This is a genomic window from Cupriavidus sp. DB3 (genome assembly GCF_020418465.1).
Taxonomy (GTDB): domain Bacteria; phylum Pseudomonadota; class Gammaproteobacteria; order Burkholderiales; family Burkholderiaceae; genus Cupriavidus; species Cupriavidus cauae.
In genome coordinates this window covers 1-57,671 of record NZ_JAIZPL010000001.1, presented here as the reverse complement: position 1 = coordinate 57,671, position 57,671 = coordinate 1, and the positions used below count along the sequence as shown (strand labels likewise).

Sequence of the window (57,671 nt, the reverse complement as noted above, 5' to 3'; positions counted from 1 at the left end):
GAACATCCAGGAGCGCTTGACGATGCGTGAGGTAATGGACCAGCTCCGCGCCTCGGGCATCGATACTGGGGGGCCTGCGCCGTATTCCGCTCAGGACAGCAAGGCGTTTGCCGGGCACCTGGATCGGTTCCTGGCGCGCCATGCGCCGCCGAAACCCGTCCCCTGACGCGTGCCAGACATAGGAAAGCATGGGCGGACAAGCGAGGCCCGCCCTGGGGATGCTCGGACCTTTACGTCTTCCCGGCCCGAGGCGGCGCGCAAGATTCCCGCATGACAACATGCGTCGTCAGCCGAATCTCCTCGCCCTCCAGCACCTTCCCCTCGCCTCTTCCCGAACCCACGCCAATAGATCGCAGCAGCATTTCCGCAGCCGCCGTCCCCACCGCCTCCAGATCCCAATTGATCGCCGTGATCGCCGGGGAGTAGAGCTGCGCGAGATCGCTGTCGCCGACGCAGATCAGGCTGACATCCTGCGGCACGCGGTTTCCGGTCTGCTTCATCGCTTGCAGGACGCCGGAGAGAATCCGTGTACCGAGGCAGATGAAAGCGGTCGGTCGATCCTTGGCCGAGAGAAGCGCCAATGCATCGCTGAATGACAGATCCATCGCCGAGCGGCTGGATCGCACCAGCGTGTTGTCCACGGCCAGGCCGCGTTCTTCCATCGCCTCGCGATAGCCGTTGATGCGCTCTCGGCCCGGGCGCAATGCGCCGTCGGAGGTCATCAGCGCGATGCGTGTGTGCCCCAGGTCGAGCAGGTATCGTGTCGCTTCGTATGACCCGCGGGCGTGTTCGACATGAACGCCGACACCTTGCGCACCGAAATCGCGGTCCATCGCGACAACGGCGAGATCGCGGGAGATCTGGGCCAGGTAATCGGGGCGCTCGGTTTCACAGGGCCCCAGAATCAGTCCATCGACGCGGCGGCGTCGGAAGAGGTCCACCATCAGCTCTTCCTGGGCCTTGTTGTTATGCGTGTTGCCGACCACCATCGCATAACCCTCGCGCTGCAGCCGCGTCTCCACTGCTGTGATGATGCGGGCGTAAAGCGGATTGGCCAGATCGGAAACCAGCAGGCCCACGACGCCGGAGGTGCCGGTGCGCATGCTTTGCGCAATCGGATCGGGCGCATACGCCAGGGCTTTGGCGGCGCGCTCTACCGCCTGCAGCGCGGCCTCGCTCACGGGGCCGCTGCGGTTCAGGGCGCGCGATGCCGTCCCCACCGAAACGCCGGCGGCCCGCGCCACGTCACGGATGGTGACGCGGGCGGGCGTATCGGAGCTGGGGGTGCGCGTTCGGCTGGTCATTGATGATCCGGCGGGAATGTCCAAGCATGCGGCAATCTTCGCAGGCTTCCTCGCCCGCTATTATCGTCGAAAGCCAGGGCCAGGCCGTGCCGTTTCTCTCAGTAGACGGCACGCCCGCCGCTGATGTCGAACACCGCGCCCGTGCTGAAGCTGCAGCGCTCGGAACACAGCCATGCGGCCATCTCCGCCACTTCTTCGATTCGCACAAAGCGCTTCATCGGCACACGTTCGAGCAGGCGCGCCTGCAGTTGCGCCCGCTGGCTCTCCTCGGGTGCGCCAAAGATGTCGGTATCCGCCGCGCTGGGCGTGATGCAATTGACCAGCACGCCCGTTTCCGCCAGTTCCTTGCCGAGGCTCTTCGTCATCGATATCAAGGCGGCCTTCGATGCCGCATAGGCACCGGCAAACGGATTGCCTTCCTTGCCGGCGACCGAGGCCAAATTGACCACGCGCCCCCAGCCATTTTTCACCATCGCGGGCACGACTACTTGCGCGCATTGCAACGCGCCGAATACGTTGACGTCAAAAACGAGCTTCCATTCGTCGACCGACGCGTCGACCGTGGGGCCTCTGCGACCGAGGATGGCGGCATTGTTGACCAGCGCCGTCGGCGTACCCAATGTTTCGACGGTTTGCGCAAATGCGCGGTCTATCTGTCCGCGATGGGTAATGTCGACGGCGACGCCCAATACGTGCGCGCCGTCTCTGCGCAGGGCCTGAACGCCGTCATCGAGCAGCGCGCGATCGCGATCCCACAGGGCGACCGCGTATCCGTCCGCGGCGAGCCGGCTGCTGATTGCGAGCCCGATGCCGCGCGCGGCGCCGGTTACCACCGCGATCCGGCGTTCCGAATCCCTGCCCTCGGTGGCGTTCATTGCGGTGCTCCAATCCGCCGGATCGGATCGCTGCCGTCCCAGTTCTTCGCGGCCTCCGCAATCGCGGCAAAATATTCGCCCTTGCCGCCGGACATTTCGGAGATCTCGACGATATTGCCCGGCAGGCCCGCATGCACGTAATAGGCGAATCGGCCGCGCATGCCCATCCGGCCACCGTGGCCCTCGACATAGCCGCTGGCGCGCAATCGTTCGGCGAACTCGTCGAACCGGTCGCCCGTCCAGTACGCGATGTGCTGCATCCCTTCGCCGAATTGCTTCAGCGAATCCAGATACAGCGACGGCGCGTCATTGCGCTGCTGGATCAACTCGATCTGCACGCCGCCGGAATTGGCCAGCGCGATCGAGAGATCCGGCAAGGCCGACGCCTCGCCGTAATAGCGGAATTCGGTCGTGCCGACTTCCTTCTTGTAGAACCACGGTCCGACGCCAAGCACCTCGCTCCAGTGCCGCATCGCCTTCTCGATATCGCGTACGACGTAGCCGATCTGGCATACGCCTCCGAACAGCAAGCTCATTTCGGCTCCATGTCATTGCAACGCTGGAAACGTTTCCATAACAATACGGTAGCCGATGGCGCGGCGTTATGCAGCATAGCGTTAACCATGATTGCTGCCCGCATTCACCTTAGCCACACTGATATGGAAACGTTTCCACTGCACCGGAGACGTGAACCGATACCCGCATCGCAGAACGGGCGAACCCCATGGAGACAGACATGAAGACACTCTTCACCACCGCGCTGCTGGCCCTGGCGGCCACGGCCGCCCAGGCGGCGGACCCCGCCAACTATCCCGAGCGCCCCATTCGCATGCTGCTGCCCTTCTCCGCTGGCGGTGGCGGCGATACGCTGGGCCGCTTTCTCGCCGAACGCTTTGCCGCACAGCTGAAGCAACCGGTGGTGGTGGAGAACAAGCCCGGCGCCGCCGGCACGATCGGGACCCAGTCCGTTGCGACGGCGACCCCGGACGGCTACACGATCATGATCGGCGGCATGTCGACGCATCCGCTGGCGGCCGCGACGTACGCGAAGCTGCCCTACGACCCCGTGCGCGACTTTCAGAGCCTGGGGACCATCGGCAATTCGTCCATCGTGATGGTCGCGTCGAACTCGTACCCCGCAAACAACCTGAAAGAGCTGACCGCTCTGGCCCGCAAGCAGCAGGCGCCGGTGCAATACGCCAGCTGGGGCTCCGGATCGACCGGACATTTCTGCGGCGAGATCCTCAGCCAGAAGGCCGGCATCCCGCTGCAGCACGTGCCCTACAAGGGCACCGCGCAGATCATCACCGATCTGCTCGGCAACCATATTTCCGTGGGTTTCGTCGACATGGTCACCGCCACGCCCTTCGTCAAGGAGGGCAAGGTCAAGGCGCTGGCCGTCTGCACGAAGCGCTCACCGAGTCTGCCCAACGTGGCCAGCTATCAGGAGCAAGGCGTCGATTTCGACCGCGAATTGACATGGGCGATGTATGTCCCTGCCAAGACGCCGAAGCCGATCGTCGACAAGCTGTCGGCCGTGCTCGAGAACACGCTGAAGGAACCCGAGGTCGTCAGCAAGCTGCTGTCGCTCGGCATCACGGCGAAATACGTTTCCGGGGCCGAGCAGCAAGCGATCAATGCGCGCGATATCCCGATGTGGAAATCGATCGCAAGACAGGCGCAGATGGCGCTGGACTGACGCATCGCGGCGCTCGTGCTCTCCCCTCTTTCATGACGACACCACAAGAACGATTTATGCCTTCCACACTGAATGAAGCCCGCATCCAGACCGTACGCGATCATATGGCGCTGGAGTGCGTCCACGATTGGGACGCGGTGATCGACACCTTCGCGCATCCCCGCTACGAAATGCACGGCAGTGGAACGGTATTCGATGGCGAAGCCGAGGTGCGGGGCTATTTCGATTCATCGCGCGTGCCATTCCCCGATCTGAAGAACGAGATCATCGCAATTGCGGCCGATGGCGATACCGTGCTGGTCGAGTTCTGGCTGCAAGGCACGCACCTGGGTCCGTTGAAGGCCAACGGAAAGACCTATGCGCCGACGGGCCGCACGTTCCGCATCCGGATCGCCGCCACGTTCGAGTTTGCACCGGGCTCGGACAAGATCATCTGCGAACGGCCGTACTCCGCCCCGGATGCGAAGCTGCGCGCGCTGGGGCTGTTGTAAAGCGCCACCGGCCTGGCCATTCCCATATCACGCTGGGCTATGGGTCCCAGCTCTGCCGCTACTGGCAAAGGAGAGTTGAATCATGGCCTTGCCCAAGGTCGTCACGCATCAAGACCGTCTGCTGACGGTGAACATCCATGAAGCAGTCGAATTCCCTGGATCGGAGTCAGGGTCGACCATCATTCCGCTGTTCCTCGACCGTGAAAACGGCGTCTGGGTGCTGTACGGCAAGTTCGAGCCGGGCACCACGCTGCCCCCGCACTTCCACACGGGCACCGTCCACTTCTTCACGACGAAGGGAGAGTGGAACTACGTCGAATACCCCGACGATCGCCAGACCGCCGGCAGCTACCTGTATGAGCCCGGCGGCTCCGTCCATACCTTCTCCGTGCCGGCCGATGCCAGGGAGGCGGCCGAAGGATTCATGGTGGTCTACGGCGCCAACGTGATTTTCAAGGACGGCGAATATCAAGGGGTACGCGACGCGGGCGCGATCGAGGACGGCATTCTGAATGCTGCGAAAGCGATGGGCCTCCCTACGCCGCGTTATATCCGGCCAGGCGGGGGCGCTGCGTTCTCGCGCGATTGATCGGGATTAGTTTAGGGATCGAACACGTCTATCCCTTCGCGCACTCCGCTTCAAAGCTCTCATTCAGAGCCTGCGACCGCCGCAAGGCATAAGGCAGCACCGCCAGCACGCCAACTACGGCCAGCACCGTGCCGACCCACAGCGGCGATCGCAGTCCCCAGCCCTGGCTGATGCCTACGCCGCCAAGCCACGAGCCGGACATTAGGCCGATATTGATCACCGCGGTATGCATGGTATTGACCAGCGGCCCGGGCGGCGCGGCGCGCATCACGCGCACCACCATCGCGGGATTCAGCGACACGCCGGTCAGCCCGACCAGCAGCATCGCGATGACCGCAACCAGCGGCTGGTCGGCGCAAACGGCGAACAATGCCAACGCGCCCGCCAGCGAGGCGCTCGTTTGAAGCGGCTTATGCCATCGGGTTATGCCATCGGGTTATGCCATCGTTTCCCGCTGCCGGTCCAATTCGGCCAGGATCTCCGCCGTATGCTGGCCGAGATCGGGAAGGGCGGCATCGCGCGAGCTTGCATCGTCGATCGTCATGGGCAAGGCCGGCATCCGCAGGGACCGGTTGCCGGGCGACGGCACGTTGATCACGCGTTCCGGTGTCGTGGCCTGCGCGGTTTGGATGGCATCGTGCAGGTCGCGCACCGCGCCGCACACCACGCCAGCGGCATTGAGCCTTCGGCAAGCGTCTTCGGTGGTCAGTGCCGACAACGCGCCGGCAAGCATCCCCAGCAAGGCGGGTCGATTCGCCACGCGCGAGGCGTTGTCGTGAAAGCGTGCGTCCTGCGCGAGTTCCGGCAGTCCGACGCATTCGCACAAGCGGGAAAAGTGTTCCTGCAGATAGGCCGAAATCACGATTCTGCCGTCGGCAGTCGGTAGCACATCCGCCGCTGGCGCCATCGTCGGCTGGCCGTTGCCGCAGCGTGACGGCACCGTGTCGAGGATCTGGTACTCGGCCCACTGCTGGCTCAGCGCATCGGCTGCCACGTCGATCAGGGACACCTTGACATGGGCACCTTGTCCGGTGATGCCACGGCGCACCAGCGCAGCGAGCACGCCTGTCGCCAGCGTACGACCGGCCAGCACATCGACGACCGTGAAGCCGACGCGTGTTGGATCGGCATGGGCATCGCCGTTCATGCTCATCATGCCGCTTTCGGCCTGCGCGGCGATATCGAGGCCTGGGCGCGCCGCCGCCGGCGCGCTGTCGCCGAAGCCATTGACCGAGCCGTAGACAAGCCGCGGATGCTCGCCCCGAAGCTGTTCGGCGCCAAGCCCGTATTTCTCCATTACGCCCGGACGCGCATTCTGCAGCACCACATCGGCGCGGCGAACCAGATCCATCGCCACATCTCGATCCTCTTCGCGGCGCAGATCGAGCACGATCGAACGCTTGCCGCGGTTATAAGCGGAAAACATGGGCCCACAGGCATCGGCCTGCCATCCAGAGCGACGGCTGGCATCGCCGCCCGGAGGCTCGACCTTGATTACGTCGGCGCCCAGATCGGCCAGGATTTGTCCTGCCGACGGCGTGGCGATGAACTGGCCGAAGTCGACGACGCGCAGTCCGGCCAACACGGCCCCGCCCAGGCCGCTGCTATCGAATGAACCCTTGGTTTGCATGGCTTCTCACTCCGGCTTGACGCCGGCGTCCGTGGCGGCCATCCATCGCCTGCGTGTATTCATGGTTTGTCTCCCTTTGACTGCCGATAGTTGCGGTGTTGCTCCGTGGCACGATCGGCGTCGACGTCGATCCCGCGCGGGGAACTTGCGCATGCAAACTAACGCGCGAGGCTTCATCCATGCCACGCTTGTTTCGCTATCTTGAACGGACAGGAATGTTGGGAGACCTCTGCCACCGCACCGCACCGGCATCCGCGCGTTGAAGCGTTCGGGGATCGCGGCAAAAAAAACGGCGCCGGCGGGTATTCCCCCGCCGGCGCCGCCGGATGTCGCCGTTTGTGGCGCGCCTTACTTCGCCGTCGGCATCGCGAACTCTGCACCCTTGCCGATGCTCTGCGGCCAGCGCTGCATCACGGACTTCTGCTTGGTGTAGAAGCGCACGCCCTCTTCGCCGTAGGCATGCGTATCGCCGAACAGGCTGCGCTTCCAGCCGCCGAAGCCATGCCAGGCCATCGGCACGGGGATGGGCACGTTGATGCCGACCATGCCGACCTGGATCCGCCGCGCGAATTCGCGGGCGATGCCGCCGTCGCTGGTGTAGCAGGCCACGCCGTTGCCGAACTCGTGCGCGTTGATCAGCTCGACCGCCTCGGCGAAGTCCTTGACGCGGACACAGGCCAGCACCGGGCCGAAGATTTCCTCGCGGTAGATGCGCATCTGCGGCGTGACGTTGTCGAACAGCGTGGCGCCGGTGAAGAAGCCGCCTTCATGGCCGGCCACGCGATGGCCGCGGCCATCGAGCACCAGCGTCGCGCCCTCTTCCACGCCCAGGCCGATATAGCCCTCGATGCGTTCCAGCGCCTGCCGGGTGACCACGGGGCCCATTTCCGCTTCGGGGTTCATGCCGTTGTCGATCTTCAGCGCACGGGCGCGTTCGGCCAGCTTCGGAATCAGGCGATCGGCGGTATCGCCGACCAGCACCGCGACCGACACCGCCATGCAGCGCTCGCCGGCCGAACCGTAGGCCGCGCCGATCAGCGCGTCGATGGCCATCTCGGGATCGGCATCGGGCATCACCACCAGATGGTTCTTGGCGCCGCCCAGTGCCTGCACGCGCTTGCCGAATTGCGCGGCACGCTCGCTGATCGCCTGTGCGATCGGCGTCGAGCCGACAAAGCTGACGGCCTTCACTTCCGGATGCGCGATCAGCGCGTCGACCACCACCTTGTCGCCCTGCACGACGTTGAACACGCCGGCCGGCAAACCCGCCTCGGCCAGCAGATCGGCCATGAACAGGCTCGCGCTCGGATCGCGCTCGCTGGGCTTGAGCACAAACGTATTGCCCGCAGCGATGGCCACCGGGAACATCCAGCACGGCACCATGCACGGGAAGTTGAACGGCGTGATGCCGGTCACTACGCCCAGCGGCTGGCGCATGGTCCAGTTGTCGATGCCGGTGCTGACCTGATCGGTGTAATCGCCCTTGAGCAGTTGGGGAATACCGCAGGCGAACTCGATCACGTCGATGCCGCGCATGACTTCGCCCTGCGCGTCGGAGAAGACCTTGCCGTGCTCGGCGGTGATGATCGCCGCGAGCGTGTCGCGATGCTGGTTCATCAATTGCAGGAAGCGCTGCATCACGCGGGCGCGGCGGATCGGCGGCGTGTCGGCCCAGGCGGGGAATGCAGCGGCGGCCGCGGCGACGGCGGCGTCGACATCGGCGACTTCACCGAGCAGAACCTTGCGCGCGGCTTCGCCGGTGGCCGGATTGAACACGTCCTGCCGGCGCTGGCTGCTGCCGCTCGTACGCTGGCCGCCGATGTAGTGGCCGACGTCGGCACGGTCGGTATAGGCATGCGCTTGGGTCATCTCGGGCTCCTTTGGAGTTCTGGAATCAGTTCTGGAATCGGTGGAATGGGGCCAGTGTAGGCGTCGCTCCCGGCCTCATTCAATAGCGCCGCGCTTGACTCACTGTTCAATGAATTAAACAATCCGTCGATGGACAAGCAAAAGATCGAATCGCTGTGGGTGCATCTGCACTCGCTGGTGGTGCTGGGCGACGTGGGCAGCTATACCGCCGCCGCAACGCAACTCGGCATCAGCAAGGGCGCGATGAGCCAGCGCATCGCCGAGCTGGAACGGGCGGCCGGCATCCCGCTGGTGCAGCGCACCACGCGCAGCGTGCGGCTGACCGAGGCGGGGCAGCGGCTGGTGGACGCGACCCGGATACCGTTCGAGTCGATCGAGCGCAGCTTCGGCGACGTGAAAGACATGGGCGGCGAGCCGCGCGGGCTGGTGCGGATGACCGCACCGGTGGCGCTGGGCCGGCAGCAGATCGTGCCGCGATTGTCGCCGTTTCTGGCGATGTATCCGCAGATCCGCGTGGAGCTGGAACTGTCGGACAGCTTCGCCTCGCTGGCGCGCGAGGGCTTTGACCTCGCGGTGCGCCACGCCTCGCGGGCACCGGATACCCACATCGCCTGGACGCTGTGCCGCACTGGCACGGTGCTGGTGGCGACGCGCGCCTATCTGCGGCGCCACGGCACGCCGTCTTCGCCGTCCGACCTGACCGCGCACAACTGCCTGCATTACTTCCGCCGGGGAGAGCAGCCGACCTGGAGCTTCGAGCCGGTCCGGGGCGGTGCGGCCCGGCAGAGCGTCGGCATCCGCGGCAATTTCGCGGCGGACAACAGCGAGGCGCTGCGCGATGCCGCGCTGGGCGGCCTGGGCATCGCGCTGGTGCCCGACTTCACCGCGCAGGCTGATCTGCATGCGGGCAAGCTCGTTCAAGTGCTGCCGGGCTGGCGGCCTTCGGGTGCGTTCGGCGACGCGATCTACGCGATCCGGCCCTACAGCCCGCTGCTGCCGCGGCCGGTGCGGCTGCTGGTGGACTATCTGCGCGAGGCGTTGAAGGAGGGATTCGGGACGCAGTGAGGCGAAGCCGGTCTCCCGATTCGCGGCCCTATGCGCAACCGGGTGCGCAACCGGATGCGCAACGGGGTTGCAGCACCTGTCCTCGCCCCATGTTCGACGCGGCCTTGCCGGCACAAATGATAATGAAAACGATTATCATTATGTCCTTTCAATACGACATTGCCGCCCGTGTCCCCGCTCCGCTTCCCCGTTCGCGCCCCGTCTGCCCGACTCCATGCCAGCCGCCCCGAGTGGGCCCGCCCATCCCACGCGCACCGGTTTCGACCGCATGTCCTTGCCATGACGGTCGCCGGGGCCCTGCCGCTGACGGCCCTGGCGCAAGCCCAATCCTCCACCGCCGCGGAGTCGGCGGAAACCCTGCCCGAGGTCACCGTCCGCGCCGAGACGACGCCGGACCAGCCGCCGCCCGCCTATGCCGGCGGCCAGGTGGCGCGCGGCGGCCGGCTTGGCATTCTTGGCAATCAGGACATGATGGACGTGCCGTTCAGCATCACGGCATACACCGCCGAGACCATCCAGAACCAGCAGGCGCGCAGCGTCGCCGATGTCCTCGCGAACGATCCCGGCGTGCGCAGCAGCCTGGGTTTCGGCAATTTCTCCGAGACGTTCGTGATCCGCGGCTTCCAGCTGAATGGCGACGACATCGGCTACAACGGCCTCTATGGCATTGCCCCGCGCCAGCTCGTGGCCGTCGAGGGGCTCGATCGGGTCGAGGTCTTCCGCGGCGCCAGCGCCTTTCTGAACGGCGTCACGCCGACCGGCACGGGCATCGGCGGCAGCATCAACCTGGTTCCCAAGTTTGCGCCCTACCAGCCGCTGACCCAGGCCACCATCGACTACACCAGCCAGGGCCGAGCCGGTGGCCATGTCGACATCGGCCGCCGCTTCGGCGAGGACCTGCGTTGGGGCGTGCGCATCAATGCGCTGGCGCGCGGCGGCGAGGCCGCCATCGACGACGAGCGCCGCCAGCAGCGCCTGTTCACCGCGGGCCTCGATTACCAGGGCGACAAGCTGCGCGTGTCGGCCGACTTCGGTTACCAGAAGCAGACCATTCGACAGGGCCGGCCGATGGTGTCGCTGACGGGCACCACGCTGCCCGCCGTGCCGTCGGCGCGCGCCAACTTCGCGCAGGCCTGGACCGATTCGATGCTGGAGGATACCTACGGCACGCTGCGCGCCGAATACGACGTCGCGCCCGACTGGACCACCTACCTGGCGGTCGGCGCGCACCACACGAACGAGTTCGGCAACTATTCCTCGCTGACGGTGAACGGGAGCGGCGTCGGGACCGCGGCGCGGCTGACGGTGCCGTACAAGTCCAACACCACCTCCGGGGAAGTCGGCGTGCGCGGCACCTTCCATACCGGGCCGGTCAAGCATCGGATCAATCTGGCGTGGTCGGGCATGCAATCGGTCAAGCGCACGGCCTACGAGATGTCGGGCCGTTTCGCCACCGGCCTGTACGACCCGGTGCAGACGCCGCGGCCCGGCACCACGCTGACCGGCGGCGACATGGCCAACCCCGGCGTCACCGGCAGGACCAACCTCAGCGGGTTCGCCATCTCGGACACGCTGTCCTTCCTCGACGACCGCGTGCTGCTGACCGCCGGCGTGCGGCAGCAGAACCTGAGCGTACGCGGCTACAGCTATACGGGCGTGCAACAGTCGAATTACGACGAGTCGGCCACGTCGCCGGCCTTCGGGCTGGTGGTCAAGCCGACGCGCCAGATCTCGCTGTATGCCAACTACATTCAGGGCCTGGCGCAAGGACCGACCGCGCCGAATACGGCGGCCAACCGTGGCGAAGTGTTCCCGCCGATCAAGTCCAGGCAGGTCGAGGCCGGCGTCAAGTGGGACGCCGGCAAGTTCGGCAGCACGCTGGCCGTCTATCAGATCGAGCAGCCGTCCGGCATCCTGCAGGGCGATGTGTATTCGCTGGCCGGCGAGCAGCGCAATCGGGGCATCGAACTGAGCGGCTTCGGTGAACCGCTGCCCGGCATCCGCCTGCTGGCCGGCGTGGCCTATATCGACGCCAGGTTGAACCGTACCGGCACGCCGGCGAACGATGGCAACAAGGCGGTCGGCGTACCGAACTACACGCTCAATGTCGGCGCGGAGTGGGACATCCCCGGCGTGCCGGGCTTCACCGTATCGGGCCGCTATCTGCAGACGGGACGCCAGTATCTGGACGTGGCGAACCGGGTCAGCCTGCCGTCGTGGCGACGCTTCGACCTGGGCGCCCGCTATACCTTCAAGGCGGCGCAGCAGCGCTACACGCTGCGCGCCGGCATGGAGAACGTCGCGGGCAAGGCGTATTGGGCGTCCGCATATGGCGGGTACCTGATCATGGGCGCCCCGCGCACCTTCAAGGTCGCCATGACGGTGGACTTCTGAGGCGGCGGCGCGCCGCTCATGAAGACCTCATGACGATGGCGCGCTGAAGGGCTCCGCCCGCCCGGCGTTACCCGGGGCATTACCCCGGGCATTACCCCGGGACGCTACCCGGCAAGCCTTTCGGCCTCCGTCAACATCCCATCGAGGACGCACTCGGCGAGCCGTTCGGGGAAGTCCGCCGGCAACTGCGCCCGCACCGCCTGAGCCACCGCCGGGGCGCGTTCTGCGAGGTCTTCCACCACATACCGTGCCGGCCGTCCGTCGGGCGTCAGCACGCCATGCCGCTCGCCGAGGGCCACCCAATGCCGGCGCTCGATTTCGCGCATCTTGTAGTGTGCGTTCTGCGACCGGACCGCCATGGCCATCCTGATCTTGAACGGAGAGAGCCGGCCCGGGGCTTCGCCGATGATGGGATGGGCCGACAGCACGTCGTAGAGCGGAGTCAGCTGATACCGCCCTTCCGGGCGCAGGAACAGGCTGAAGCTCTTTGCGTGCCCATCGGGTGCGCGCAGCATCCAGAAAATGACCTGTGCCTGGAAGAAGGTCCTGCGGTCCTGCTCGCGCGTCATCGACCCCGCGAGCGTGTCCATGATGGTGTCGATGCCCGGGCCGCCATCGGCTTCGTACTTCGCCGTCGGCGGCACGCCTTTCGCCTGGCACATGTCCTCTTGCGGCAGGCGGACGAGGCGGCTGTCGCCCGCCGGGCCCTGCCACCAGACGCGGTCGAATCGCTGCACGCTGAGCGCCTTCATGTCCTCGAACCGCACCAGCTCGCAACGGGCCACCGGCAAGCCGAATTCCTTCATGACGAGCGAGCACAGCCACTCGTTCTCCACCGATTCGCTCAGGTCCAGTTTCAGCCCGCCCACCAAGCCAAGCGGCAGCTTCAGGATGTGCGTGGTTGGCGTCTGGCCATGCGGCAGGCACCACGCGCCGTTGTGATACAGCAGCGCGGTCTTCTCCTGCGCGCCGGCAATCGAGATGCGGAACTCGTCCTCGTCGTGAACGATGCTCAGCGGCGCCGGCGCCAGCGTGCCGCGCAGCACCTGTGCGACCTGCGCCTCAGTCAGCGGCTCGGCTTGTACCGCCTGCCCCACGGCTGGCGACGCACCGTCCGGCAGCAGCTGCAGCGCGCCCACGCAGTCGCGGCCGATCTCGGCAAGCAGATCGAAGGCGTCGATCGAGCCGGTGCGATACCGCCGCGCAATGCGCTCGCGGATTTCCCGGGTATCCGGCAGCAGGTTTTCGAAATAGGCCCGCACCTTCTCGCCGCGGTGGGGCGAGTTGCCGGGGATGAAGGGCAAGGACAGGGACAAAGGCCGTCCCTGTTCGGAGGCCACCCACTCGGGGGCGTATTCCAGCGTGTCCCCCGCATGAGGATGGAACCGCCACGTGCCGACGAAGGCGCCGTTCATCCACAGGCCGAGCGCGCGAGTGTGCGACCGTCGCCCCATTGTCACCAGGCCTGCGTGGTCGACGACGCCTCGCCGCTATTGCTGTCGCTATGGCTGTCGCTATTGCCGGGTGACGGAGCCTCCTTGCGCAGCACGAACTCGACGCCAAGGATGCCGAGCAGGCGCATGAGCCGTTCGACGCTGATGCGCGCGGCGTTGCGTTCCAGCGCTGACAAGGTCTGCTGGCTGACGCCCATGCGCATTGCGGCCTCGGCTTGCGTCAGACCTGCTTCCTTGCGGAACGCTTGAAGCAACTGCGGTAACTGGTCGGACGTTCGGACGGTGAAGTTGCGCATACGGGCCTCGGCTGTTTTCCTGCTTTACAACGGATCGATTGTATTCCGGATTTACTGGCTTTCCTTTGTATCCAAAGAATACTCGCTTCAAGCAGTAAAACAAGGATACAGCCTTTGGCGCGTAAAAATGTCGCGTGGGCAACGCCTCAGGCCGAGCCACACAGATCGTGTGCCTCGTCAACAATTTTTCCTTGCATCCGCGCAGATACTGTATATCCTTACAGTACCTGTACAAACATACAGTTGCGGGAGTGCTCATGGAAGACCTGATCCGGATTCAGAACGAATACGACCGTCTCGTCCTTCGGTGGCTGCGCCAACAGGTCGGTGACGACGCGGTGCGGCTCGCTGCCAGGCGCCTGAACGGCGAGTCCAAGCCCTATGTGTCCGAAGTCTGCCGTGCGCTGGACATTCGTCCGCCGGCGCGCAGTGCCTTCCGCATGGAAACGACGCGGGCCAACCGGGCCGTCGGCGAACGCTATCTGGCGCGCATCCGGCAGATCCTGTCCGGCTCATCGGCAGATGGCCACCGGGCTGCGGATACGGCCTCCCGCCCGCGGCACGCGCCCGCGCAACCCGCCCTGCCTTTCGGCCAGGGTTTTGCCTTCGGCGGCGGGCTGTCCGTGCGCGAGCCGACGGCGGGCGCGCGATGAATGTGATGACGAGTTACCGAAGATGCAGCAAGGCCCAGATCCCGACGTCCTCCTGAACCTGAAAAAGATGAACTTCCGGCTGCATTTCGGCGGGGCGCTGCGGGCCGCGCGCACTGCCAGAGGCTTGTCGCAGCAGGCGTTCGGCACCGTATCGAGCCGCACCTATGTCAGCAGCCTGGAGCGTGGGCAGAAGAGCCCGACGCTGGACAAGGTGGCGCAGATCGCCAGCGTCCTCGGCCTGCATCCGCTGACGCTGCACGCGTACGCCTTCTTGCGCGAGCCGACGCCCGAAGAGCGGATCGTGCTGCTGCGGACGATCCGGGCCGAGTTGCGAGAATTGCTGGAGCACGAGGCGGCGAAGCGGAGTCGGTAAGGATCGGCAGCCCTGTCCCGATATCGCGCCAAGGCGTGGCCGCATGGCCGCATGGCCGCATGGCCGCGCGGACCGGCCCACGCTCAGGCCGGTTCCGCCTCGTTGTCGGCAATCTGGAACTTGCGCATCTTCTCCCACAGCACCTTGCGGCTGATGCCGAGGCTGGCGGCCGTGTCCTGGCGGCGCCAGCCGTTGGCATCGAGCGCGGCAATGATGCGGCGACGTTCTTCGACCTCGGTGCGCCAGTCGACGCCCCGGTCGTTGCCCTCGAACGCCCCGGGCCGCAGCGCGCGGAACAGCGGCCGAATGCGATCCTGGTCCCACAGGCCGTCGTGCTGCACCACGATCGCGACGCGCTCCGCCAGATTGCGCAACTCCCGTACGTTGCCGGCGAAGTAAGCGGTACCAACGGCGCCCTTGAGCCAGTCCGGCATCGGCGGCAGCGCCTCGTAGCCGGACCGTCCGAGAATCTGCCGCAGGAAGGCCTCGAGCAATCCGACCTTGTCGGCGGCGCCCCGCTCTTCCAGGCTCGGAATCCGCAGTTCGATCACGGCCAGCCGGAAATACAGGTCCGCGCGGAACTTGCCTTGCCCGACCGCCTCGCGCAGGTCCTTGTTGGTCGCGGCGACCAGGCGGAAATTGAGCTTGACCGGCAGCGTCGAGCCAAGCCGCGTGACGACGTTCTCCTCCAGCACGCGCAACAGCTTGACCTGCTGGAACAGCGGCAGATCGGCGATTTCGTCGAGGAACAGCGTGCCGCCGTTGGCCTGCTCGAAGTAACCGCGGTGCGCATACATCGCGCCGGTGAACGCGCCCTTGGCGTGGCCGAAGAACTGCGATTCAAATAGCCCGTCGGGAATCGCACCGCAGTTGACGGCGACGAACGGCCCCTTGCCATAGAGACTATGCCGCTCGTGGAAGAGCCGGGCGATGCGTTCCTTGCCCGCACCGGTCTCGCCATACAGCATCACGTTGCTGTCGAAGTCGGCGTAAGTGTCGACATGCGACATCAGTTGCTGCATCGCCGGCGAGCCGGCCACCAGCTCGGCGATCTCCGGCTGCACCTCGCTGGCCGCGAGCAGTTGCGGCAGCAGCTTGCCGAGTTGGGCACGCAGGTCGGCGCCGGTGAAATCGTCCGACAGGATGTGTGCGTATTCCGGCGGAAAGCGGCCCGGATCGTTCTCTCGCGTGGGGGCAGCGACCCAGATCACGGGCATGCCGTGCACCGCCTCCCAATCCAGCGCGGTGAACTTGGCGGCGCCGATCACCGACACGCTGATGATCGCCACCGACAGTTTCAGGCGCGGCTCGGTCGGCAAGCCTTCGAGCCCACCGGCGCGGATCACTTCGGCGCCAAGCGGCGCGAGAAAGCGGGCTACGCGGTCGGCAAATTCGTACTTGCCTTCCCATACGTAGACTTCGAGATTTTCGTAGGCCCAGCGGTCTGTTTTCATGGCGATGCTGCAATTGCCGCGCGGCGGCCGGTCGTATTCATGTCGCGGTTCAATAGACGAGTCTGGTGTTGTCGCAATCGACGTCGTGAACCCAGAGATCGGCGTTGCTTAACTGGATGCCGAGGGCGGCCAGCAGGCCGTCGAGGGTGGGGCCAAGCAGGCCGAATATCACGGAGCTCAGGGCGCTGACGATGCCGCCGAGTTTCAGATCCAGGTTGACGATCGGGATGCCAACTGGAGCGACGATGAGCTTCACGTCGAGATTGCGCGCCAGACTTTCGACCAATGCCGCCAATTGGCCTTGGGAGGCGGTCGAGGTCTGCTCGCCAGGCGCAAGCGTCGAGGTCATACCGTTGCCCGGGATGGTTTGCTGTTTGGGACTGGCCGTGATCTTGATACCCGCAAGGTTCGTGACAACGACATCCGAGGTAGCACACTGGCTCAAATCGTCGCGAGCAAGACAAACCGTCGCCGCTGTGGTTACCGTGTTGAGGGTCGCTCGGCGGTCTGATCGCGCAGCGGCACAGCGCATGCCCGTCAGCGCGGAGTGAGCAGTACCAAGTTGCACGCGCAGTGGCAGATTCACCGATATCAAAGAGCCACCAAGAATCTCTCCACCAAGGTTCAACCTCACACCGAGATCGACCTGCGACGTTCGTGCGGTGGTCTCCCAACCCATTGGATCGGTGCTGGATGCCCGCACCGGCCCCACCGCCATGCGAGGCGGCTCGACGATCTGCAACGCCAATTGCGTGCCTGGCAATAGTGGGACCGCGCCAGCCAGATCGACCGCTGCCCCTTTGTTCGCAACCTGCGCCGCCAGCATCAACAACTCCGCGACATTCAACCCCACATCCGCCGCCGACGACATCGCCGGCGCCAGCACGCCGAGGTCGAGCACTCGTCCGACACTTAGCCCCGCCGCCAGGGCTCGCGCATCGATGATCCCGGGCATTCCACCCAGCATCGCGTTGAGCAGCGACTCCTTGTTCGCCGCGCGGAGCACCAGCGCATAGAAGCGCGATAGCGACAAGTCGGCGTTCAACAATTCGTCGACCGTGCCGAGGCCGGCCTCAAGCCGCAACTGGTCCAGCGTCACGCGTGTATCGACCAGCCCCTGCCAGTCCGCGGCCGACAGGCTGATGGTATTGCCGAGCAGCAGCGCCAGCGCGCTGCGCGACGATTCGAAATTCAGCAGCCCGCTGCCGACCGAGAACGATGCGACAGGCGGGCTGGCGTTGCCGATCGCCTCCGCGCGCAGCCGCCGTCCGTCGCCCCCGGGAAGCCCGAACAGGATCGGCACCGTCTGCGACACGACGACCCGCACCGCGTTCGGTGACAATCGCGCCGGATCGAAGCTACCGCGGAAATGACGGCCATCGGCAGCGGCAGCCGCATCGTTGGGATCCCACACGCCCGCGCAGACGGCCATGCCGTCTTCGCCCCCGGGGCTGGCGCCGCAGTCTTGGCGCGCCGCGCCGGTAAAGCCGTTCTGGCCCGCGGACGCCTGTGCCGCCGCCAGCGCCCGTTCGGTCATCGCCGCGTTGGTGTCGGCGCGCCGCAGTTGCTGGGCGGCGGCCAGCGCCGCCATGTCGGCAACCGACTGCAACTGCCGCTGCCGGTAGAAAACATGGCCGACGTCGATGGACACCAGCGCGGCCATGCCGATGGTGGCGAGCAGCACCACCATCAGAATGCTGACCGCACCGCGCGATTGCGCGCGTGTGCTGCGTGTCCTGCTGCGCCGACCCATCATCATTTACCGCGAGGGCGTCAATCCGAGCAGGCTGACGCCGCTGCCGCCGCTCGGCTGGCCGACGAAACGCTCGGGAATCGGGTGCTGGAAGCTCTTCAGATAGCGCGCATGCGCCAGCGCGGCCTGTTCGCCCGGCATGGGGAGCATGGCGCCGGCCTGGCTGCCTTCGCGCTGGATTGCCAGCAGGCTGCGTGTGTCGGTGCCGATGGCGGTGTTCGATGGTTTCTGGATTTGCGCGGCTGCGCCTGTGTCCGGGCTGGCCGGCGCCATGGTTTGCGCTCCGGCAACGGGCAGCCAGCTCGCGGCACACAAGGCGATTGCGGCCGTACTCGCGATGCGCGACGGTCTCATGATGTTCATGCACTTCTCCTCTTGCTGTCCGCTTGCTGTCCCGTCCCTGCCAGCTTGCCGTCGATCGCGGATCGTCTCGCGATGATCACGGTGCGCTGGCCGGGTTCTGTGCCGCGCCCTCGCCCGGCTGCGCGGCCGTTGTCAGCGCAATGCGCTGCGGCTTGGGCGGCCGTGCACCGCCAACCCGTGAAGCCGCGCGCTCCTGCCGCGCTGCCTCGCGTGCGATGCGGTCCGCCTCCTGCGCGATCGCCTTGCGGGTCGCCGCCGACATCGACGCGCGCTCCATCAGTGCGGTCGCCTGGTCGCGCTGGCGGTTTGCCAGCATCCACACGGCGGCATTGCTGACGATGCGGGGATTCGCCCCATCGAGCTGCAGGGCCTGCATTACCGGCACGCGGGCCTGCTGCAACTGTCCGGCGCGCATCAGCGCATAGCCCAGGTCGCTCGCCACCAGGGCATTGGTCGGATCGCGCGACAACGACGCTTCGAGCTGCGTCACCGCTTCGCCGAAATCGCCGCTGCGGCCGGCCAGCAGGCCGAGGCCGTGATAGGCCCGCGCGGCGTAACCGGTGCCCAGCAGATTCCGATAGGCGACCGCGGCGGCCTCGTCCTGTTCGGTTTCGCGCAGCGCATCGGCGCGCAGCATCGCCACGTCGGCGTTGTCGCCGAAGCGTTGCTGATAGGCGTCGAGATGCGCGAGCGAGGCGTAGTACAGCCCCTGCTGCTGCATCCGCTCGATCAGTCCGCGGTACACGGCCCGATCGTCGTACTGCTCCTGCGCCTGCTTGTCCTGCAGCCTGGACAGCGCGATCTGTGCGTCGGCCTGCTTGCTCATCAGCGAGGCCGGGTCGCTGGTGGTGGCGCAGCCGGCGGCGAGCCAACTTGCGGTAGCGACGGTAACCGCGGTCAATGTCCGACGCCAACGCGTTGCCACGGGCAGAAGGGTGCCCTCTCCCCCGGCCCCTCTCTCGCGCGCGGGAGAGGAGAGAAAACACGCCGCCACATGCCTCTCGCTCGCGGTAGAAGGAAGAAAACATGCCGCCGCACGTAGCGCGCTAGCAAACACCGTCATTGCATATCTCCAGCAAACTTCGCCAGCATCCGGATCACGCCAAGGAACCCCGGTCCCGCGGTCACGATCAGCAGCACCGGCAGCAGGCTGACCACCATCACGCCGGTCATCTTCACCGTCAGGCGGCCGACCTTTTCCTTCAGGCGCATCTTGCGCGCCTCCTGCAGCCGCAGGCCGAACAGCTTCAGCGGCTCCTGCACCGCGCCGCCGAAGCGATCCACCTGGTTCAGCAGCATGATCAGATTGCGCAGGTCCTCGCTCTCGAACAGCTTGCCGATGCGTTGCAGCGTCTGCTCGCGCGAGCGGCCGGAGGCGAACTGGTCGTTGGCGCGTTTCAGTTCGGGACCCAGCACGGGCAGCATGCTGCCGAACTCGGTCACGATCAGCTGCAGGCTCTGGTCGATCGACATGCCGACGCCTTGCAGCAGCCGCAGCATGTCGACCAGCACCGGCAGTTCGTCGTCGAGCTGGCGCATCCGGCCGGCGGCGCGCCGACGCAGCACCGACTTGAACGCGAGAAAGGACACCGCGAAGCCGCCGAACGCGGTAAACACCGCGCCCTGCAGCGATTCCGGCAGCCGCCACAGCATCAGCACCGCGGCGATCAGCAGCGGCACACAGAGTCGCAGGCCGCCGAAGATGGCACGGGCCTTGGGGCCATACCAGCCGCACTGTTCCAGCAGGCGGAGTTCTTCAGGGCCGACGATGGCCTTGCCGATTGGACTGGCGAGCCAGCGTTCGTCGAAGCGGCCGCCGAGCTGAGCGCCCAGGCGCGCCCGTGCTCCGCCGGCGCCGCCCACGCCGCCCACGCCGCCCACACCACCCACACCACCCGCACGGCCCGCGCCCGCGGCCGGCGCTGCCGTCGCTGTCGACACTCCTGACGCATTGACCGCGCCGGTTGCTGCGGCGGACGCGTTCGCCGCCGGCATCGCACCCTGACGCCCGGCAGCAGGCACCGCTCCGCCCGACGACGCCGCCCCGGGCTCACCCGCGGCCGTCTTCGCACCCTGCCCCGCCGCCGCCCCCTGCCGCGCCAGCGCGGCGTCCAGCGTGCGCGCCGAGCGCCAGCGCAGCCACCACTGTTGCAACAGCGGCAGGGCGAGCGCCGCCACACCGAGCGCGGCGATCAGCAGGCTGAGAGCGATCAGGCTGTCACGGTTCATCGCATCGCCCCTATACCGAACGCGCCAGCCGATACAGCAGCAGCGCGCCGACGATCTCCAGCCCGAACGCCGCCATCAGCATCAGGCGGCCCGACGGATCGTTCCACATCATCAGCAGGTAGCCGGCATTGAACACGAACATCAGTCCGGCCACGACCACCGGCAGCAAACCCAGGATCCACGCCGACATCCGCGTTTCCGCCGACAGCGCCGACAGTTCGCGCTGCGCCTGCTCGCGGTCGCGCATATAGGCGGCGGTGCGTTCCATCACGATGTCGGCGCGGCCGCCGTAGCGCGTGGCGAGCCGCAGCACCGAGGCCAGCAGGATCAGTTCGTCGAAGCGATAGCTGCGCGCGACCTGCATCACCGCCTGGTCCAGTTCCTTGCCGGCGCGCTGCAGATGCACCGCCTGCACCAGGCACTGGCGCAGCGGCAGTTCGGTATTGCCGATCGCATGCTGGAACGCCGCCGGTACCGCGCTGCCGATCGTCATCAGCCGCACCACGCCATCGAGAAACCCCGGCAGCTGCTCGCACAGGCGCTGATGAAAACGGATCGTGCGGCGCCACAACAGGCAGGCACAGATGGCAAGGCAGACCACCGCCATCGCGGCGGCCGCGACAAACCCGCCGCCGATCAAGGCCGCGGCGCACAGCAGCAGCGGTGGCCCGCCCCACAGCAGATAGGTGCGGCGCGTCGGCTCGAGGTCCGCGCGCCGCAGCAGATCGGCCCAGCGGCGCTTGAAGTCGCGTGGCCCGGTGACGGGAGGCAGCTCGGCCGCGGATGCATAACGGGAACGTACCTGCTCGGTCTGCGCCTGCACGAAGGCCCGCGCCGCCTCGCGCTGCGCACGCGTGCCGGCCTGCGCCAGCAACAGCAGGCCGGCGCCGACCAGCAGCAAGGCGATGGCGGCGATGGCCAGGGCGGCGCTAGACATCGAAGCGGCCCAGCGGATCGTCCATGCCGAAACCGGCCTGGCGCAGGCGCGCCAGCTTGGGCGAATGCGGCAGGATGCCGAGCGACTGCCAGCGGTCGACCTCGACGCCATCCGGTCCGATATACGGGTCGTGGCGATACAGCTCCTGCGTGGTGACGATGTTGTCGCCCATGCCGGTCACCTCGGTGATCGACAGGATGCGGCGCTTGCCGTTCGACAGCCGGCCGATCTGCACGATGAAGTCGATCGCATTGGCGATCTGCCGGCGCAGGCTGACCTCGCTGCCCTGGAAGCCGGCGAAGCCCGCCAGCATCTCGAGCCGGTACAGGCACTCGCGCGGGCTGCTCGCGTGGATGGTGCCCATCGAGCCGTCGTGGCCCGTGCTCATCGCCTGCAGCATCTCCAGCACCTCGCCGCCGCGCACTTCGCCGACGATGATCCGGTCCGGCCGCATGCGCAGGCTGTTGCGCAGCAAGTCGCGGATCGACACCACGCCGGTGCCCTCGAATCCGCCGGGCCGGCTTTCGAGGCGGACCACGTGGGGATGGTTCAGCGCCAGTTCGGCGGTGTCTTCGATGGTGATCACACGCTCGCTGTCCGGCACGAAGATCGCCAGCGCGTTCAGCAGCGAGGTCTTGCCCGAGCTGGTGCCGCCGCTGACCAGGATATTGCAGCGCGCCTTGACGGCGGCCTCCAGCAGATCGCCGATCTCCTGGTTCATGGTGCCCAGCCCGAGCAGCGCCTCCGGCGTCAGCGGATCCTTGCGGAACTTGCGAATCGACACCACCGGCCCCTGCAGCGCGAGCGGCGGGATCACGACGTTGATGCGGCCGCCGTCGGGCAGCCGGGCATCGACCATCGGATTCGATTCGTCGAGCCGCCGGCCGATCGGCGCCAGGATCCGGCGCACGATGCGCAGCAGATGCCCCGCGTCCGCAAAGCGCACCGGAATGCGTTCGAGCATGCCGTGGCGCGACACGTAGACGTCGAGATGGCCATTGACCAGGATGTCCTCGACCGCGGGATCGTTCAGCAGGTCCTCGATCGGACCGAAGCCCGCCAGCTCCTTGGTCAGCGCCTCGGCGATCTGATGCAGCTCGGCCTCGTTGATCGGAATCCGGCGCAAGCGCGTGAAGCTCTCCAGTTCGAGATCGACGAAGCGCTGGATGGCGGTGCGCGACCAGCGGCCGAACTCCGCGCCCAGTTCCTCGATGCGCGTCAGCAGGTGCTCGTGCGCGGCTTCCTTGATCGTGTGAAATTCCTGCGAGGTCGGAAACGGCGCGGCGGCGTTGTCGGAGAATTCGATCGGTTGCGTCATCTCAATGGTCTGCCTTGTTCTTGCCTGCTGCATGGCCCAGGCGCAGCCGCTGCACCGCCTGCGCGATCGGCTCCAGCCATCCGGGGCCCGAGGCGCGCGCTTCGCAGCGGTAGCCGAGGCGCTCGAGCATCGGCGCCAGCGCGCGGACGTAAGGAGCGGCGGGCTGCCGGTCGGCCAGCACCACGCCGCTGTTCATCGCGGCCAGCATCGTCTCGCGGCAATCGGGCAGCGTGCCGGCCAGCGGCAGCTCGAGCCGCTGCGCGATCTGCTCCGCGTCGAGACCGAGCCGCGCCTGATAGCGGGATACCACCAGCCGCATCGACTCGCGGCCCGCCTCGCGACGCCGCAGTTCCTCCAGCAGCTCGGCCGCCGACACGATCGCCGCGACGCTCTGCTCGGCCACCACCAGCACCTCGTCGGCGACCTTGATCAGCTGGGCCATGAAGTCGAGATTGCTGAAGCCGCCCAGGTCGATTACCTGCAGATCGAAATGGCTGCGCAGCGTGCCGAGCAGCGACAGCGCCTCCGAGAACGAGATGTCGCGCAGCTCGGCCAGCGTCTGCGGCAGCGGCAGCACCGCGACGCCACCGGCATGCCGGGTCAGCGCGGTCTGCACGAAGACCTGGTCGAACCGGCGCAGGTTGCGCACGGCCTCGACGAAGTGGAAGCCCGGCGCGACGTTGGTGTACAGAGCGCCGTCCCGCGCCGGCAAGCCGAGGTCGAGCAGCAGCACCTCGCCGTTCTGTCGGCGCCGCGCGGCCACCGCGAGATTGGTGGCCAGCGTGGTCGCGCCCACGCCGGGCCGCGCGCCGAGCACCGCCAGCACCTTGCCGCGGCGCGCCGGCTGCACGACCTCGCGCGTGGCCAGCAGCCGCTGCACCGTGGCAATCGCATTGGCGGCGGGCGAGCGCATGTCGACGAAGTCCTTCACGCCTGCACGCAGCGCCGCCAGCATCAGCTCGGGCTCCTGCGCCTCGCCCAGGGCGACCAGCGGCAGGTTCGGGAACAGCCGGGCCAGTTGCTGGCCGAGCCGGGTCGAGGCCTGGGCATGCTCCGCGCTGAAATGCAGGAACACGATGCCCGGATTGGCGGTGCCGATGCGCTCGACGATGCCGTCGCGCGAGGGGTCGACGCCATCGACCGCATGCACCTGGCCCAGCGGCGCCAGCGCACGTTCGAGCCAGCGCCGCGGCGCCTCGCCGGTGGTGTTCAACAGGAAGGTCGCATTGCTGGCCACGGGGGCCGCATCGATGGGGGGCAGCGTCATGTCCATGCCTTCCTCTACCTCGAAAAGCCCGGCAAGGCCGGATCGACCAGTTCGCCGCCGAGGAACTTGCCCCAGACCGGTGGATTGGCGGAGGTGCGGCCGTCGGCCCCGACCCGCGCCGCCGCGCTCGAACCCTTCGCCAGCGGTCGCACCAGGTGCGGCGTGACGATGATCACCAGTTCGCGGTCTTCCTGGTGGAAGTTCAGGTTCTTGAAGAAGGCGCCGATCAGCGGCAGGTCGCCGAGCACCGGCACCTTGTCGATATTGCTGACCGTATTGCGGCTGACCAGGCCGCCGATCACGAAGCTCTCGCCATCGCCCAGTTCGACCGTGGTGTCGGCGCGGCGCGTGACGATCGCCGGAATCGTCGCGCCGTTCATCACGATGCCGCGCGAGGGATCGAGGTCGCTGGCTTCGGGCGCGACCTTCAGTGCGATGCGGTCCGGCGACAGCACCGTCGGCGTGACGGTCAGCCCGATGCCGAACTGCTTGTAATGGATCGTGGTCGTGCCCAGCGCCTGCGGTACGGGGATCGGGATCTCGCCGCCGGCGAGGAAGCTTGCGCTCTGGCCGGACAGCGCCACCAGGCTCGGCTCGGCGAGGATGCGCGCCATGCCGTTGCCTTCGAGCAGGCTCAGGTTGGCGAAGATGCCGTGGCTCATCGAGGCCGCGACCAGGTTGAAGGCGCTGCTGATCGGCGCGGTCGATTCCGTGACAAGGCCGCCGCCGGTGTTGCTGCCGCCCGGCCGCGGCGTGAATGTGGCCCTGGTCAGCGTGGACGGCGAGAAGCTGCCGAACGCGAAGCCGGAGCGGTTGCGATAGAAATTGAAGCCGGCCTGCTTCAGCACGTTCTTGCTGATCTCGACCACGCGCACGTCGACCTGCACGGTGCCGCTGACCGGCACGGTCGAGCGGTCGATCACCGGACCGTTGCCCACCGTCGCGCGCGCCGCCTGTTGCGCGCCTGCGGCGGCCGCGGCATCGGCGGACTGGCCGCGGATGATGGCGCCCTGCCCCGCGACGTCGATCTGCGCGCCCTGGCCGTCGGAGGCCATCGCATCGACCTGCACCGCGTAGCGGATCGGCGCCTCGCCGGACGGCCACACCATCAGATCGGTATTGCCGGGCTTGCGTGCGACCAGCAGTACGGCCGTGCTCGCGCCGCGCGATTTGAGCAGCAGCGCGTCGGCGACGTCGGGGTTGCCGATGGCGATGCGTTCGAGCTGCCGGCCGATACGGATTTCGCGCTGCGCGCCGACGGCGAGGGTCACACGCTGCGACGGCCGTTGCGCGGTGGGCTCGGCGCGATCGCTGACTTGATCGCCGGCCTGAGCGCTGCCCTGCGCGCTGCCCGGAGCGTTTGCCGGCGCGCGGGATGGCGCAGGCTGCGCGCCCAGCGGCGCGGGGCCGAGCAGGCTTGCCGCCAATAGCAGCGCGGTCAGCGTACGGGATTGGCGCGGCCTGTGGAATGACTTCATGTGGAAGGACACAGCGGGAAAGGCATGGAAGTGGAATCGACGCGCCGTCGGCAGCGGGGAGGTCATCGTCGTGTCCCTATTCGATGGCGCGCTTGCCGGCGCGGATCACTTCGACACCGGCAGGCGAGGCCGCGGCGGCGGGCCTGGCCTGTGCGATCTGCGGCGGCTCGGGGCGCGCGACGGGCGTGCGCGGCTTGGACGCACCGCCGGCGAGGCCGGCCAGCGCGACCCCGGCCGCGGCGCGGTCGGCCGGCTCCAGCGCATCGGCGCTGGCCAGTCCGCCGCCGCGCGTGGCCATGGCAGGCGCGGGCTCTGCGAACAGCGTCTCGCTCGGCATGCCGTCATCGTGCGGATTGCGCAGCGCCAGCACCAGGCGGCCCGCCTGCTGCGCCATCGTCAGCTTGCTGACCTGCGCCAGCGGCACCGTCAGCACCGCGGTCTTGGCGCCTTCGCGGCGGTTCATCATCTGTTCGGGTGCGCCTTCGCGCGAATCGTTGACGGCGTTTACGCCATACGCCAGTACGCGCAGCCTGGAAAGCAGCAAGCGGGCCTGGCTGCCGTCGATTTCCTGACTGTCCCGCCGCAGTACGAGGAACACGTCGACAAGGTCGCCCGGCCGCACGCGATGCCCCACACCGATGACCTCGTCGACGGCAATGGCGACCGCGCGCTCGCCTTCAGGCACCTGTGAGGCAAGACCGCCGGCCAGTTGGCCCTCCAGCACCGGCACATTGGCACCGAGCGCCACCAGCGGAATCTGGCCCGCCACCGCATCAACGGACTTGTAGCCGCCCGTCGGATCGATCGGCAGCATCTCCACCCTCAATGCATCTGCACTCAAGGGCTTGCCGGCCTCCACGGGCCTGGTGGTGATCACGACCGGATGCAAGGCCGCGGGCGATGAAGCCGGATGCACGGGCGGTTTGGCGGGCCCCCGCCCGACCTGCCAGGCAAGCAGCGCGAGCAGCCCTGCCAAGGCCAGCAGCACGATGGCAACGATTCGGATCTGTTTGCTGGTCATGGGAGATGTCCGTGCATGGCGTGGAATTCGCGCACTATGTCATTGGGGTAGAAAAGGTGCCGCGACATGTTGGTGCTCAGATATCGGGCGCCAATTGCGCGACGGCACTGCCCATCAGCGTTTCGGGAACGGGCACGAAGGGAATGCGCGGCAGGATGTTGGCGGCCGGCAGGCGCAACGTCACGCTGACGCAGATTGCGTCGGCCGGCGCGCTGCAGGGTGCCGCCGACGCGAGATTGCCGGCGGAAGCAAGATTTGACTTGATGCTGGCAGGCAGCGCGGCAAGCGCGGTGTCGGCAGCCGCTGCCACGCGCAAGTCCTTGGATGCGGCAATACTGCCGTCGACGGCGCCACTGGGGTAGCGCAACGCCGCGCGCGCGCCTTCGGCCGCGGCCAGCGTCAACACCTGCTCGAGGACCAGGATCATGCCGTAGTAGACAATGCCCAGCACCAGTGCGAGCAGCACAGGCAAGACCACGGCGAATTCCAGCGCGGCGATGCCTCGCGCGCGGGCTCGCGATGGCATAAGCCCCCTTTTCCCCAGTTTCATGCATTCATCCGGTTTGTCTTATGTTGGCGCCAACCGGTGGCGCATATCGCTCTTCAGGAACTGCCTTGCCCAACCGATAGCCATAGCAGCACCCCGATGGCAAGGTACGCGGCATAGGGAATGCCTCGAGTTCGCGCCACGGTCTCCGGGCGCAATGCATCGAATACGCCGAAACGGCGTTGCCACTGCCCCATGGCAATCCCGAACCACCCGACGACCGCCGAATGACGAAGCGCAAGAACGGCGCAAGCATGGACGAACGCCAGCAATGTGCCGACCAGCCATACCGGCAGCAAGCCCGACGGCCCGATGAACAGTCCCACTACCGCGAAGAACTTCACGTCGCCGGCGCCCATGCGGCCGAGCAGGTAAGCCGGCAGCATGATCGCAAACCCGATCGCGAATCCGAGCGCGCGCGTTCCCAGCGGCAACGACGCGTCGTAGCCGAGAGACAGCACGAGACCGGCCGCAATCAGCGCGCACGCCAATGCGAGGTTCGGTACTTTGCGGTAGTGAAAGTCAGTCCAAAGGGTCGTCACGCAGAGCAGCGTGACGAGCAGCGTCATGAGGAATGCGCTGCTTCTTCAGGGCGCCTTGACGTTGTTCGTGACCCAGGTCGCCAAGTTGGTAAAGGCAGTGCTGAGATTAGTGCCGAGGGACTTTGCCCCGGTGGCGACCGCCAGCGCGATAAGACCCGCGATCAGACCATATTCAATGGCCGTCGCCCCCCGCTCGTCCCGAATGAAACGCAAGAACCCCTGTTTCATGATGACCGCTCCTTCTTTATTGCTAGTTATCCCAACACTTTGGATACCGCGTCGATCCGCGCGATCGCCTGGCTCTAATGGCTTGGCTGATCTCGTGCAGCAAGTATCCGTGTTGTTTTTATAAAGGAATTTTTTAATTTCAGCTACATCCGTTTGCTGACTTGACAAAAGTTTTCAGTTGCCCCGATTGACAGTGCTCCTACTGTCGGCTCATGCATTAGGACTACTACGGATGGCGGACGGTCTTTCCGCTTCCCTGAATAAAAAAAGATGCGCAGCCGCGGGGATCGTCCGACTGCGCACCATCAAGCTGCCTGGCATGGCCCCCGGACTGGTGCCATGGCAGCAGTCGACTACGCCTTAGCGCCCCAGCGCTCCAAGCGTGCCGACCAGGCCGGTCACAGGTGCCAATAGCCCACCGACCGGTGCCAACACACCGCCGGTCTTGCCGCTGCCGGCACCCTTGTCAGAACCACTGCCCGCCTGACCACCCGTTTGGGTGAGAGGCAGACCGCCAAGCAGGCCACCGAGCGGATTGCCCGCACCGCTGCCTGCATTGCCATCACCGTGGACCAGTCCACCCGCTGCGGCCACGGTCCTGCCGACTTCCGTCACGACACCGCCCACCGGGCCGACCACCGGGGCCTTCGTCGCGCTCAGGTGCGTGCCGGTATGCGCGACCACGCCGCCGACCTTGGTCAACAGGTTGTCGACCGGCGCCCCCAGGCGCGTGGTGGCACCCAGCGCCTGCGTGGTGTCCGTCAGCTTGCTGGTCAACGGCACGATCACCTTGCTGGTCTGGCCGGTCAGCTGCGCGACCGGGCCGGTCGACAGCTTGTCGCCCAGCTTCTCGCCCAACTGCTGCACGCCGCCGGCCACGTGATTGATCACGGCGCCCACCGGCGTGGTCACCGGCGACAGCACCTTCAGCTGGTCCTGGCCCAGCGAGTTCACCAGGTCCCCCGTGCTCGACAAGGTATGGCCGGTTTGCGTGACGACATTGCCGGTGCTTGCCACGGTCACGCCGACCGGGTTGTCCACCGCGCCCATCTTGCCGAGGCCATCGCGCACGCCCGCGCCCAGCGCGGCCACCGTGTTGCCGGCATCGACGACCACCTGGCCGGTCGCCTTGCCCGTCGCGTCGCTGACGATCGGCAGATTGGCGCCCTGGATCTGCTTGCCGATTTCCGAGATCGCATTGCCGGTTGCCGTCACCGTATTGCCGGCGCCTTCCGCGACCTGGCCCGTCGGCGTGGTCGGTTTCGACGTGGTCGGCGGCGGCGTGCCGCCTCCATCGTCACCGCCGCCGCCATTGCTTGGAGGCGGCGTCGTCGCAGGCGGCCGCGTGCCACTACCCGAACCGCTCGACGAGCAGCCCGCCATCATCCCCAGTACGCATGCGCACGCCAGCGCCATCATCACCGGCGCGCGTCGCGTCGAATTCGTCCGCTTCATTGTGTTTCTCCTTGTGGATCGGACCGGCGCGGAACCCTGACCCGTCCCGTGGTGCCGGCGGTCCCCGTGCAGCGGGGACTCGACGCCTTGGTCCGCAAGGCGTGTGCCATGGAGAGAAACGATGCGGAACGTGCCGGCCGCGCAGCCCGGCGCATCGCCCGCAAAGCCTTGCAGGGCGCGCCTTTGCGGGCCAAAGCCCGGCATGGAAATGAGGCCATGCGAGGACGCATTGCCGCGCTTTCCGACGTTACGTGCTACGTAACGTGTTACGGCGCCCATCGCCACACGCCGACGCTCGCGAACACCGCGCCGGCACGCCCCCGCGCGCCATCGCCCACCCCCTCCGATGTTCCGTTCGCGCCGTAGCGCGTTACGTAACGCGTAACGCCGCCACACGCCTCGCGCATGGTCTTGCGAGCTCTGCACGCAGTTGCCCCCATTTCCCGCAAACCGTTGCTGCACAAGGCTTTCCGGCAAGCCATCGAACTTGTCCATGCGCGTGGCGCACAGCTGGTCACTCAGTGGCACACCGCTTGCGCTTGTGACAGCAGCACGGCGGCGCCACGCGCCCCATGCCTTTCAACTCGGGAACGTCAAACACGAGAACACTTGTTGACCAGGGGATCAATGATGAAAAGAACCAAGACAACCTTGACCGCCACGGCGCTGCTCAGCGCATTGCTGCTGCTCGGCGGTTGCGCGAGCGGCAGCGGCTCGACCTCGATGGGGACGGGCAGCAAGGGAGGCGGCACGGTCGGTGACACCAATGGCGGCACCGGCAGCCCGAACGGAGGTGGGACCGGTGGTGGAAGCGGTGGCGGTGGTACTGATGGTGGCGGTAGCGGCGGTGGTGGCACCGGCGGTGGCGGTACTGGCGGCGGCGGTACTGGTGGTGGTGGCAGCGGCGGCGGTGGTACCGGCGGCGGCGGCGATGGCGGCGGTAGCGGTGGTGGTGGCGGCGGCGGTGGTGGCGATGGCGGCGGCGGTGGCAGCACGCCGGTACGCAGCCCGACCGGAGAGATCGTCAACCCGACCGGCGGCCTCGTCAGCAAGGTCGGCGACGTCGTCGGCGCCGTCGGCGAGCAGCTGCAGAACGCCAACCTCCCCGTGGTCCCCGACCAGACGCAGAACGGTGTCGGCGGCGCGCTTGTGTCGGTCGGCAACGCGGTCGACTCGCTGGGCACCGGACTGAAGGACGGCCTGGGCAATATCCCGAACGTTGTCAATCCGATCGGCACTACCGTGGCCAGCACCGGCAACGTGGTGACCCATGTCGGCACGGCAGTCACGCAGGTCGGCAGCGCGGTCACCGGCCTGGGCACCGGCCCGCTGTCGCCGCTTGGCGCGGTGACGTCGCCGGTCGGTGCGCTGGTCGACAAGGTCGGCACCGGCGTGCAGACGCTGGGCGGCACGGTGGGCACGGTGCTGTCGACCGGTCCGGTCGAGCAGCTGACCAGCGGCGTCAGCCGCGCGATCGTACCGCTGACCTCGCAGCTGACCAGCACCACGCAATCGCTGGGCGCGACGACCGGCCTCGGCCAGCCCGTGAACAACCTGCTGACCGTGGTCGGCGGCACGGTGGCGCAGCTCGGCGGCAAGCTGCAGCAGACCAATACGCCGGTTGTCAGCGGCGTGGGCGGCGTGGTGACCGGTGCGGGCAACACCGTTGCCGCGCTGGGCGGCGCGGTGCATGCGCCGGGCACGACCCCGAGCGGTCCGCTGGCACCGGTCGGCAATCTGGTCAGCGGCATCACGGGCGGATTGGCCGGTGGCGGCAATGGCGGCACGGGTCCGCTGGCGCCGGTGACCAACCTAGTTAGCGGGCTGACCGGCGGCTTGACCGGCGGCAACAACGGGGGCAGCGGCAGCGGTCCGCTGGCTCCGGTCACCAATCTTGTCAGCGGGCTGACCGGTGGTCTCACCGGCGGCCTCACCGGTGGCAACAACGGAGGCAATCCCGGCGGTTCGGGCAGCGGTCCGCTGGCCCCGGTCACCAATCTCGTCGGCGGGCTGACCGGTGGCCTCACCGGCGGCAATAACGGCGGCGCCGGCAGCGGTCCGCTGGCTCCGGTCACCAACCTCGTCGGCGGGCTGACCGGTGGTCTCACGGGCGGCAGCAACGGCGGTGCCGGCAGCGGTCCGCTGGCTCCGGTGACCAATCTGGTCGGCGGCGTGGTCGCCGGTGTTACCGGCGGCGTGACTGGCGGCGGCACGGCACCGGCACCCGCCCCGGCTCCCGCTCCCGGCGGCACTGCCGGTGGCGCGACCACCGGTCCGGTCACCGGCGCGGTCGGCGGCATCGTCGGCGGTGTGCTCGGCACCGTTGGCGGTCTGCTGGGGGGTCGCCGCTGATGAGGGCTTGATGCCCGCCTGATGCACACGTGATGCGCCGCCGATCGGCCGCCTGGCCGATCGCGGCAAATCCGCTGCATCGCCTCACTCAGCCTTGCAGTACAGCCGGACGCCACTTCGATAAGCGCGCAGGCAGCGGCAGCCTGCGCGCCGGTGGAGATCCGGCTTCCACAGCCGCATCGGTTTCATTGTGAAAGGGGATTGACCATGTCGCGCACGCACACTCGCGTCGCCATGCTGCTGCTCGGCCTCGGTGCCTGGCATGGCGGCATGCATCCAGTTCTGGCCGCCGATCCGCGCAGCCCGGTCCAGGGGGACCCGACTCAAACGCTGCCGAAGATCGCGCCGCCCAAGCCCACCGGGGAAGTCAAGGTACAGGTCGAACGTCCCGACCCGGCCCTGCAGAATCTGCTGTCGGCCAAGCTGACGCCGACACGCTTCCAGATCGAGGGCGCCAGGACGCTGCCCTTCGACCAGATCGCGGACAAGTTCAAGCCGCTGGCCGGCAAGGAAATCACGGTTGCCGAACTGCTGCAGGCCGCCAATGCGGTCACCGAGATGTACCAGCAGCATGGCTATCCGCTGTCGTTCGCCTTCGTTCCCGCGCAGTCCTTCGAGAACGGCAATGTGCTGATCACCGTCGTCGAAGGCTATGTCGCACGCGTGACCATTCGCGGCAATCCGGGGCCGCTGGAGAATCGTCTTCGCGCGATCGCCGAACGGCTGAAAGAGGAACGGCCGCTGACGCGCGCGAGCTTCGACCGCTATTCCAGCGTGCTGGGCCTGCAGCCGGGCGTGCAGGTCGGCGCCACGGTGCAGCCGCCGACCACCACCGACGGCGCCAGCGAAATGGTGCTCGACGTCAAGCGCAAGCCGATCGCCTTCGGCACCGGCGTCGACTACATGTCGCCCGGCGTGCGGGCGATTGCAACGGCAACGGCCAGCGGCCTGACGCCGCTTGGCGAGCAGCTGACGGTATCGGCGCTGTTCCCCAAGGGACGCGACGACGAGGAGTACTACGCGCTCGGCTATGCGCAACCGATCGGCACCGAGGGGCTGGTCGCGCGCGTCAACGCGTCGCACTATCGCGGCGTGCCGCAGAACGCCACGCTCGAGCAAATCGGCTTCAACCGGCGCTACGTCAACGACAACAAGCGGCTTGGCGCGAGCCTGAGCTATCCGCTGCTGCTCAGTGCGCGGCATTCGCTGACGCTGAGCGGCGGGCTCTACGGGACCGACCAGTTCGAGCGCTATACGCAGGCCGGCACCGATCGCTCGGTAGCGATCGGCACCAATGTGCGGGTAGTCAATGCGGAGCTGGCCTATGTCCAGCGCAAGGAAGGCGTGTCGCGCAGCGCCACGCTGGGCCTGTACAAGGGCGTCGATGCGCTGGGCGCACGCCGCGAGAACAATGCCAACGACCTGAGCTTCCTGCGCACGCGGCTGCTGCTGTCGCAGGCGACCGACCTGCCCTTCGGCTTCGGCATGGCGGTCTCGGCCGCCGGCCAGTACAGCGGCGATCGGCTGGCGTCGAGCGAGCAGATCAGCTTCGGCGGACGCTTCTTCGGCCTCGGCTATCCCGCCGGCGAAGTGGCGGGCGACAAGGGTTGGGGCGCGTCCGCCGAGATCAGCCGGTTGTTCGGCATGGACATGACCTACCTGAAGACGCTGCAGCCGTATGTGTTGGCGGATGTCGCGCGGGTCTTTTCGAACAGCTACTCGCTGACGCACCGCTCGCTGTCGTCGGTGGCGCTGGGCGTGCGCTTCTCGGACCGGCGCTACTACACGCTGGACCTGTCGCTGGCGCAGCCGGTCGGCGACAAGCCGATCAATGCGGAACGCCGCTCGCCGCGCATCAACGCGAGCTGGTCGTATCAGTTCGATTGAGCCGGCCTGCCCTCACCCCCGCCCTCGCCTGCAAGCGGATCGACATCATGCCGAGGCGCCCCTATCGCAAATCATCGGACCGCCTCGGCAAGCGATCCGGCCTTACTCGGGCTCGTGCCGGGGCGGACGTTCCTCGCGCTGGTCAGTGTGATCGGCGCGGTCTGCGGGCGTATCCGGGGGGATGCCTTCGGCTGCATCGGCGATGCGCTCGCCGATCTGCTCTTCTGGCAGCAACGCCTCGGTCCGATTGTCGTGCGGATAGTCCTGTTCCTGCTCGGGCAGGCCTTCCAGGTTCATGTCCGAATCGATCGGCTCGATGTCCGTATCGGGATCGAGCGAACTTGGAATCGCGCGCGCTTCCTCCCTCACCTCGCGTTCGCGCTGGGCCTCGGCGCTGGAGGTAGTGCTGTCGTTGCCGCTGTCGTTGCCAATATCGTCGGCAGACTCGCGCGCGCGAAGCTTGTCGCGGGCATCGTCCTGATCGCGCTTGTTGTCGGTGTTCCGGTTCATCGTCCTCTCCCCATCACGTAGCGTGCTTGCCCGGCGTCGTGGTGCCGCCGTGCGGGTCGGTGCCCTTGGGCACTTCCCCGGCGCCGACCTCCATGCCGCCGACATAGCTGCTGGCGGTGCTGCCGGTGGCGCTGCCGGACGTGCTCATGCCGGAGACACGTTGGCCCCCCGACGCGGACCCGGCCGAACCCTGCACCACCTGGCCGCCTTCGCGCTGCACGCGAATCCGGTTGTGGACCTCGCGCACGCCGAAGATGTCGTCGGCGATGTCCTCGACGCAGTATTTCTGGCGGCGGTCGCGCACGGCGCCGGTCAGCGTGACCACGCCGTCGCTGACCTGGACCTCGACGTCCTGCACTTCAAGGCGGTCGTCATGCGCCAGGCGTTCGCACAGGTCCTCGCGAATCCGTTCGTCGCTGCGCTGGTAGCCCTTGGGCGAGACGCGGCGGCCGGGACCGCTGCCGCTGCCCGAGCCCTGCCCCCAGTTCACGCGCTGCGGCGCGCCGCTGAAGCGCTCGTAGGCCTCGTCGCGGCCGTGCGATTGCCATTGTCCGCCGGCGCTCCAGTCGTCGCCCGGCCAGCCCGACGGACGGCCGCCGCGTCCCGGGCGCTCGCTTTCAGGGAAGCGTCCGCCCTCGTCCATCCAGCGCGCGCTGGCCTGGCGGCGGCCGGCATTGCCGCTGCCGCGCTCGTCGGCCCAGGACGGCGCATCGAGCCGCTCCGAATCCGAGATGCCATAGGCTTGGGCGAGATTGGCGCGGGTCTGCGGGTCGTCGGGCTCGTAGCGATCGCGCCAGGGCGTACGCGATTGATCTGGCCACGGCCCGCCGCGCTGTCGGCGCGAGAGCCGGCTGTCGGTCAGGTCGCCACCGCGCCGTTCGCCTCCGCGCGACAGTCCCCGGTCGCCGCGCATCACCTCGCCGGTCGACGGATAGGTGCCGTAGGGATTGTCGCCAACCGGTTCTTCGTAGCTGCGGCCGAAGCGGCCCTCGCCGAAGTGGCCGGCGCCATAGCCGTGTTCGGCATGGCGCGGCGCCGCGAACGGATCGTCGCGGCCGCCGCCGTAGCGCGGCATGCCGGGCCGGCCGACACCGCGTCCCTGACGGATTTCCTCCTCGGCGTATTCCGCATAACGGCCGCCCTGGCGCGAGCCGCGCTGGTCAAGCCGATCTTCGGCGCTATACGGCTGGCGGTAATCCCATACGCGGCGGCTGGTGCTGCGATCGTTCATCTCTGCCTCCGTTGGTAAGAGTTGCAAATGCTGTGGCGAGGAACCGGCGCGAATCGCGCGTCCGGTCCGGCGTGTATCGGTGGTGATGTCCTTGGTGACGCAATTTCCATTCCGCCGCCGAAGGCTGTGTGCGCTAGGCGACTTTCGCGCCGAGTGGCGGCGGATAGCCTGTGGCAACGCGGGATAGACTGACCGCTCGCCCGCGCTTGGCGCCTCTCCCGTCCCCGGTGGAGAGGCGCCCTTTCTCGTCTGGACTTTGTCGTTCGGACTTTCTCGTTGGGGATCGCAGTGCGGGACGGCCACGCCCCAGCCACCCCTGCGGGCGGCACGCGGAACCGCGGCGCCGACGGGCGCCACAGCCATGCCTGCCGCGCGGCTGCCGTGCAAGGGCAGGCCGGGGCTGACCGCATCGGCCATCACGCAAATAGCGTTCCCGCGCGAACATGGCGATGCGCGCGGCGATTCGGACATGGCAATGCGCATCGCGATCAGGCGATGCGCGCTGCAATCAGGGAATCAGGAAATCAGGGAATCAGGGGACCAGGGGATCGAACGTCGCGCCAAGGAAGGCGGCAACTGCGGCGCGCCGCCACCGAATCCGGCGGCGGCGCGAGGCGACCGGGAGATCGCCATGCGGCCGACTGGCGTGTCGGCGTGACTACAGCGTGCGCCGTCGCGCGACGACGAACAGGCTCAGCGCGGCTTCCGCCGAGCGCGGATCGATGCCGGACAACCGCTGCGCCAGCCGGATCTTCAACGGCGGGCGGCCCATCGCACCATCGAGCACGTCCTTGCCGACATAGTGGCTGTGCGGATAGATCGCGATATCAAAGCCCAGTGGCCGCAGCGTCGTGTGTACCAGCTCGCGCGTGAGCCCATCACCCGGCCGGTGATGCAGTTCGGTCGCCAGCGCCCAGGTCTGTTCGTCATCGGCCGCGGTATGGCCGCCGCGCCGAAGCCAGCGATAGATCGGCAAGCGCATGCGCCAGAGCAGCAGGGCAATCCCGCGGAAATTCCACGCCGAGCGCTGCGGATCGTGATCGAGGATCAGCAGCCCGCCGGGACGGACGAGCCGCGACGCCTCGACCAGCGCGCGCCGCATGTCGTCCAGATGATGCAGCGACCCGTTGATGGCCACGACGTCGGCGATGCCCGAGCGCAACGGCATATCGTGCGCGTCGGCCCGCAACGGCAGGTAGCCGACCCCTGCCGCTCTCTCCAGGCTGCCCGGCGCGATGTCGACGCCGATCGCGACGCGCGGCTTGCCCCCCAATGCGGCCAGCAGATTCCCGGGGCCGCAGCCGACATCGACCAGCACCTTGCCATCGAGCGACCCCATTACGGACAGCCACCGCTCTCGCAACTCCGGATAGCGATGCACGCTGGCCAGCCAGTCGTCCATCCATTTGGGATGGCTGAAGTAATGCGCGTTGGCGCGCATGCCGGTGGTGAACGCATCGATGCGCGCCTCGGGAAAGGCCCCACCGCGTACCACGGCGCCCGGCTTCAGAAAGGGCCGCAATCGCTCGAGATAGCTGTCCTCTCGGCTGGCCGTCGCCTGCATGGCCAGGGTGGCGTCGGATCGTTCGACATCGCGTCGCAAAACGGACGGACCGAGTGGCTCGGCGCGCGCTGGAACGCATGGGTCGGAGAGCAGGGCGTCGTTCATGTTGGATCCCGGGGTAGAAGCGCCGGCGCGGCCGTGACCACGGCCCACACCAGACGAAAGACGCGAAGGGCCGGCCGGCCGCACGCCGTCGCCGGCGCGATGCCGTTCCTTTCCAATGCGCTGCGTATTGGCAGGCCGGACCCGCCCGGTGCATGCCGGTCGGTATGCCTGGCCTCCTGGTATGACTTCGACGCGAGCGGCCGCCATCATGCTTCGACGGACCAGCCCCAGACCCCGTGGACTGGCGCTGCCTCGCGTCCGCCCTCCCCCACGGCTCGGACGCGATTGCCTTGGCATGCCGGTGTACCGCCACGGCGGGTTGCCGCGGCCGCGACATGCAAAGACCGCCAGCATGTCAGCGTTGACAAACCCACGAAGGCAATCTAGTTAGCGTTTGCTGCGCCCGCAAATAAAAAATTGTTTGCCTATGTGCGCGAGCCAACATTTCCGTCCATGCGGCCAATTGCGGTCGCGCGAAAAGAAGCGGCGCCCGTATTGGGCGCCGCGCTCGGACAAGGAAAAGGGACGGAAAAGCGGGAAGAAGCGCTACGGAAATGGCCGGCGCCAGCGGGATCGTCAGCGTGCCTTCGCCGGCGAAGCCGGATAGCCGTAGCTTTCCGCCGCCGAGGCACTGCGGCTGTTGCCGCGATTCGACTGGCTTGCCTCGCCGCGCTTGCTGGTGCCCGTGCCCTTGGTCGCATCGTGCTGGCGAGTGCCGCCATGCGCGCCATGGTCCGAAGTGGAGCTGCCGCTCGGCCCCTGCACCGGGCGGGTCGGCGCGACGTCCGACGCGGCCGTACCGGGCGCCTTGTCCCCGCCCGGAGGCGTTCCGGTGGCGGGCGTGGCCGTGGGTTGCGACATCACGGCGCCGGACATCAGCGCCAGCATCGCGAAGGTGGCAAAACGTTTCATCTCTGTCTCCTGCGTAGTGGTGGCGACGGGCCCCGCCGGCGTATCGCGGTTCGTGCTGCCTGGTGCGGTGCCTGGCGCGGTGCCTAGCGTTTCGCCGACTTGGCCGGGGACTTTCCCACCTCGTTGGCCATCTTGTTGGCCATCTCGAGATGGTGTTGCAGCGTTGGCAGCGTCTTGCCGGCGAACGCCTTGATTTCCGGATCGCGCGCCTTGGTCGAAGCCTCGCGGAACAGGGCCACGGCCTTGTTGTGCGCCTTGACGCCGACCTCCTTCGCGTACTCGCGATCGAAGGTGGCGCCCTCCAGCGCCCCCAGCGCCTCCAGCCGCTTCTTGTCCGCCGAGGGCAGCTCGGTCGGCAGCTCGACGCCCTTGGTCGAAGCCAATGCCTTGAGCTCACTGTCCGCGGCCTTGTGGTCCTTGAGCATCTGCGAGGCAAAGGACTTCACCGTCTCGCTCGATGCCTTGCTTTCGGCCAGCGTGCTGGCCTCGATTTCCAGCATGCCGCTCTCGGCCGCCTTCTTCATGAAGTTCGTGTCGGTCTTGCCAACCTCGGCAAACGCGAGGTTCATCGACGCCGCGGCGGCAACCAGCAGCGCGGGACGGATCCATTGCATCGTTTTCAAGATGACCTCCATCGGCCAGATCAGTGACAACGGCCGCGGCGCAACTTCCGTGCCGAGTCGGCGCGACAAGATCGGTGTATGGCCCGAGGCATACGGGTGGCCTGCTTGCGTGGTCCTCTGCGTTGCCGCCCCGGAATTTCTACATCGCCTCGTAAGGATTGCAGTACGGGACTCGCAGCCGTCGTCCAATTCCTACAGTCAATTCAGGCATCGCCTTCCTGAGCGGGCATGGCGCGGCACGTATCGTTAGGTAACGGGCATCGTGTGCCACCAGCCGGTGTCTGTCCGGACGGGCCTGCCCGTTCTCAAGTTCAATGGATGGAGCCAACGATGAAGCGAATCGTCACCACTACCGCGCTTGCGCTGTGCGCGGCGCTGAGCCTGCCCGTGGTCGCACAGCAGGCACCCCCCAGCAACAACGCGCCGAACCCGAGCGCGCCGCCGACCGAAGGCAACCCACCCGCGAGCCGCAGCACGACGCCGTCGGCCACTGGCGGCAGCATGAGCGGCAGCAGCGACACCACGATGCAAAGCGGGGCGACCAGCTCGACCGGTTCGACCATGACCGGTACCGAGAAACGCGACAAGAAGAAGAGCGGCACCACGCATCGCAGCAAGAAGCCGCGCCAGCAGGGCATGCCCGACGCGGTAACGCCGGACTCGCCGTCGGCGCCGAAGGGCGATTCCCCCAGCCCCGCGACGAAGCAGTAAGCCTGGCGCTGACCGGGCGCTGGTTGGCCCGGCAAGCCGGTACGACCGGATACGGCGTGCCGGCTTTTTTTGTCCGCGGCTTCGTCCGGGCTTCGTCCTGGTTTCGACCGGGGCGATTGCTCGCCCCCGGGTATCGCTGCGCCTGCTTGGTACCCTTGCTTAGGGCGCTTGCTTACGGCTCCAGCTTGACCTTCATCCAGCCCGGCTGGCGCTGGTCGAACGCTTCGTACGCCTGCAGCGCGCCGGTCAGCGGCTCGGTCTGGGTCAGCACCTCGGCGGGATCGATCACGCCTGCGCGCACCAGGTCCACCAACTCGGGCAGGATCGCGCGGTGATTGCAGTTGCCCATCTTCAGCGTCAGGTTCTTGTTCATCGCCTTGCCGATCGGAAAGGTCTCGTGCGCCTCGGGATAGACGCCGATGATCGACAGCGTGCCGGCCTTGGCCAGCGCCTCGACCGACCACTTCAGCACCTCCGATGGACCATCGCCGGGTTGCCATAGCGACGGCTGGCCGGTGGAGCCGTCTCCATCGGCATGCCGGCGCTGCGCATCGATCCCGACCGCATCGATGGCGCGGTCGGCGCCGATGCCGCCGGTCAGGCGCAGGATCGCCTGCACCGGATCTTCACGGTTGAAGTCGATCGCTTCGGCGCCCTGCGCCTGCGCCGCCTCGAGCCGCGAAGGCACATGGTCGACCGCGAGAATGCGGGACGCGCCCAGCAGATGCGCCGACACGATCGCGAACTGGCCGACCGGTCCGCAGCCGAACACGACCACCGTATCGCCGCGCCGGATCTCGGCCAGCTGCGCGCCGAAATAGCCGGTCGGAAAGATGTCCGACATCAGGATGGCCTGGTCGTCGCTGATCTCGTCCGGCAGCTTGATCGCGCCGATATTGGCAAAGGGAATCCGCGCGTACTCGGCCTGCAGGCCATGGAAGGGACCGGAGGTCTGCGGTCCGCCGAAGAAGGCCGTGCCCGCGCGCATGCCGTTGGGATTGGCGTTATCGCACTGCGCGTGGTAGCCGCTGCGGCAGTAGCTGCAGTAGCCGCAGGCGATCGTGGAAGGAATCACGACCCGATCGCCGGGCCGCAGATTGTTGACGTCCTGTCCGACCTCGGTCACCACGCCGACGCCCTCGTGGCCGAGGATGGTGCCCGGGCGCATGCCGGGCATGGTGCCGCGGACCATATGCAGGTCGGTGCCGCATATGGCGCTGGCGGTCAATTCGATCAATGCGTCCGTCGGCGCCTGCAGCACCGGATCGGACACATCGTCCAGGCGTATATCGCCGACTCCGTGGAATACGACAGCTTTCATCGCGCAACTCCGCAAGACTGGGTTGACGCGGTCCGACCCACCGGACCGCAATGTCACGGCAGGACGCAAATTGCATTCCGGGAAGCGGCGCGATGGAGGGCTGGAACTCGGGTAGACGGGGATAACAGGATGCGATGGTCGCGCTTGCACGGTCCCGATCAAGTGGTATCGGATCACGCGGCGCCGGATCAAGTGGTATCGGATCACGCGGCGCCGGATCAAGCGGTGCCGGATCAGGGGGTGCCGGATCAAGCGGTACCGGACTGCACGGATTGCAGGATGAAAATTACGCAGCGCCGAACAACGCGTCGCGGCAATGGGTCATCGCATCGCGGATCATGAAATTGACCAGTGTCGGAGACACGCCGAGGATCACCGCGATCTCCTTCTGCGTCATCCCCCGAATCCGATACATCTCAAAGGCTTTCTGGGTACGCTCTGGAAGTTCGGCCAGCGCGCCCGCCACCGTGCCGAGCGCTTCGCGGCCCAGCGTGATGGACTCCGGCGACAAGGCGTCGCTGGCCACCAGCAGGCCATCTTCCTCGCAGGCGGCGTGCCGTTGTTCCAGCGCCGCGCGCCGATGCCGATCGATGGCGAGATTGCGCACGGTCTGGAACAGGTAGCCGACGGGTTGCCGGACGACGATGGCGCTCTCCTGGTCCATCAGCTTCAGGAAGGTGTCCTGCACCACGTCCTCCGCGCCGGCACGGCAGCCCAGGATGCGCGCCGCGGCGTCGATCAGGGCTCGGCGATAGTTGAGGAAGGTACCGAACAGTTCCTGATTCATATGGCGCGGCTGGTGCGCCTCGACAGGCGTCCGGACCTCGTTGATCGGTTGCTCGGTCATTTCGTGCCCCCTCCCAGAAGAAATCGACGGACATGCTAACGCAAATGCGACTCATTCGCAATTATAGCGACATGCCCGTGCGATTCGAAGAGGCAATGTGTAAAGGTTGGTGGCCGAATGCGACCGAGGTATGACAGCGAAGGTCAGCCGTGGCGTGTGGGGCGCTGCCCTGCCGCGGGCGGCATGCGCGCTTCGAGGGCGGCCTGGATCGAGGGGGTCACCGCACCGGTCGCCTGCCACACGGCGCAGGCCTGGCGGAACGACTCGATGTGATCGGGCGACTGGTCGAGCCAGTCGAGCAGGCGTTGTTCGGCGCTGGCGTCGAGCATGCCGTCCCGCATCAGCATCACCCAATCGAGCGCTTGTTGCCAGGCGATGTCGTTGCCCGGCGATCGGTTCTGGACCACGTACAGCTCCCCTTGATGCGTTCTTGTGCGCCGATGTCATGCACCGGCGTCGTGTGACGCGATTGTAGCGGAGTCGCTGCCTGGGCACCGGCGCAACGAGCCGGTGTCTCATGCCGCGCGCTGCCGCTCGGTGGCGATCGCCACGCCCACCGGCTCTGCGGCCGGTTGGTGTTCGCGCTGATGTTCGCGCTGATGTTCGGGCGGGTATTCGGGCTGGTATTCGCGCTGGTGTTCAATGTGCTGCTCGCGGATGCGACCCTGTTCGAGCAGCACGATGCGATCCCCCGCATCGAAGTAGCGATCGTCGTGCGAGATCACCAGCACCGCCTTTCCCTGCGCGCGCAGGGCCGGCACGATCTCGCGATAGAACACTGCCTTGAAGGCCGGGTCCTGATCCGCGGCCCATTCGTCGAGCACGATCACGGGCCGGTCCTCGAGGCAGGCGGCGACCAGCGCCAGGCGCTTGCGCTGGCCCTGCGACAGCGCGCGCGTCGAGAACGCGCCGCCGCGCACGGTAACCTTGTGCTGCAACTGCAGACGCGCCAGCAGCTCGTTGGCACGCGCGTCGAGCGCCGCGTATCTGCCTTCATGATCGCCCTGCCCGTCATTGCCACCCGCCACCCCCTCTTCACCTTCCGAGGCCGCGCCCAGCAGGCTGTCGAACAGATGGAAGTCGGAGAACACCGCGGTGCACTGCTGCCTGTGTCGCTCACGGTCAGACGCATCGGCGATCGCCTGGCCATTGAGCACCACGCTCCCGCTCTCCGGCGCATACAGGCCGACCAGCAGCTTGGCCAGCGTGGTCTTGCCGCTGCCATTGCCGCCGACGAGGAACACCACCTCGCCGGCGCGCAGCGACAGATCGATCGGCCCCAGCGTGAAGGCGCCGTCCTCACCATCGCGGAAGTAGCGATGCGTGACGCCGTGCAAGGCAAGCGCGACGAACGGCCGGCGATCGCCCGCGGCATCTGCCTGCCCCTGCTCCACCGCCAGCGGCCCGGTGGTATCGGCGATGCGCTGATACGCGATGCGCGCCAGATTGAACTGCGGCAGGCTGTTCAGCAGGCCCTCCAGCGGGGCCATCATGTAGAGGAACACCAGCGTATAGCCGCTGGCGACGGCAGCATCGGCGCCGAGCGGCCGCTGCACCACGAACAGGATGATGCCGATCACCGCGAAGAACAGCGTGCTGCCGATCGTCAGCGACAGATACAGCAGCGACAGCCCGTGCGTGCGGTTGGTCCTGACCGCATCGATCGCTTCGGCCAGCGGCCCGCTGGCGAACGCCTCGCGGCGCTGGCGATGCAGCTTCAGTTCCTTGGCGCCCGCGAAGATCGCGCCGAAGCGTTCGATCAACACGTCGTGCCACTTGCCGGCATCGCGCAGATAGTGCTGCGAACGCTTGCGGCTGAGCCGGTAGCAGATCGAGCCGGTCAGCACGGCAACCAGCGCGAACAGGAAGACCTGCCACGACAGATAGGCCAGATAGGCCAGGCAGCCGAGCACGATGGTGCCGTTCATCACCACGAACGGCAGCGCTACCAGCAGCGTCGCCACCTGATTGGTGTCCTCGCCCAGCAGCGCGAGTCCGCGCCCCGGCCCAACCCGTTCGAGCTCGGCATAGGGCGAGGCCAGCAACCGGCCAGCGATATGCTCGCGCAGGCTGGCCAGCACCGTCTGGTTCAGCCGCACGAACAGCATCAGCGCGGCGGTACGGCACAGCAGCACCGCCACCGCCAGGGCCGCGAAGCGCAGTCCCAGCGCCGTCAGTTGATCGGCCGGCGTCGCCAATGCGCGATTGATGGTGGCGATCAGCCCCACCGACGCCGCGCCGCCGGCCAGGCTGGCCACGATGGCAAACGCCAGCAGATGGCCCGAGGCCCGGAACAACACATTGCGCAGCGAGGGGAAGGCGGACACGGTCGGTGGCTCCACGAGGAAGAGGTCTTCTTCCTGTGACGAACGACGGTGCCCGCGAATTAGGCGGGAACGGACGCCGCCAGTGCCGCCGACGTCCGCAGGGCCGGGATTGCCGGCGCCTTGGCGGGCCTCTGGCCTCTGGCCTCCGGGCCTCCGGGCCTCCGGGCCTCCGGGCCTCCGGGCCTCCGGGCCTCCGGGCCTCGGTGCCTCGGTGCCTCGGTGCCTCGGTGCCTCGGTGCCTCGGTGCCTCGGTGCCTCGGGCCTCGAGGCGCGGGGCCCAGGCCGGGGACCAGGGCCCCGGCCTCAGGCCCTCACCAACGATAAGTCGCCGTGGCCAGGATGTTGCGGCGATAACCGTAGTAGCAGGTCGTCGCGCTGCCGCACTGCCCGACGTACTCCTTGTCGAGCAGATTGGTCGCGGTCAGCGCAAAGCGCCAATGCTGGTCCAGCGTGTAGTGGATCGCCGCATCGGCGAGCCACACCGACGACACCTTGAAGGTATTGGCCGCATCGCCCCAGGTCGAGCCGATATAGCGCACGCCGGCCCCCATGCCGAGGCCGCGCAGCATGCCGCCGCGCATCGTGTAGTCGACCCACAGCGCGGCCGTATGGCGCGGCCGGTTGGTTGGCGTCTTGCCCAGGTCGGGCCCGTTGCTCTTGGTGGTTTCCAGATTCATCAAGGTGTAGGAGCCAATCGCCTTGAAGCCGTTCTGGAAGTCCATCGTGCCTTCCAGCTCGAAGCCGCGCGAGCGGATCTCGCCGGTCTGGATCTGGAAATTGGTGCCAGCCGGACGCCCTGGATCGGGCGTCAGCACGTCCTGCTGCCGCAGGTCGTAGACCGCCGCGGTGATGAAGCTGTTGCTGCCCGGCGGCTGGAACTTGACGCCCAGTTCGGTCTGCTTGCCGGTGGTCGGCTTGAACGGCGAACCCTGCCGATCGGTGCCGGCCTGCGGCTGGAACGAAGTCGAGTAGCTGACGTACGGCGTGATGCCGTACGGCGCCTGGTACAGCAGGCCGAGGCGATAGGTGAAGTCGTCCTGGTCGATCGGCGTCGTGGTCACGGTCCGCGCGTTGGTCGCCGTAACGATCCGCGTCGAGGTCGTATCCGAACTCGCCCAATCCTTGCGCCCCCCGGCAACGAACGTCAGCCGCTCGGTCAGCTTCATCTGGTCCTGGAAGTACACGCCGAGCTGACGCTGGGTCTGCTCCGCGTTGGTGTACGAGGCGATCGGATTGATCCGCGCGCCGTAGACCGGATTCCACGGATCGATCAGGCCCAGCGGCGGGGTGCCGACCGTGCCGAAGCCCTGCTTGTCGTCGAACTTGCCGTGCTGGTAGTCCACGCCGACCAGCATCTTGTGCCGGACCGGACCGGTGCTGAAGTCCGCCTGCAGCTGGGTGTCGACGCCGATCGTATCGAGCTTGCCGCCCGCATCGAGCGAGCCGCGCCGCAGTTGCTGCTGCGCGGCCGAATTCCAGCCCACCGCGTAGACCCCCGTATAGGTCAGGTCGCTGTGCATGTAACGCACGTTCTGGCGCACGCGGAAGGTGTCGTTGAAGCGATGCTCGAAGGCGTAGCCGATCGCGTATTCCTCGCGATCGAAGGTATTGAAGCCGGGTTCGCCGGTGAAGAACGAGCTGGAGATCCGGCGGCCGTTGACCGTCGGAATGACCGTGCCCTCGCGCGGCAGGAAGTTGATCGCGGTGCCCTGCCTGTCGCGCTGATAGTGGGTCAGCAGCGTGAAGGTGGTATCGGCCGACGGGCGGAACGTCAGTGCAGGCGCGATGAAGATGCGATCGTCCTTGGCGTGGTCGGTCTGCGTATCGCTCTTGCGGAACAGGCCGGTCAGCCGATAGAGCACGGTCTGGTTGCTGTCCACCGCGCCGGACAGATCGAAACTGGCCTGCTTGCGATTGTGCGAGCCGTATTGCACGTTGACCTCGCGCAGCGTCTCGGCGGTCGGCCGCTTGCTGACCAGGTTGATCAGGCCGCCCGGCGCATTGGCGCCATACAGCACCGAGCTGGGGCCGCGCAGCAGCTCGACGCGCTCGAGCCCGTAGGCGTCGACGCGCGGCATCAGGTAGCCGCTCGTGTAGTAGTTGATGTACAGGCCGTCGAGATACTGCCGTGCCGGGAAGCCGCGGATCACCGGCTTGTCGTAGCGCGACTCGACCACGTTGTCGCCGACCACGCCTGCCGAATAGGCAAAGGCCTCGGACACGGTCTGCACGCCGCGGTCTTCCATCTGCTCGCGGGTGATCACCGAAATGGACTGCGGCGTCTCCGACAGCGGCGTGTCGGTCTTGGTCGCGGTGACGCTGCGGCGGGCGACATAGCCGCCGACCGGCCCGATCCCGGTTTCCGACCCCGCTGCCCGGACCGTGACTTCCGGCAACTGCCCCGCCACCGGCTGGCCCGCCGGTGCCGCCTGCTCCTGCGCATGCGCGCTGCCCGCCAGCGCAAACAACATCACTACCGCCCGCCGGACCTCCGTCCGCCGGCAATCGAACACCCGTTGCATGAGACTCCCCTTCTTATTGGATCGCGCCGGCCCGGTACGCAAAAGGCTTACCGTAATGCGTCTGCGAATGATAATGATTCGTAATTATTACGTGAGTGACGGGAAAACGGCAATAGGGAGCCTGAACAGGGGAATTGGCGGCTGATCGGCGCAAGAAGGGCGCGCCGCCTAATTTCCTGCGGCGCCGGTCCGTCTCTCGTGGAAGGCGGCGCCCAACCGCGAAGCCCTGATACGGCCCCGCCCGGACTGGAGATTCCCGTTTGATTGCCGAACTCACGCCCTTCTTTCCCGGCCCGCTGCGGCGCTTCGGCGAAGGGGTCACCGCGGCGCCCGCCAGTGCGCAAGCGTTGCCGGGAAGCCGGTTCGCCGAGCCGGGCGCCTTGCAGCAACGGCTGGCCGATTACCGCGACACCATCGGCGCCGAGCACGAACGCGCCCCGCCGGCGCTGGCATCGTGGTGGGCCCGGCACTACTGCGTGGTGCTGGTGCCACCCGTGCTGGTCGCGGCGGCTGCGCTGGGCCGGACCGTACCGGTATCGCTGGACGAGGTCGATATCGCCTTCGGCCCGGATGGGCTCGTATCGCGCATTCACTTGCGGTCATCGGCGCTGGGCCAAGGCGCGGCGACGTTGGACGACATGCTGGCCGCCATGACCCAGCGCCATCTGGCGCCGGTGTTCGCCGCGCTGTCGGCACTGACCCGTGCGTCGCCGCGCGTGCTGTGGAGCCACGCCGCCGAGTTCGTGCAATACGTCGGCATGAACCTGCTCGCCCATCCGGCGCTCGACGCACGCCGTCGCGACACGCTGGCGCGGTGGCTGCGCACCGACACGGACGCCGATGGCCGGCCGCATCCCTATCGCGCCGCCTATCTCGACCGTCCGCAGGCGGACGGCGGCGAACGGCGCGTGCGCCGCGTCTGCTGCCTGAAGTACCGGCTCGACGGCGACGACTACTGCGGCACCTGTCCGCTGCGGGCCGAGTGCGCGGCATTGTGCTGATGCCCGGTTGATGACCGCTCCGCCGCGCTAAATTCCCCGCCTCGCCCTTCGTCTTCCTTCTGTCGGACGTGCTGGTGCAGCACCGGTCCATCGATTCGCAAAAGGACAGCAATGCAAGGCGAGACGCTGCTCGACTATTTGATCCATCACGTGACCAGCCGCGCCGATGCGACGGCACTGACGGTGCTGGATGAGGACCACCCGGAAGGCACGACCTACCGCTACCGCGACCTCCTCGCACGCGCGGCTGCCTATGCCACGCGCCTGAGCGAGGTGGCGCAGCCCGGCGAGCGCGCGATGATCGTGCTCGACACCGGCATCGACTACGTCAGCGCGTTCCTCGGCTGCCTGCTGGCGCGCGTGATCGCGGTGCCGGCGTTTCCGCCGGAATCGATGCGGCCGCAGCATCTGGCCCGGCTCAACGCCATCGCGGCCGATGCGCGGCCCAGCGTCGTGGTGGTCGACGACGGACTTGCAGGCGACTGGGCCAGTGGGCGGTCGGACAGCCTGCAAGCGCGCATCGTCACCGTATCGTCGGTCTCGTCGGTCGGCGAAACGATGCCGGGAGCGGCCATCGCCGACGCCAGGGCATGGGCCGCGGCCGTCCGCCCCGACACCGTTGCCTTCCTGCAGTACACCTCCGGCTCGACCGCGACGCCCAAGGGCGTGATGGTGACGCACGCCAATATCGTCGCCAACGAAGCGGCCATCGCCAGCCAGTTCGGCACCACGGCCGACGACGTGATGGTCAGCTGGCTACCGCTCTATCACGACATGGGCCTGATCGGCGGACTGCTGCATCCCCTCTACGGCGGCATGCCGCTGGTGCTGATGTCGCCGACTTATTTCCTGCAGCGGCCGCGCCGCTGGCTCGAGGCGGTCGACCGCTTCCGCGGCACCGTCAGCGGCGGCCCGGACTTTGCCTATCGGCTGTGCGTGGAACGCGTGCGTGCGGCACAGGTCCAGACGCTGTCCCTGCGCAGCTGGCGCGTCGCCTTCTGCGGCGCCGAGCCGATTCGTGCCGAGACACTGGAACGGTTTGCCAGCCACTTCGCCGACGCCGGCCTCGACGCTCGCGCGCTCTATCCCTGCTATGGACTGGCCGAGGCGACGCTGCTCGCCACCGGCGGTCGCCCCGGCGAGGGCGCCATGATGATCGGCTTTGATGAAGCGGCGCTGGCCACCGGCCGCGCCGTTGCATCGATCGATGGCGGCGGCGCGCGACTCGTTGCCTGCGGCGACGCGGCTCCGGGCCATCGCATCGAGATTCGGAATGTCGAGCATGGCAGCCCCGTTCCGGACGGACAGATCGGGGAGATCTGCATCGGCGGGCCGAGCGTGACCGCGGGCTACTGGCAGCAGCCCGAGGCCACCGCCAGCACCTTCCCGCATCACGACGACCCCGCCTCGCGCTATCTGCGCACGGGCGACCTCGGCTTCCTGCACGAAGGCAGGCTCTACGTCGCCGGACGTTCGAAGGACCTGATCATCGTCCGCGGGCACAACCTGTATCCACAGGACATCGAGATCGCGGTCGAATCCGCGGTCGAGGTCGTGCGCAAGGGGCGCGTCGCGGCCTTTCCGTTCCAATCGGCCGACGGACAGATCGAAACGATCGGCATCGCCGCCGAGATTGCGCGCAGCATCCAGAAGTTCGGCTCGCCCGAAGCGGTGGAAACGGCCATTCGCGAGGCGGTGGCGCAATGCTGCGGCGAGCCGCCGGGACTGGTGCTGCTGCTGCAGCCCGGAGAATTGCCGAAGACCACCAGCGGCAAGCTGCAGCGCTCGCGCTGCCTGCCGGCCTGGCGCAGCGGCGAAATGGCGCTGTGGGCGGCATTCGAATCGGGGCGGCGGCTCGCATCCGTTCCATCGTCGGAGGCCGCCGCCTCGCCGGCCGCTACCGGCAACACCGTGGCGCTGCAGGGCACCGAGGCGACACTGGCGGCGCTCTGGTACGAGGTCCTTGGCGTCCGGCCTGCCTCGGCAAATGACAACTTCTTCGCCCTGGGCGGCAATTCGGTGCGCGCGACCCAGCTGGTGTCGAGGACGCGGGAACGCCTGCATCGTGGCTACGCGTTGGCGCATCTCTTCGCCGATGGGACTCTGCGGGCCAATGCGGCGGTCATCGATGGATTGCTGGCGCGCGACGACGGTGAGGCTTCCCACGGGGAAGCGGCAATTACGCGCCGAACCGACACCGACCTTGCGCCGTTGTCCCCGGTGCAGCGCGGCTTGTGGGTACTGTGGTCGATGCAGCCGGACAGTGGCGCCTACAACGTCTCCGGCGTGTTGAAGCTCCACGGCCGGTTCGATCGGATCGCACTGCAACGCGCGGTCGATGCGCTGGTCGCGCGGCACGAGGCACTGCGCACGCGCTTCGAACTGGACCAGCACGAGGAACCGAGGCAACGGGTGTTGCCCGCCGGCTCCTGCCCCATCGCCGTGCTGGACCTGCGCGAGCACGGCTGCGACGCGGCCGCCGAGGCGCAGGCAACGGCCAGAGCGCTCAGCGCCGAGCCCTTCGACCTGCTGGCCGCGGCGCCCTTGCGCGTCGCGCAAATGCGGGTGGCGGACGATCAGGAATGGCTGTCCATCACGGTCCACCATATCGTGTCGGACGGCTGGTCGATGAATGTCGTGATCGACGAGTTTTGCCGGCTGTACGAAGGCTTCATCGCGGATCGCCCCGTCGACCTGACGCCGCTTGCGATCCGCTACGCGGACTACGCCTCGTGGCATGCGGATCGCCTTACGGCGGGCGAGCGCGACCGCCAGCTCGCCTACTGGAAGGATCGTCTTGGCGACGAGTCCCTGGTCCTGGAGCTGCCGAGCGATCGCCCCCGCCCCGCGGTGCAAAGCCATCGCGGCGGCGCGGTGCCGTTCATGCTCGACGGCGCGCTGGCGACGAGCTTGCGTCGCATCGCGCTGGGCGCACAAACCACGATGTTCGCGGTGCTGCTCGCCGGGTTCCAGACGCTGCTGTACCGCTACACGGGGCAGCGCGATGTCCGCGTCGGCGTGCCGGTCGCCAATCGCGGCAGGGTCGAAACCGAAGGCCTGGTCGGCTGCTTCGTCAATACGCTGGTCCTGCGCACGGATATCGACGGCAGCATGCCGTGGAACGCCCTGCTCACCCGGCTGCACGATACGGTGCTCGAATCGCAGCAATACCAGGATCTGCCCTTCGAACAGCTGGTCGAGGCCTTGCAGCCCGATCGCAGCCTCGCCCATAACCCGCTGTTCCAGGTCAAGTTCAACCTGGCGCTGCCGATCGCCGTCCCGAAACGACTGGCAGGCCACGCCGTCACTGCCGAACAGATCGAAGGCGATGTCACGCGCTTCGATATCGCGCTGGATCTGGTGGAGAGCGAGGACGGCATTGCGGGGCGATTCGGCTACGCCACGGACCTGTTCGACCCGGACACCATCGAGCGGATGCAGCAGCACTATGTCGGCATCCTCGAACAGATCGCGTCGACACCGACGCTTCGCGTGGGTGAGCTGGCGTTGGGCAATGAGGACGGGCGCCTTGTCGGCGAGGCTCTGGAGTCGGCTGCGGTCGATGTGCTGGCGGCATGGCGGCGTAGCGTCGTGGCGGATCCTTCTGCCGTCGCGTTGCGATATGAGGAACAGACCCTGACCCGCGGCGAGGCCGATCGGCTTGCCAATGGCATTGCGGCTGTGCTGGCCGAGCGCGGCATTGGGCGGGAGACGCGGGTTGGGCTTTGTGTCGAGCGCTCTCCGGCGTTTATCACGGGACTTCTTGGCATCCTGAAGGCCGGCGCGGTTTGCGTGCCGCTCGATCCGGCACAGCCGGTCGAGCGCTTGCGCCAGCTATTGGACGACGCTGGGGCCAGTGTTGTCGTAGGCTCGGGGCCGGGCTCCGTGCCGGAGTTCGGGCCGGGGTTCGGGCCGGGCTTCGATTGCATCGATCCGACGTCGGTGGCGCCGGTCGACGATGCGCCTTCCGTCTCGCTGCTCCCGGGCCAAGCCGCTTACCTGATCTATACCTCGGGCTCCACCGGCACCCCGAAGGGCGTGGTGGTCAGCCACGACGCGCTCGCGCATTACGTCTCCGGCGTGCTGCACCGGCTGCAGTTGCCTGCCGATGCCTCGATGGCGATGGTCTCCACCACCGCCGCCGACCTCGGCCATACCGTGCTGTTCGGCGCCCTTTGCAGCGGCCGGACCTTGCATCTGATCTCGCGCGAGCGGGGCTTCGATCCCGATCGTTTCGTCGAGTACATGTCGCGGCACCGCGTCGGCGTGCTCAAGATCGTACCCAGCCATCTGCGCGGATTGCTGCAGGCCCGCCAACCCGCTGACGTCCTGCCCGAGCAGGCGCTGATTCTTGGCGGCGAGGCTACCTCGGCCGAACTGGCTCGGACGATCCGCGACCTGAAGCCGTACTGCCGGCTGTTCAACCACTACGGGCCGACGGAAACCACGGTCGGCGTTCTGACGCATGAAGCGATGGCCCTGCCCGAACGCCAGTTGCCGACCGGCACGCCGCTGCCGGGCTCCCGCGTCTATGTGCTTGACGCCGACCTGAACCCGGTTCCCGCCGGCATCGTCGGCGAACTCTATATCGCCGGACCGCAGCTGGCGCGCGGCTACCTCGGTCGCCCAGGGCTGACCGCCGAGCGCTTCGTCCCCGATCCCTTCACCGAGGGCGAGCGGAGGTACCGCACTGGCGACCGCGTCAGGCAGGATGCGGCAGGCCGAATCGAATACCTTGGCCGCCAGGACGAACAGGTCAAGATCCGCGGCTACCGGGTCGAGTTGGGCGAAATCGCGCATCTGCTGCCGTCGCAGGCGGGCGTCAAGGACGCCGCCGTGATCGTCCATGAGGACCGTCTGGTCGCCTATTGCGTGCTGGACGGCACGGATACCGCGACACTGAAAACGCGGCTCAAGGCCCAACTACCCGACCACATGGTCCCGGCGCAGCTCATTGCGCTGGACCGCCTGCCGGTCACGCCAAACGGCAAGCTCGATCGACGCGCGCTGCCTGCCCCGTTGTGGGAGGCCGAGGGCTACATCGCCCCCGCCAACGAAGCCGAAGCGCTGCTGGCCCAAATCTGGCAGGAGGTCCTGGGCGTCGAACGCGTCGGCGCCACCGACAATTTCTTCGAACTTGGCGGCGACTCGATCCTGTCGATCCAGTCGGTCAGCCGCGCTCGCCGCCTCGGCCTGCGCTTCACGCCCAAGGACCTGTTCCTGCATCAGACCGTGCAGGCGCTGGCCCAGGTGGCCAAGCGCGACGAGGCCAATCGCCGCGTCGACGACAAGCCTGCCGGCGAGGTGCCGCTGCTGCCGATTCAACGGGCGTTCTTCGAGACGCCGATGCCGAACCGCAATCATTGGAACCAATCCGTGCTGCTGCGTCCCGTGGAGCGCCTGGATCCGGACGCACTGCGCGGCGCGCTGAAGGCCTTGGTCGATCATCACGACGCATTGCGGCTGCGCTATCGGCAGCAGGACGGCCAATGGCAGCAACGCTACGCCGCGCCCGGCGATAGCGAGCTGCTGTGGCAACAGCAAGTCGCCGACACGGATTCCATCGAAGCGCACTGCGATCGTGCCCAGCGCAGCCTGGACCTCGAACAGGGACCATTGCTGCGCGCACTGCATCTGCAATTACCGGATGGCAGCGAGCGCCTGCTGCTCGCCGTCCACCACCTTGTCGTCGATGGCGTCTCCTGGCGCGTCCTGCTGGAAGACCTGCAACAGGCATACCGGCTGGCCCAGCAACGCCAATCCATCGCGCTCCCGCCCAAGACGGCGTCGTACAAGGCCTGGGCACAGGCGCTGGTTCAACATGCGAACTCCGACGACCTCGCCAGGCAAGCAGACTACTGGTGCGCCCAGCACGGCCCCGAGGTGCCATGCGACCACGCCGCGGCGGACGATCGCATCGCGCAGGCCGCCACGCTGACCTTGGAATTGTCCGCCGAGCAGACCCAACGCCTGCTGAAGCAGGCACCAGCCGCCTACCGGACGCAGATCAACGACTTGCTGCTAAGCGCGCTCGCGCAGGCAGTGGGCCAATGGGCCGGCGTCGATCGCGCCGCCATCCTGCTTGAAGGGCATGGCCGGGAAACCCTGCTTGCTGCACCGGATATCGGCCGCACCGTCGGCTGGTTCACGACGATGTTCCCGGTCGTGCTGCCGGTGGCCGCCGACACCGCGGCCAGCATCAAGTCGATCAAGGAGACGCTGCGCGGCGTTCCCGATCATGGCATCGGCTACGGTCTGTTGCGGCATCTCGCGCCGCAGGTCATTCGCGAACGACTCGCGGCGTACCCATTGCCCCGCATCACGTTCAACTATCTGGGCCAGTTCGACCAGAGCGTCGGCGGCGACGCGCTGTTCGATTTCGCCGACGAGCCAAGCGGAGAGAGCCGCGATCCGGAAGCCCCGCTTGGCAACTGGATCACGATCAATGGCCAGGTCAGCGGCGGCGTGCTGTCGCTGGGCGTCACGTTCAGCACCGCCCGCTACCGGCACGACACCATCGCCTCACTGATGGACGCCTATCGGGACGCGTTGGAGACCACCATCGACCATTGCATCGGCATGCCGCCCGGCGCGCTGACACCGTCCGATGTGCCGCTCGCCGGCCTGACCCAGGACCAGCTCGATCGTCTCGACGGTCGCCAGATCGAGGACCTGTATCCGCTCACGCCGATGCAGCACGGCATGCTGTTCCACTCGCTCTACGCGCCGGAAGCCGGGCTGTACGTCAACCAGCTCGCCATCACGCTCGACGGACTCGATGCCGAGCGCTTCCGCTCGGCCTGGGATGAGACGGTGGCGCGGCACGAGATCCTGCGGACCGGCTTTGTCTGGATCGACGGGCAGGCGATGCAGGCGGTCTATCGGCAGGTGCCTTCGCCGGTTCGCATCGATGCGGAAGGCGACTGGAACGAATCGGCGTGCGAGAACGTTGCGCTCGAAGAACGCAAGCTGGCCTTCGCGCTCGATACCGCCCCGCTGATGCGCGTGCGCCTGCTCCGCCTGGGCGCCAACCGCTACCGCATGATCTGGACCAGCCACCATCTGCTGCTCGATGGCTGGAGCACCGCCCGCCTGATCGGTGAGGTCCTGCAGCGCTACCACGGCCAGCCGGTCGAGGTGCCCGCCTCGCGCTATCGCGACCACATCGCCTGGCTGCAGACCCACGATGTCGCCGCCAGCGAGTCGTTCTGGCGCGAGCGGCTGCAAGCGCTCGACGAGCCTACCCGGCTGGCCTCGGCACTTCCCGCACCGGATGCCGGCACCGGTCACGCGACGTGCCGCACCAGCCTCGATGCCGACGCCCTCGCCCGCCTCCAGCGCAGCGCCGCCAGCCAGCATCTGACGCTGAACACGCTGTTGCAGGCGGCCTGGGTCATCGTGCTGCAGCGTTATACCGGTCGGCGTGCCGTTGCCTTCGGCGCCACGGTCGCCGGTCGGCCGGCGGCCTTGCCGGGCGCCGAGGCGATGCTCGGCCTCTTCATCAATACCTTGCCGGTGATCCAGGCACCGTCGCCAGACCAAGCCGTGGCCGACTGGTTGCAGGCGCTGCAAGCGGAAAATCTGGCGCTGCGCGAGCACGAACACGTGCCGCTGTACGAAATCCAGCGCTGGGCCGGCCAAGGCGGACAGGCGCTGTTCGACTCGATCCTGGTGTTCGAGAACTACCCGGTCGATGCGGCACTGCGACAGCGCGAGCAGAACGGCCTGAAGCTCGGCGAGGTCAGCCATGCGGCCACCACCAACTACCCGCTGACGCTGGTCGTGTCGGCCGGCGCCACGCTGGATATCGGTTGCAGCTACCAGTGCGATCTCTTTTCGCAGGCGACCGTCCAGCAATTGCAGCGGCACTATGTGGCCGTGCTGGAGCAGATCGCCGCGGCGCCGGACGCTCGTGTTGGCGAATTGCAGTTTGCCAGCGCAGAGGACGGAAAGCTGGTGGGCAACGCGCAGGACACCGGAGCAGCCGATGTGTTGGCCGCCTGGCAGCGCAATGTCGCCGCCGACCCTTCCGCGATGGCGCTGCGATATGAGGAGCAAACGCTGACGCGCGGCGAGACCGATCGGCTCGCCAATGGCATCGCGGCGGCGCTGGCCGCACGCGGCATTGGGCGCGAGACGCGGGTTGGGCTTTGTGTCGAACGCTCTCCTGCATTCGTCACCGGACTGCTTGGCATCCTGAAGGCCGGGGCGGTGTGCGTGCCGCTCGATCCGGCGCAGCCAGCCGAACGCTTGCGCCAGCTATTGGACGACGCCGGCGCCGGTGTTGTCGTCGGCTCGGTGCCCGGCTCCGTGCCGGAGTTCGGACCGGAGTTCGGGCCGGGCTTCGATTGCATCGATCCGGCATCCGTGACGCCGGTCGACGATGCGCCTTCCGTCTCGTTGCTTCCGGGGCAAGCCGCTTACTTGATCTACACCTCCGGCTCCACCGGCACCCCCAAGGGCGTGGTGGTCAGCCACGATGCGCTCGCGCATTACGTCTCCGGCGTGCTGCACCGGCTGCAACTGCCTGCCGATGCCTCGATGGCGATGGTCTCGACTACCGCCGCCGATCTCGGCCATACCGTGCTGTTCGGCGCCCTCTGCAGCGGCCGCACCTTGCATCTGATCTCGCGCGAGCGGGGCTTCGATCCCGATCGTTTCGCCGAGTACATGTCGCGGCACCGCGTCGGCGTGCTCAAGATCGTACCCAGCCATCTGCGCGGATTGCTGCAGGCGCGGCAGCCTGCCGACGTCCTGCCCGAAGAGGCGCTGATTCTTGGCGGCGAGGCTACCTCGGCCGAACTGGCTCGGACGATCCGCGACCTGAAGCGGCAATGCCGGCTGTTCAACCATTACGGCCCGACGGAGACCACGGTCGGCGTGCTGACGCATGAAGCGGTGGCCCTGCCCGAACGCCAGTTGCCGACCGGCACCCCGCTGCCGGGCTCACGCGTCTATGTGCTTGACGCCGACCTGAACCCGGTGCCCGCCGGCATCGTCGGCGAACTCTATATCGCCGGACCGCAGCTGGCGCGCGGCTACCTCGGTCGCCCGGGACTGACCGCCGAGCGCTTCGTCCCCGATCCCTTCACCGCCGGTGCAAGGATGTACCGCACCGGCGACCGCGTCAGGCAGGACGCCGATGGCCGGATCGAATACCTTGGCCGCCAAGACGAACAGGTCAAGATCCGCGGCTACCGGGTCGAGTTGGGCGAAATCGCGCATCTGCTGCGGTCGCAAGCCGGTGTCAAGGACGCCGCCGTGATCGTCCATGAGGACCGTCTGGTCGCCTATTGCGTGCTGGACGGCACGGATTCCGCCACGCTAAAGACCGAACTGAAGGCCCAACTTCCCGACCACATGGTCCCGGCGCAACTGATCGCGCTGGACCGCCTGCCGGTCACGCCAAACGGCAAGCTCGATCGTCGCGCCCTGCCCGCCCCGGTCTGGGAAACCCAGGGCTACGTCGCCCCGCGCAACGAGATCGAGACCCTGCTCACGCAGGTCTGGCAAGAAGTCCTTGGCGTCGACCAGGTTGGCATCCACGACAACTTCTTCGACTTGGGCGGCCATTCGCTGCTGGTCACGCGGCTGGCGGCATTGGTCAACGCCCGTCTGTCGGTGCCGGTCCCGCTACGCGTCTACTTCGAATCGGCGACGCTCGCCGAAATGGCAGCCAGCATCGAATCGTCGAATGGCCTTCAGAACAAGCAAGAGAAGGCGGCCGAAGCCGAAGGCTGGGCCGACATGGACGCGTGGCTGGACACACTGGAGACAGAAGCATGAGCGTTGACAAACTCCGCCTCGCACAACGGTTCGCCAGTCTGTCGCCCGAGGGGCAGCAGCGATTCATTGCCGAACTGAAGGCCCGCGGCATGGATTTCGGCCGACTGCCGATCGCGGCGCGTGGACGCAGCGAGGCCGCGTTGTCGTATGCGCAGCAGCGGCTATGGTTCCTGTGGCAGCTCGAGCGGGACAGCGGCCTGTACAACATTCCGCGCGCCGTGCGGCTACGCGGCGCGCTCGATCGGTCGTCACTGCAGCGGACCTTCGATGCGCTGGTGGAGCGGCACGAAAGCCTGCGCACTACCTTCCATCAGGAGAGCGAGCAGGCGGTGCAGCGCATCCATCCGCCCTTTTCGCTGCCGATCAACGTCAGCGATCTGACAGACAACGATCCGGCACAGCGCGACGCTGCCGTGCAATCGCTGGTCGACGCCGAGGCCCAGGCCCCGTTCGACCTCGAACAAGGACCGCTGCTGCGCGTGCGCCTGCTGCGCTTGGCCGACGACGACCACATCCTGTTGGTCACCATGCACCATATCGTCTCCGACGGCTGGTCCATGAACGTGGTGATCGACGAGTTCGCGCGGCTTTATGCGGGCTTCGTCAGCGGCCAGCCGGCTCAATTGGCGCCGCTGCCGATCCAGTACGCCGACTATGCGGCGTGGCAGAAGCAGTGGCTGGAGGCCGG

General features: G+C 67.3%; 47 protein-coding genes (1 of these 47 running past the window's edge). 15 read left to right on the top strand and 32 right to left on the bottom strand.

What is annotated here, in order from left to right:
• Positions 1 to 166 carry the end of a YaiI/YqxD family protein gene (locus tag K7G19_RS00235; RefSeq protein ID WP_226105095.1) on the top strand. The gene continues 299 nt to the left of window position 1, outside the view, so the window shows 166 of its 465 coding nt (coding positions 300–465); its start codon lies beyond the left edge, outside the window; the stop codon is at positions 164 to 166.
• Positions 167 to 230: 64 nt separating this feature from the next.
• On the opposite strand, the gene K7G19_RS00230 is transcribed toward K7G19_RS00235, so the two are convergent.
• From K7G19_RS00230 to K7G19_RS00220, 3 genes are all read right to left on the bottom strand, one after another.
• Positions 231 to 1,304: a LacI family DNA-binding transcriptional regulator gene (locus K7G19_RS00230; protein WP_226105093.1), complete on the bottom strand. Its 1,074-nt coding sequence runs from the start codon at positions 1,302 to 1,304 to the stop codon at positions 231 to 233.
• A gap of 98 nt (positions 1,305 to 1,402) precedes the next feature.
• Positions 1,403 to 2,179, bottom strand: coding sequence for an SDR family NAD(P)-dependent oxidoreductase (locus K7G19_RS00225; protein ID WP_226105091.1), 777 nt, complete (start codon positions 2,177 to 2,179; stop codon positions 1,403 to 1,405).
• Entirely contained in the window at positions 2,176 to 2,715 is a 540-nt protein-coding gene (locus tag K7G19_RS00220; RefSeq protein ID WP_226105089.1) for a VOC family protein, read from the bottom strand. Before K7G19_RS00220 ends, K7G19_RS00225 begins: the two co-directional genes overlap by 4 nt.
• Positions 2,716 to 2,915: 200 nt before the next feature.
• On the opposite strand from K7G19_RS00220, the gene K7G19_RS00215 reads away from it, so the two are divergent.
• The 3 genes from K7G19_RS00215 (at position 2,916) to K7G19_RS00205 (ending at position 4,958) form a co-directional block, all read left to right on the top strand.
• Positions 2,916 to 3,878: a tripartite tricarboxylate transporter substrate binding protein gene (locus K7G19_RS00215; RefSeq protein ID WP_226105088.1), complete on the top strand. Its 963-nt coding sequence runs from the start codon at positions 2,916 to 2,918 to the stop codon at positions 3,876 to 3,878.
• Positions 3,836 to 4,369, top strand: coding sequence for an ester cyclase (locus K7G19_RS00210; protein WP_226105087.1), 534 nt, complete (start codon positions 3,836 to 3,838; stop codon positions 4,367 to 4,369). The genes K7G19_RS00215 and K7G19_RS00210 overlap by 43 nt, the downstream gene beginning before the upstream one ends.
• Before the next feature lie 82 nt (positions 4,370 to 4,451).
• A complete protein-coding gene (locus tag K7G19_RS00205) occupies positions 4,452 to 4,958 on the top strand; it encodes a 2,4'-dihydroxyacetophenone dioxygenase family protein (protein ID WP_149319905.1) in 507 nt (168 codons plus the stop codon).
• Positions 4,959 to 4,986: 28 nt separating this feature from the next.
• On the opposite strand, the gene K7G19_RS00200 is transcribed toward K7G19_RS00205, so the two are convergent.
• The 3 genes from K7G19_RS00200 to K7G19_RS00190 form a co-directional block, all read right to left on the bottom strand.
• Complete coding sequence (locus tag K7G19_RS00200; RefSeq protein WP_226105086.1) at positions 4,987 to 5,334, bottom strand: hypothetical protein; 348 nt, start codon at positions 5,332 to 5,334, stop codon at positions 4,987 to 4,989.
• A 60-nt stretch (positions 5,335 to 5,394) separates the two neighbouring features.
• Entirely contained in the window at positions 5,395 to 6,588 is a 1,194-nt protein-coding gene (locus K7G19_RS00195) for a CaiB/BaiF CoA-transferase family protein (protein WP_226105085.1), read from the bottom strand.
• Positions 6,589 to 6,936: 348 nt separating this feature from the next.
• Positions 6,937 to 8,457, bottom strand: a complete 1,521-nt coding sequence (locus K7G19_RS00190; protein WP_150082429.1) for a CoA-acylating methylmalonate-semialdehyde dehydrogenase — start codon at positions 8,455 to 8,457, stop codon at positions 6,937 to 6,939.
• 129 nt (positions 8,458 to 8,586) lie between these two features.
• Between K7G19_RS00190 and K7G19_RS00185 the strand changes: the two genes are divergently transcribed.
• Together K7G19_RS00185 and K7G19_RS00180 are read left to right on the top strand one after the other, a co-directional pair.
• Positions 8,587 to 9,522 (top strand): LysR family transcriptional regulator, encoded by a 936-nt coding sequence (locus tag K7G19_RS00185; protein ID WP_226105084.1) that lies wholly within the window; start codon positions 8,587 to 8,589, stop codon positions 9,520 to 9,522.
• Between the two features lie 279 nt (positions 9,523 to 9,801).
• On the top strand, positions 9,802 to 11,916 hold the full coding sequence (locus tag K7G19_RS00180) for a TonB-dependent siderophore receptor (RefSeq protein WP_226105083.1): 2,115 nt from the start codon (positions 9,802 to 9,804) through the stop codon (positions 11,914 to 11,916).
• Positions 11,917 to 12,020: 104 nt separating this feature from the next.
• Here the strand turns inward: K7G19_RS00180 and K7G19_RS00175 are convergent, their stop codons facing one another.
• A complete protein-coding gene (locus K7G19_RS00175; protein ID WP_255650544.1) occupies positions 12,021 to 13,331 on the bottom strand; it encodes a type II toxin-antitoxin system HipA family toxin in 1,311 nt (436 codons plus the stop codon).
• A gap of 41 nt (positions 13,332 to 13,372) precedes the next feature.
• Positions 13,373 to 13,666, bottom strand: a complete 294-nt coding sequence (locus K7G19_RS00170; protein WP_149319899.1) for a helix-turn-helix transcriptional regulator — start codon at positions 13,664 to 13,666, stop codon at positions 13,373 to 13,375.
• A gap of 257 nt (positions 13,667 to 13,923) precedes the next feature.
• Here K7G19_RS00170 and K7G19_RS00165 point away from each other — a divergent pair, with 257 nt between their 5' ends.
• Entirely contained in the window at positions 13,924 to 14,319 is a 396-nt protein-coding gene (locus K7G19_RS00165; RefSeq protein ID WP_317845730.1) for a hypothetical protein, read from the top strand.
• 22 nt (positions 14,320 to 14,341) lie between these two features.
• Positions 14,342 to 14,692: a helix-turn-helix domain-containing protein gene (locus tag K7G19_RS00160; RefSeq protein ID WP_226105080.1), complete on the top strand. Its 351-nt coding sequence runs from the start codon at positions 14,342 to 14,344 to the stop codon at positions 14,690 to 14,692.
• A gap of 83 nt (positions 14,693 to 14,775) precedes the next feature.
• Here K7G19_RS00160 and K7G19_RS00155 read toward each other — a convergent pair whose 3' ends face one another.
• The 14 genes from K7G19_RS00155 to K7G19_RS00090 form a co-directional block, all read right to left on the bottom strand.
• The gene (locus tag K7G19_RS00155; protein ID WP_149319898.1) at positions 14,776 to 16,146 is read right to left on the bottom strand and encodes a sigma 54-interacting transcriptional regulator; all 1,371 of its coding nucleotides are present in this window, start codon (positions 16,144 to 16,146) and stop codon (positions 14,776 to 14,778) included.
• A gap of 49 nt (positions 16,147 to 16,195) precedes the next feature.
• Positions 16,196 to 17,899: a TadG family pilus assembly protein gene (locus tag K7G19_RS00150; protein WP_226105078.1), complete on the bottom strand. Its 1,704-nt coding sequence runs from the start codon at positions 17,897 to 17,899 to the stop codon at positions 16,196 to 16,198.
• A 6-nt stretch (positions 17,900 to 17,905) separates the two neighbouring features.
• The gene (locus K7G19_RS00145) at positions 17,906 to 18,262 is read right to left on the bottom strand and encodes a DUF3613 domain-containing protein (protein ID WP_223819484.1); all 357 of its coding nucleotides are present in this window, start codon (positions 18,260 to 18,262) and stop codon (positions 17,906 to 17,908) included.
• A 76-nt stretch (positions 18,263 to 18,338) separates the two neighbouring features.
• Entirely contained in the window at positions 18,339 to 19,163 is an 825-nt protein-coding gene (locus K7G19_RS00140) for a tetratricopeptide repeat protein (RefSeq protein ID WP_226105076.1), read from the bottom strand.
• Between the two features lie 158 nt (positions 19,164 to 19,321).
• Positions 19,322 to 20,491: a type II secretion system F family protein gene (locus tag K7G19_RS00135; protein WP_226105074.1), complete on the bottom strand. Its 1,170-nt coding sequence runs from the start codon at positions 20,489 to 20,491 to the stop codon at positions 19,322 to 19,324.
• A 10-nt stretch (positions 20,492 to 20,501) separates the two neighbouring features.
• Positions 20,502 to 21,428, bottom strand: coding sequence for a type II secretion system F family protein (locus K7G19_RS00130; RefSeq protein WP_226105072.1), 927 nt, complete (start codon positions 21,426 to 21,428; stop codon positions 20,502 to 20,504).
• A complete protein-coding gene (locus tag K7G19_RS00125; RefSeq protein WP_149319895.1) occupies positions 21,421 to 22,746 on the bottom strand; it encodes a CpaF family protein in 1,326 nt (441 codons plus the stop codon). The genes K7G19_RS00130 and K7G19_RS00125 overlap by 8 nt, the downstream gene beginning before the upstream one ends.
• Position 22,747: 1 nt before the next feature.
• The gene (locus K7G19_RS00120; RefSeq protein WP_226105070.1) at positions 22,748 to 24,013 is read right to left on the bottom strand and encodes a pilus assembly protein; all 1,266 of its coding nucleotides are present in this window, start codon (positions 24,011 to 24,013) and stop codon (positions 22,748 to 22,750) included.
• Positions 24,014 to 24,027: 14 nt separating this feature from the next.
• Complete coding sequence (locus K7G19_RS00115; protein ID WP_226105068.1) at positions 24,028 to 25,557, bottom strand: type II and III secretion system protein family protein; 1,530 nt, start codon at positions 25,555 to 25,557, stop codon at positions 24,028 to 24,030.
• 10 nt (positions 25,558 to 25,567) lie between these two features.
• The gene (gene cpaB / locus K7G19_RS00110) at positions 25,568 to 26,512 is read right to left on the bottom strand and encodes a Flp pilus assembly protein CpaB (protein WP_226105066.1); all 945 of its coding nucleotides are present in this window, start codon (positions 26,510 to 26,512) and stop codon (positions 25,568 to 25,570) included.
• A 76-nt stretch (positions 26,513 to 26,588) separates the two neighbouring features.
• Entirely contained in the window at positions 26,589 to 27,062 is a 474-nt protein-coding gene (locus K7G19_RS00105; RefSeq protein ID WP_223819606.1) for a TadE/TadG family type IV pilus assembly protein, read from the bottom strand.
• Positions 27,063 to 27,115: 53 nt separating this feature from the next.
• Positions 27,116 to 27,628 carry a prepilin peptidase gene (locus K7G19_RS00100; RefSeq protein ID WP_322784959.1) on the bottom strand — a complete coding sequence of 171 codons (513 nt, stop codon included), beginning with the start codon at positions 27,626 to 27,628 and terminating at the stop codon, positions 27,116 to 27,118.
• An 18-nt stretch (positions 27,629 to 27,646) separates the two neighbouring features.
• Positions 27,647 to 27,829 carry a Flp family type IVb pilin gene (locus K7G19_RS00095; RefSeq protein ID WP_226105064.1) on the bottom strand — a complete coding sequence of 61 codons (183 nt, stop codon included), beginning with the start codon at positions 27,827 to 27,829 and terminating at the stop codon, positions 27,647 to 27,649.
• Between the two features lie 360 nt (positions 27,830 to 28,189).
• The gene (locus tag K7G19_RS00090; RefSeq protein WP_226105062.1) at positions 28,190 to 29,284 is read right to left on the bottom strand and encodes a collagen-like triple helix repeat-containing protein; all 1,095 of its coding nucleotides are present in this window, start codon (positions 29,282 to 29,284) and stop codon (positions 28,190 to 28,192) included.
• Positions 29,285 to 29,914: 630 nt separating this feature from the next.
• On the opposite strand from K7G19_RS00090, the gene K7G19_RS00085 reads away from it, so the two are divergent.
• Positions 29,915 to 31,636, top strand: a complete 1,722-nt coding sequence (locus tag K7G19_RS00085) for a collagen-like triple helix repeat-containing protein (protein ID WP_226105060.1) — start codon at positions 29,915 to 29,917, stop codon at positions 31,634 to 31,636.
• Positions 31,637 to 31,843: 207 nt separating this feature from the next.
• On the top strand, positions 31,844 to 33,523 hold the full coding sequence (locus tag K7G19_RS00080; RefSeq protein ID WP_150083277.1) for a ShlB/FhaC/HecB family hemolysin secretion/activation protein: 1,680 nt from the start codon (positions 31,844 to 31,846) through the stop codon (positions 33,521 to 33,523).
• Between the two features lie 102 nt (positions 33,524 to 33,625).
• Here K7G19_RS00080 and K7G19_RS00075 read toward each other — a convergent pair whose 3' ends face one another.
• Both K7G19_RS00075 and K7G19_RS00070 read right to left on the bottom strand, forming a co-directional pair.
• Complete coding sequence (locus K7G19_RS00075) at positions 33,626 to 34,033, bottom strand: hypothetical protein (protein WP_149319887.1); 408 nt, start codon at positions 34,031 to 34,033, stop codon at positions 33,626 to 33,628.
• A 13-nt stretch (positions 34,034 to 34,046) separates the two neighbouring features.
• Complete coding sequence (locus tag K7G19_RS00070) at positions 34,047 to 35,264, bottom strand: BON domain-containing protein (protein ID WP_226105058.1); 1,218 nt, start codon at positions 35,262 to 35,264, stop codon at positions 34,047 to 34,049.
• A 469-nt stretch (positions 35,265 to 35,733) separates the two neighbouring features.
• Between K7G19_RS00070 and K7G19_RS00065 the strand changes: the two genes are divergently transcribed.
• Positions 35,734 to 35,922 carry a hypothetical protein gene (locus tag K7G19_RS00065; protein ID WP_226105056.1) on the top strand — a complete coding sequence of 63 codons (189 nt, stop codon included), beginning with the start codon at positions 35,734 to 35,736 and terminating at the stop codon, positions 35,920 to 35,922.
• Here K7G19_RS00065 and K7G19_RS00060 read toward each other — a convergent pair whose 3' ends face one another.
• The 3 genes from K7G19_RS00060 to K7G19_RS00050 form a co-directional block, all read right to left on the bottom strand.
• Positions 35,923 to 37,143: a class I SAM-dependent methyltransferase gene (locus tag K7G19_RS00060; RefSeq protein WP_226105054.1), complete on the bottom strand. Its 1,221-nt coding sequence runs from the start codon at positions 37,141 to 37,143 to the stop codon at positions 35,923 to 35,925.
• 366 nt (positions 37,144 to 37,509) lie between these two features.
• Positions 37,510 to 37,845, bottom strand: a complete 336-nt coding sequence (locus K7G19_RS00055) for a hypothetical protein (RefSeq protein WP_150083280.1) — start codon at positions 37,843 to 37,845, stop codon at positions 37,510 to 37,512.
• Positions 37,846 to 37,928: 83 nt separating this feature from the next.
• Entirely contained in the window at positions 37,929 to 38,459 is a 531-nt protein-coding gene (locus K7G19_RS00050; RefSeq protein ID WP_223819610.1) for a DUF4142 domain-containing protein, read from the bottom strand.
• A 339-nt stretch (positions 38,460 to 38,798) separates the two neighbouring features.
• Between K7G19_RS00050 and K7G19_RS00045 the strand changes: the two genes are divergently transcribed.
• The gene (locus tag K7G19_RS00045; RefSeq protein WP_226105052.1) at positions 38,799 to 39,179 is read left to right on the top strand and encodes a hypothetical protein; all 381 of its coding nucleotides are present in this window, start codon (positions 38,799 to 38,801) and stop codon (positions 39,177 to 39,179) included.
• Positions 39,180 to 39,351: 172 nt separating this feature from the next.
• Here K7G19_RS00045 and K7G19_RS00040 read toward each other — a convergent pair whose 3' ends face one another.
• The 5 genes from K7G19_RS00040 to K7G19_RS00020 all read right to left on the bottom strand — a co-directional run bounded on the left by K7G19_RS00040 (position 39,352) and on the right by K7G19_RS00020 (position 46,196).
• On the bottom strand, positions 39,352 to 40,500 hold the full coding sequence (locus K7G19_RS00040) for a zinc-dependent alcohol dehydrogenase (protein WP_226105050.1): 1,149 nt from the start codon (positions 40,498 to 40,500) through the stop codon (positions 39,352 to 39,354).
• A gap of 286 nt (positions 40,501 to 40,786) precedes the next feature.
• Complete coding sequence (locus K7G19_RS00035; protein WP_226106248.1) at positions 40,787 to 41,287, bottom strand: RNA polymerase factor sigma-70; 501 nt, start codon at positions 41,285 to 41,287, stop codon at positions 40,787 to 40,789.
• 203 nt (positions 41,288 to 41,490) lie between these two features.
• On the bottom strand, positions 41,491 to 41,754 hold the full coding sequence (locus K7G19_RS00030; protein ID WP_150083282.1) for a DUF4880 domain-containing protein: 264 nt from the start codon (positions 41,752 to 41,754) through the stop codon (positions 41,491 to 41,493).
• 108 nt (positions 41,755 to 41,862) lie between these two features.
• Positions 41,863 to 43,674 carry a cyclic peptide export ABC transporter gene (locus K7G19_RS00025; protein ID WP_226105048.1) on the bottom strand — a complete coding sequence of 604 codons (1,812 nt, stop codon included), beginning with the start codon at positions 43,672 to 43,674 and terminating at the stop codon, positions 41,863 to 41,865.
• 311 nt (positions 43,675 to 43,985) lie between these two features.
• Positions 43,986 to 46,196, bottom strand: a complete 2,211-nt coding sequence (locus K7G19_RS00020) for a TonB-dependent siderophore receptor (protein WP_226105046.1) — start codon at positions 46,194 to 46,196, stop codon at positions 43,986 to 43,988.
• 260 nt (positions 46,197 to 46,456) lie between these two features.
• Here K7G19_RS00020 and fhuF point away from each other — a divergent pair, with 260 nt between their 5' ends.
• From fhuF to K7G19_RS00005, 3 genes are all read left to right on the top strand, one after another.
• Entirely contained in the window at positions 46,457 to 47,197 is a 741-nt protein-coding gene (gene fhuF, locus K7G19_RS00015) for a siderophore-iron reductase FhuF (RefSeq protein ID WP_226105044.1), read from the top strand.
• Positions 47,198 to 47,308: 111 nt separating this feature from the next.
• Entirely contained in the window at positions 47,309 to 56,983 is a 9,675-nt protein-coding gene (locus tag K7G19_RS00010) for a non-ribosomal peptide synthetase (RefSeq protein WP_226105042.1), read from the top strand.
• The coding region (locus tag K7G19_RS00005) for a condensation domain-containing protein (protein ID WP_226105040.1) at positions 56,980 to 57,671 on the top strand (692 nt) is incomplete at its 3' end. The genes K7G19_RS00010 and K7G19_RS00005, both read left to right, overlap by 4 nt.

Excerpts from the sequence above, each read along its gene's own strand:
- K7G19_RS00230 (WP_226105093.1), bottom strand. The coding sequence starts at position 1,304 with ATGACCAGCCGAACGCGCACCCCCAGCTCCGATACGCCCGCCCGCGTC.
- K7G19_RS00225 (WP_226105091.1), bottom strand. The coding sequence starts at position 2,179 with ATGAACGCCACCGAGGGCAGGGATTCGGAACGCCGGATCGCGGTGGTA.
- K7G19_RS00220 (WP_226105089.1), bottom strand. The coding sequence starts at position 2,715 with ATGAGCTTGCTGTTCGGAGGCGTATGCCAGATCGGCTACGTCGTACGC.
- K7G19_RS00215 (WP_226105088.1), top strand. The coding sequence starts at position 2,916 with ATGAAGACACTCTTCACCACCGCGCTGCTGGCCCTGGCGGCCACGGCC.
- K7G19_RS00205 (WP_149319905.1), top strand. The coding sequence starts at position 4,452 with ATGGCCTTGCCCAAGGTCGTCACGCATCAAGACCGTCTGCTGACGGTG.
- K7G19_RS00195 (WP_226105085.1), bottom strand. The coding sequence starts at position 6,588 with ATGCAAACCAAGGGTTCATTCGATAGCAGCGGCCTGGGCGGGGCCGTG.
- K7G19_RS00190 (WP_150082429.1), bottom strand. The coding sequence starts at position 8,457 with ATGACCCAAGCGCATGCCTATACCGACCGTGCCGACGTCGGCCACTAC.
- K7G19_RS00185 (WP_226105084.1), top strand. The coding sequence starts at position 8,587 with ATGGACAAGCAAAAGATCGAATCGCTGTGGGTGCATCTGCACTCGCTG.
- K7G19_RS00180 (WP_226105083.1), top strand. The coding sequence starts at position 9,802 with ATGACGGTCGCCGGGGCCCTGCCGCTGACGGCCCTGGCGCAAGCCCAA.
- K7G19_RS00175 (WP_255650544.1), bottom strand. The coding sequence starts at position 13,331 with ATGAACGGCGCCTTCGTCGGCACGTGGCGGTTCCATCCTCATGCGGGG.
- K7G19_RS00170 (WP_149319899.1), bottom strand. The coding sequence starts at position 13,666 with ATGCGCAACTTCACCGTCCGAACGTCCGACCAGTTACCGCAGTTGCTT.
- K7G19_RS00165 (WP_317845730.1), top strand. The coding sequence starts at position 13,924 with ATGGAAGACCTGATCCGGATTCAGAACGAATACGACCGTCTCGTCCTT.
- K7G19_RS00160 (WP_226105080.1), top strand. The coding sequence starts at position 14,342 with ATGCAGCAAGGCCCAGATCCCGACGTCCTCCTGAACCTGAAAAAGATG.
- K7G19_RS00155 (WP_149319898.1), bottom strand. The coding sequence starts at position 16,146 with ATGAAAACAGACCGCTGGGCCTACGAAAATCTCGAAGTCTACGTATGG.
- K7G19_RS00150 (WP_226105078.1), bottom strand. The coding sequence starts at position 17,899 with ATGGGTCGGCGCAGCAGGACACGCAGCACACGCGCGCAATCGCGCGGT.
- K7G19_RS00145 (WP_223819484.1), bottom strand. The coding sequence starts at position 18,262 with ATGAACATCATGAGACCGTCGCGCATCGCGAGTACGGCCGCAATCGCC.
- K7G19_RS00135 (WP_226105074.1), bottom strand. The coding sequence starts at position 20,491 with ATGAACCGTGACAGCCTGATCGCTCTCAGCCTGCTGATCGCCGCGCTC.
- K7G19_RS00130 (WP_226105072.1), bottom strand. The coding sequence starts at position 21,428 with ATGTCTAGCGCCGCCCTGGCCATCGCCGCCATCGCCTTGCTGCTGGTC.
- K7G19_RS00125 (WP_149319895.1), bottom strand. The coding sequence starts at position 22,746 with ATGACGCAACCGATCGAATTCTCCGACAACGCCGCCGCGCCGTTTCCG.
- K7G19_RS00120 (WP_226105070.1), bottom strand. The coding sequence starts at position 24,013 with ATGACGCTGCCCCCCATCGATGCGGCCCCCGTGGCCAGCAATGCGACC.
- K7G19_RS00115 (WP_226105068.1), bottom strand. The coding sequence starts at position 25,557 with ATGACCTCCCCGCTGCCGACGGCGCGTCGATTCCACTTCCATGCCTTT.
- cpaB (WP_226105066.1), bottom strand. The coding sequence starts at position 26,512 with ATGACCAGCAAACAGATCCGAATCGTTGCCATCGTGCTGCTGGCCTTG.
- K7G19_RS00105 (WP_223819606.1), bottom strand. The coding sequence starts at position 27,062 with ATGAAACTGGGGAAAAGGGGGCTTATGCCATCGCGAGCCCGCGCGCGA.
- K7G19_RS00100 (WP_322784959.1), bottom strand. The coding sequence starts at position 27,628 with ATGACGCTGCTCGTCACGCTGCTCTGCGTGACGACCCTTTGGACTGAC.
- K7G19_RS00095 (WP_226105064.1), bottom strand. The coding sequence starts at position 27,829 with ATGAAACAGGGGTTCTTGCGTTTCATTCGGGACGAGCGGGGGGCGACG.
- K7G19_RS00090 (WP_226105062.1), bottom strand. The coding sequence starts at position 29,284 with ATGAAGCGGACGAATTCGACGCGACGCGCGCCGGTGATGATGGCGCTG.
- K7G19_RS00085 (WP_226105060.1), top strand. The coding sequence starts at position 29,915 with ATGAAAAGAACCAAGACAACCTTGACCGCCACGGCGCTGCTCAGCGCA.
- K7G19_RS00080 (WP_150083277.1), top strand. The coding sequence starts at position 31,844 with ATGTCGCGCACGCACACTCGCGTCGCCATGCTGCTGCTCGGCCTCGGT.
- K7G19_RS00075 (WP_149319887.1), bottom strand. The coding sequence starts at position 34,033 with ATGAACCGGAACACCGACAACAAGCGCGATCAGGACGATGCCCGCGAC.
- K7G19_RS00070 (WP_226105058.1), bottom strand. The coding sequence starts at position 35,264 with ATGAACGATCGCAGCACCAGCCGCCGCGTATGGGATTACCGCCAGCCG.
- K7G19_RS00065 (WP_226105056.1), top strand. The coding sequence starts at position 35,734 with ATGGCAATGCGCATCGCGATCAGGCGATGCGCGCTGCAATCAGGGAAT.
- K7G19_RS00060 (WP_226105054.1), bottom strand. The coding sequence starts at position 37,143 with ATGATGGCGGCCGCTCGCGTCGAAGTCATACCAGGAGGCCAGGCATAC.
- K7G19_RS00055 (WP_150083280.1), bottom strand. The coding sequence starts at position 37,845 with ATGAAACGTTTTGCCACCTTCGCGATGCTGGCGCTGATGTCCGGCGCC.
- K7G19_RS00050 (WP_223819610.1), bottom strand. The coding sequence starts at position 38,459 with ATGCAATGGATCCGTCCCGCGCTGCTGGTTGCCGCCGCGGCGTCGATG.
- K7G19_RS00045 (WP_226105052.1), top strand. The coding sequence starts at position 38,799 with ATGAAGCGAATCGTCACCACTACCGCGCTTGCGCTGTGCGCGGCGCTG.
- K7G19_RS00040 (WP_226105050.1), bottom strand. The coding sequence starts at position 40,500 with ATGAAAGCTGTCGTATTCCACGGAGTCGGCGATATACGCCTGGACGAT.
- K7G19_RS00035 (WP_226106248.1), bottom strand. The coding sequence starts at position 41,287 with ATGAATCAGGAACTGTTCGGTACCTTCCTCAACTATCGCCGAGCCCTG.
- K7G19_RS00020 (WP_226105046.1), bottom strand. The coding sequence starts at position 46,196 with ATGCAACGGGTGTTCGATTGCCGGCGGACGGAGGTCCGGCGGGCGGTA.
- K7G19_RS00010 (WP_226105042.1), top strand. The coding sequence starts at position 47,309 with ATGCAAGGCGAGACGCTGCTCGACTATTTGATCCATCACGTGACCAGC.